The 56,008-nt window shown below is 64.1% G+C and carries 57 protein-coding genes (1 of these 57 cut by a window edge); 21 read left to right on the forward strand and 36 right to left on the reverse strand.

All coding sequences use genetic code 11. The annotated features are described in order from the left end of the window. The 4 genes from HY852_RS16820 to HY852_RS16835 form a co-directional block, all read right to left on the reverse strand. Window positions 1–1,379 (reverse strand): AMP-binding protein (locus HY852_RS16820; RefSeq protein ID WP_291605907.1); only part of this gene is annotated, 1,379 nt, incomplete at its 3' end. A gap of 41 nt (window positions 1,380–1,420) precedes the next feature. Beyond that, a complete protein-coding gene (locus HY852_RS16825; RefSeq protein WP_291605908.1) occupies window positions 1,421–2,227 on the reverse strand; it encodes an enoyl-CoA hydratase-related protein in 807 nt (268 codons plus the stop codon). A gap of 202 nt (window positions 2,228–2,429) precedes the next feature. Continuing rightward, window positions 2,430–3,188, reverse strand: coding sequence for an SDR family NAD(P)-dependent oxidoreductase (locus HY852_RS16830; protein WP_291605909.1), 759 nt, complete (start codon window positions 3,186–3,188; stop codon window positions 2,430–2,432). Between the two features lie 66 nt (window positions 3,189–3,254). Next, on the reverse strand, window positions 3,255–3,923 hold the full coding sequence (locus tag HY852_RS16835) for a TetR family transcriptional regulator (RefSeq protein WP_291605910.1): 669 nt from the start codon (window positions 3,921–3,923) through the stop codon (window positions 3,255–3,257). 141 nt (window positions 3,924–4,064) lie between these two features. Between HY852_RS16835 and HY852_RS16840 the strand changes: the two genes are divergently transcribed. The 5 genes from HY852_RS16840 (at window position 4,065) to HY852_RS16860 (ending at window position 11,214) form a co-directional block, all read left to right on the forward strand. Then, window positions 4,065–5,237 (forward strand): acetyl-CoA C-acetyltransferase, encoded by a 1,173-nt coding sequence (locus HY852_RS16840; protein WP_291605911.1) that lies wholly within the window; start codon window positions 4,065–4,067, stop codon window positions 5,235–5,237. Window positions 5,238–5,339: 102 nt separating this feature from the next. After that, window positions 5,340–6,884 (forward strand): acyl-CoA synthetase, encoded by a 1,545-nt coding sequence (locus HY852_RS16845; protein ID WP_291605912.1) that lies wholly within the window; start codon window positions 5,340–5,342, stop codon window positions 6,882–6,884. A gap of 134 nt (window positions 6,885–7,018) precedes the next feature. Further along, window positions 7,019–8,188 carry an alpha/beta hydrolase gene (locus tag HY852_RS16850; RefSeq protein WP_291605913.1) on the forward strand — a complete coding sequence of 390 codons (1,170 nt, stop codon included), beginning with the start codon at window positions 7,019–7,021 and terminating at the stop codon, window positions 8,186–8,188. Window positions 8,189–8,585: 397 nt separating this feature from the next. Then, window positions 8,586–9,557 carry an iron exporter MbfA gene (gene mbfA / locus HY852_RS16855; protein WP_291605914.1) on the forward strand — a complete coding sequence of 324 codons (972 nt, stop codon included), beginning with the start codon at window positions 8,586–8,588 and terminating at the stop codon, window positions 9,555–9,557. 184 nt (window positions 9,558–9,741) lie between these two features. After that, window positions 9,742–11,214 (forward strand): amidase, encoded by a 1,473-nt coding sequence (locus HY852_RS16860; RefSeq protein ID WP_291605915.1) that lies wholly within the window; start codon window positions 9,742–9,744, stop codon window positions 11,212–11,214. A gap of 144 nt (window positions 11,215–11,358) precedes the next feature. Here the strand turns inward: HY852_RS16860 and HY852_RS16865 are convergent, their stop codons facing one another. Beyond that, window positions 11,359–12,447: a Zn-dependent alcohol dehydrogenase gene (locus HY852_RS16865; RefSeq protein ID WP_291605916.1), complete on the reverse strand. Its 1,089-nt coding sequence runs from the start codon at window positions 12,445–12,447 to the stop codon at window positions 11,359–11,361. A gap of 88 nt (window positions 12,448–12,535) precedes the next feature. Continuing rightward, window positions 12,536–14,320 (reverse strand): acyl-CoA dehydrogenase family protein, encoded by a 1,785-nt coding sequence (locus HY852_RS16870; protein WP_291605917.1) that lies wholly within the window; start codon window positions 14,318–14,320, stop codon window positions 12,536–12,538. Window positions 14,321–14,454: 134 nt separating this feature from the next. On the opposite strand from HY852_RS16870, the gene HY852_RS16875 reads away from it, so the two are divergent. The 3 genes from HY852_RS16875 to HY852_RS16885 all read left to right on the forward strand — a co-directional run bounded on the left by HY852_RS16875 (window position 14,455) and on the right by HY852_RS16885 (window position 17,139). Continuing rightward, window positions 14,455–15,450, forward strand: a complete 996-nt coding sequence (locus HY852_RS16875; RefSeq protein WP_291605918.1) for a glutathione S-transferase family protein — start codon at window positions 14,455–14,457, stop codon at window positions 15,448–15,450. Window positions 15,451–15,480: 30 nt separating this feature from the next. Next, a complete protein-coding gene (locus tag HY852_RS16880; protein ID WP_291605919.1) occupies window positions 15,481–16,182 on the forward strand; it encodes an SDR family NAD(P)-dependent oxidoreductase in 702 nt (233 codons plus the stop codon). A 126-nt stretch (window positions 16,183–16,308) separates the two neighbouring features. Further along, a complete protein-coding gene (locus tag HY852_RS16885) occupies window positions 16,309–17,139 on the forward strand; it encodes an enoyl-CoA hydratase (protein ID WP_291605920.1) in 831 nt (276 codons plus the stop codon). Here HY852_RS16885 and HY852_RS16890 read toward each other — a convergent pair whose 3' ends face one another. After that, window positions 17,140–17,757 (reverse strand): GNAT family N-acetyltransferase, encoded by a 618-nt coding sequence (locus HY852_RS16890; protein ID WP_291605921.1) that lies wholly within the window; start codon window positions 17,755–17,757, stop codon window positions 17,140–17,142. It abuts the gene before it with no gap. A 62-nt stretch (window positions 17,758–17,819) separates the two neighbouring features. After that, window positions 17,820–18,023, reverse strand: a complete 204-nt coding sequence (locus HY852_RS16895; protein ID WP_291605922.1) for a DUF1127 domain-containing protein — start codon at window positions 18,021–18,023, stop codon at window positions 17,820–17,822. A 111-nt stretch (window positions 18,024–18,134) separates the two neighbouring features. Here HY852_RS16895 and HY852_RS16900 point away from each other — a divergent pair, with 111 nt between their 5' ends. Continuing rightward, entirely contained in the window at window positions 18,135–19,028 is an 894-nt protein-coding gene (locus tag HY852_RS16900; RefSeq protein WP_291605923.1) for a transcriptional regulator GcvA, read from the forward strand. Between the two features lie 46 nt (window positions 19,029–19,074). Here HY852_RS16900 and HY852_RS16905 read toward each other — a convergent pair whose 3' ends face one another. Genes HY852_RS16905 through HY852_RS16915 form a run of 3 tightly spaced genes read right to left on the reverse strand, consistent with a single transcriptional unit; the run spans window position 19,075 to window position 21,740 of the window. Continuing rightward, window positions 19,075–19,488 (reverse strand): Rieske (2Fe-2S) protein, encoded by a 414-nt coding sequence (locus HY852_RS16905; RefSeq protein ID WP_291605924.1) that lies wholly within the window; start codon window positions 19,486–19,488, stop codon window positions 19,075–19,077. A 60-nt stretch (window positions 19,489–19,548) separates the two neighbouring features. Further along, window positions 19,549–20,658, reverse strand: a complete 1,110-nt coding sequence (locus HY852_RS16910; protein WP_291605925.1) for an amidohydrolase family protein — start codon at window positions 20,656–20,658, stop codon at window positions 19,549–19,551. Then, window positions 20,655–21,740 carry an amidohydrolase family protein gene (locus HY852_RS16915; protein ID WP_291605926.1) on the reverse strand — a complete coding sequence of 362 codons (1,086 nt, stop codon included), beginning with the start codon at window positions 21,738–21,740 and terminating at the stop codon, window positions 20,655–20,657. Before HY852_RS16915 ends, HY852_RS16910 begins: the two co-directional genes overlap by 4 nt. 147 nt (window positions 21,741–21,887) lie before the next feature. On the opposite strand from HY852_RS16915, the gene HY852_RS16920 reads away from it, so the two are divergent. Next, window positions 21,888–22,370 (forward strand): CinA family protein, encoded by a 483-nt coding sequence (locus HY852_RS16920; protein WP_291605927.1) that lies wholly within the window; start codon window positions 21,888–21,890, stop codon window positions 22,368–22,370. A 624-nt stretch (window positions 22,371–22,994) separates the two neighbouring features. Then, window positions 22,995–23,240 carry a hypothetical protein gene (locus tag HY852_RS16925; protein ID WP_291605928.1) on the forward strand — a complete coding sequence of 82 codons (246 nt, stop codon included), beginning with the start codon at window positions 22,995–22,997 and terminating at the stop codon, window positions 23,238–23,240. 391 nt (window positions 23,241–23,631) lie between these two features. On the opposite strand, the gene HY852_RS16930 is transcribed toward HY852_RS16925, so the two are convergent. The 10 genes from HY852_RS16930 to HY852_RS16975 form a co-directional block, all read right to left on the reverse strand. Beyond that, window positions 23,632–24,972 (reverse strand): HlyD family type I secretion periplasmic adaptor subunit, encoded by a 1,341-nt coding sequence (locus HY852_RS16930; RefSeq protein WP_291605929.1) that lies wholly within the window; start codon window positions 24,970–24,972, stop codon window positions 23,632–23,634. Further along, the gene (locus HY852_RS16935; protein ID WP_291605930.1) at window positions 24,969–26,717 is read right to left on the reverse strand and encodes a type I secretion system permease/ATPase; all 1,749 of its coding nucleotides are present in this window, start codon (window positions 26,715–26,717) and stop codon (window positions 24,969–24,971) included. Before HY852_RS16935 ends, HY852_RS16930 begins: the two co-directional genes overlap by 4 nt. Before the next feature lie 250 nt (window positions 26,718–26,967). After that, window positions 26,968–27,237: a GlsB/YeaQ/YmgE family stress response membrane protein gene (locus tag HY852_RS16940; RefSeq protein ID WP_291605931.1), complete on the reverse strand. Its 270-nt coding sequence runs from the start codon at window positions 27,235–27,237 to the stop codon at window positions 26,968–26,970. Window positions 27,238–27,335: 98 nt separating this feature from the next. Then, window positions 27,336–28,313 carry an ABC transporter ATP-binding protein gene (locus HY852_RS16945; RefSeq protein ID WP_291605932.1) on the reverse strand — a complete coding sequence of 326 codons (978 nt, stop codon included), beginning with the start codon at window positions 28,311–28,313 and terminating at the stop codon, window positions 27,336–27,338. Beyond that, complete coding sequence (locus tag HY852_RS16950) at window positions 28,310–29,722, reverse strand: amidase (protein ID WP_291605933.1); 1,413 nt, start codon at window positions 29,720–29,722, stop codon at window positions 28,310–28,312. The genes HY852_RS16945 and HY852_RS16950 overlap by 4 nt, the downstream gene beginning before the upstream one ends. Then, on the reverse strand, window positions 29,719–29,916 hold the full coding sequence (locus HY852_RS16955) for a hypothetical protein (protein WP_291605934.1): 198 nt from the start codon (window positions 29,914–29,916) through the stop codon (window positions 29,719–29,721). Before HY852_RS16955 ends, HY852_RS16950 begins: the two co-directional genes overlap by 4 nt. Further along, entirely contained in the window at window positions 29,913–30,974 is a 1,062-nt protein-coding gene (locus HY852_RS16960; protein ID WP_291605935.1) for an ABC transporter ATP-binding protein, read from the reverse strand. The genes HY852_RS16955 and HY852_RS16960 overlap by 4 nt, the downstream gene beginning before the upstream one ends. A 4-nt stretch (window positions 30,975–30,978) precedes the next feature. Further along, window positions 30,979–31,881: an ABC transporter permease gene (locus HY852_RS16965; protein ID WP_291605936.1), complete on the reverse strand. Its 903-nt coding sequence runs from the start codon at window positions 31,879–31,881 to the stop codon at window positions 30,979–30,981. Window position 31,882: 1 nt separating this feature from the next. Further along, window positions 31,883–32,836: an ABC transporter permease gene (locus HY852_RS16970; RefSeq protein WP_291606034.1), complete on the reverse strand. Its 954-nt coding sequence runs from the start codon at window positions 32,834–32,836 to the stop codon at window positions 31,883–31,885. 199 nt (window positions 32,837–33,035) lie between these two features. Next, window positions 33,036–34,703, reverse strand: coding sequence for an ABC transporter substrate-binding protein (locus HY852_RS16975; protein ID WP_291605937.1), 1,668 nt, complete (start codon window positions 34,701–34,703; stop codon window positions 33,036–33,038). A gap of 203 nt (window positions 34,704–34,906) precedes the next feature. On the opposite strand from HY852_RS16975, the gene HY852_RS16980 reads away from it, so the two are divergent. After that, window positions 34,907–36,508, forward strand: coding sequence for an ABC transporter substrate-binding protein (locus tag HY852_RS16980; RefSeq protein ID WP_291605938.1), 1,602 nt, complete (start codon window positions 34,907–34,909; stop codon window positions 36,506–36,508). 505 nt (window positions 36,509–37,013) lie between these two features. Here HY852_RS16980 and HY852_RS16985 read toward each other — a convergent pair. The 3 genes from HY852_RS16985 to HY852_RS16995 are packed head-to-tail and all read right to left on the reverse strand — an operon-like array spanning window position 37,014 to window position 38,374. Continuing rightward, entirely contained in the window at window positions 37,014–37,619 is a 606-nt protein-coding gene (locus HY852_RS16985) for a TlpA disulfide reductase family protein (RefSeq protein WP_291605939.1), read from the reverse strand. Further along, on the reverse strand, window positions 37,609–38,160 hold the full coding sequence (locus tag HY852_RS16990; RefSeq protein WP_291605940.1) for a sigma-70 family RNA polymerase sigma factor: 552 nt from the start codon (window positions 38,158–38,160) through the stop codon (window positions 37,609–37,611). Before HY852_RS16990 ends, HY852_RS16985 begins: the two co-directional genes overlap by 11 nt. A gap of 10 nt (window positions 38,161–38,170) precedes the next feature. Next, entirely contained in the window at window positions 38,171–38,374 is a 204-nt protein-coding gene (locus HY852_RS16995) for a DUF2892 domain-containing protein (protein ID WP_291605941.1), read from the reverse strand. A 574-nt stretch (window positions 38,375–38,948) separates the two neighbouring features. Between HY852_RS16995 and HY852_RS17000 the strand changes: the two genes are divergently transcribed. Genes HY852_RS17000 through HY852_RS17015 form a run of 4 tightly spaced genes read left to right on the forward strand, consistent with a single transcriptional unit; the run spans window position 38,949 to window position 41,530 of the window. Continuing rightward, window positions 38,949–39,254, forward strand: a complete 306-nt coding sequence (locus HY852_RS17000; RefSeq protein ID WP_291605942.1) for a DUF2282 domain-containing protein — start codon at window positions 38,949–38,951, stop codon at window positions 39,252–39,254. Between the two features lie 44 nt (window positions 39,255–39,298). Then, a complete protein-coding gene (locus HY852_RS17005; protein ID WP_291605943.1) occupies window positions 39,299–40,222 on the forward strand; it encodes a DUF692 domain-containing protein in 924 nt (307 codons plus the stop codon). Then, a complete protein-coding gene (locus HY852_RS17010; protein ID WP_291605944.1) occupies window positions 40,209–40,994 on the forward strand; it encodes a DNA-binding domain-containing protein in 786 nt (261 codons plus the stop codon). The genes HY852_RS17005 and HY852_RS17010 overlap by 14 nt, the downstream gene beginning before the upstream one ends. Window positions 40,995–41,014: 20 nt before the next feature. Further along, window positions 41,015–41,530, forward strand: coding sequence for a DoxX family protein (locus tag HY852_RS17015; RefSeq protein ID WP_291606035.1), 516 nt, complete (start codon window positions 41,015–41,017; stop codon window positions 41,528–41,530). Between the two features lie 206 nt (window positions 41,531–41,736). On the opposite strand, the gene HY852_RS17020 is transcribed toward HY852_RS17015, so the two are convergent. The 5 genes from HY852_RS17020 to HY852_RS17040 all read right to left on the reverse strand — a co-directional run bounded on the left by HY852_RS17020 (window position 41,737) and on the right by HY852_RS17040 (window position 46,192). Further along, entirely contained in the window at window positions 41,737–41,943 is a 207-nt protein-coding gene (locus tag HY852_RS17020; RefSeq protein WP_291605945.1) for a hypothetical protein, read from the reverse strand. Between the two features lie 925 nt (window positions 41,944–42,868). After that, window positions 42,869–43,099: a nitrate/nitrite transporter NrtS gene (gene nrtS, locus HY852_RS17025; RefSeq protein WP_291605946.1), complete on the reverse strand. Its 231-nt coding sequence runs from the start codon at window positions 43,097–43,099 to the stop codon at window positions 42,869–42,871. Window positions 43,100–43,235: 136 nt separating this feature from the next. Beyond that, window positions 43,236–43,649, reverse strand: a complete 414-nt coding sequence (locus HY852_RS17030) for a response regulator (RefSeq protein WP_291605947.1) — start codon at window positions 43,647–43,649, stop codon at window positions 43,236–43,238. 670 nt (window positions 43,650–44,319) lie between these two features. Next, entirely contained in the window at window positions 44,320–45,516 is a 1,197-nt protein-coding gene (locus HY852_RS17035; RefSeq protein ID WP_291605948.1) for a hypothetical protein, read from the reverse strand. A gap of 46 nt (window positions 45,517–45,562) precedes the next feature. Further along, entirely contained in the window at window positions 45,563–46,192 is a 630-nt protein-coding gene (locus HY852_RS17040) for a CoA pyrophosphatase (protein WP_291605949.1), read from the reverse strand. Between the two features lie 59 nt (window positions 46,193–46,251). Here HY852_RS17040 and HY852_RS17045 point away from each other — a divergent pair, with 59 nt between their 5' ends. The 5 genes from HY852_RS17045 to HY852_RS17065 all read left to right on the forward strand — a co-directional run bounded on the left by HY852_RS17045 (window position 46,252) and on the right by HY852_RS17065 (window position 50,371). Then, complete coding sequence (locus HY852_RS17045) at window positions 46,252–46,686, forward strand: PaaI family thioesterase (RefSeq protein WP_291605950.1); 435 nt, start codon at window positions 46,252–46,254, stop codon at window positions 46,684–46,686. A gap of 146 nt (window positions 46,687–46,832) precedes the next feature. Next, a complete protein-coding gene (locus HY852_RS17050; protein WP_291605951.1) occupies window positions 46,833–47,843 on the forward strand; it encodes an aldo/keto reductase in 1,011 nt (336 codons plus the stop codon). Window positions 47,844–48,005: 162 nt separating this feature from the next. Continuing rightward, complete coding sequence (locus HY852_RS17055) at window positions 48,006–48,818, forward strand: CoA transferase subunit A (protein ID WP_291605952.1); 813 nt, start codon at window positions 48,006–48,008, stop codon at window positions 48,816–48,818. A gap of 6 nt (window positions 48,819–48,824) precedes the next feature. Further along, the gene (locus HY852_RS17060; RefSeq protein ID WP_291605953.1) at window positions 48,825–49,568 is read left to right on the forward strand and encodes a CoA-transferase; all 744 of its coding nucleotides are present in this window, start codon (window positions 48,825–48,827) and stop codon (window positions 49,566–49,568) included. Window positions 49,569–49,768: 200 nt separating this feature from the next. Then, complete coding sequence (locus tag HY852_RS17065; protein WP_291605954.1) at window positions 49,769–50,371, forward strand: hypothetical protein; 603 nt, start codon at window positions 49,769–49,771, stop codon at window positions 50,369–50,371. A 33-nt stretch (window positions 50,372–50,404) separates the two neighbouring features. Here the strand turns inward: HY852_RS17065 and HY852_RS17070 are convergent, their stop codons facing one another. The 7 genes from HY852_RS17070 to HY852_RS17100 form a co-directional block, all read right to left on the reverse strand. After that, window positions 50,405–52,093 (reverse strand): methyl-accepting chemotaxis protein, encoded by a 1,689-nt coding sequence (locus HY852_RS17070; RefSeq protein WP_291605955.1) that lies wholly within the window; start codon window positions 52,091–52,093, stop codon window positions 50,405–50,407. A gap of 327 nt (window positions 52,094–52,420) precedes the next feature. Further along, the gene (locus tag HY852_RS17075) at window positions 52,421–53,089 is read right to left on the reverse strand and encodes an NrsF family protein (RefSeq protein WP_291605956.1); all 669 of its coding nucleotides are present in this window, start codon (window positions 53,087–53,089) and stop codon (window positions 52,421–52,423) included. Beyond that, window positions 53,086–53,721, reverse strand: coding sequence for a sigma-70 family RNA polymerase sigma factor (locus tag HY852_RS17080; protein WP_291605957.1), 636 nt, complete (start codon window positions 53,719–53,721; stop codon window positions 53,086–53,088). The genes HY852_RS17075 and HY852_RS17080 overlap by 4 nt, the downstream gene beginning before the upstream one ends. Before the next feature lie 220 nt (window positions 53,722–53,941). After that, entirely contained in the window at window positions 53,942–54,682 is a 741-nt protein-coding gene (locus tag HY852_RS17085; RefSeq protein ID WP_291605958.1) for a hypothetical protein, read from the reverse strand. Between the two features lie 138 nt (window positions 54,683–54,820). Further along, window positions 54,821–55,030 (reverse strand): hypothetical protein, encoded by a 210-nt coding sequence (locus HY852_RS17090; RefSeq protein ID WP_291605959.1) that lies wholly within the window; start codon window positions 55,028–55,030, stop codon window positions 54,821–54,823. 34 nt (window positions 55,031–55,064) lie between these two features. Then, a complete protein-coding gene (locus HY852_RS17095) occupies window positions 55,065–55,790 on the reverse strand; it encodes a cytochrome c biogenesis CcdA family protein (RefSeq protein ID WP_291605960.1) in 726 nt (241 codons plus the stop codon). Between the two features lie 2 nt (window positions 55,791–55,792). Then, window positions 55,793–56,008 carry the 3' portion of a thioredoxin family protein gene (locus HY852_RS17100; RefSeq protein WP_291605961.1) on the reverse strand. It continues 162 nt past the right edge of the window, so 216 of the gene's 378 nt are visible here — the last part of the coding sequence; its start codon lies beyond the right edge, outside the window; it ends in the stop codon at window positions 55,793–55,795.

The raw sequence follows: 56,008 nt of genomic DNA on the forward strand, positions 1-56,008 counted from the left end.
AACACGCCGGCGTCGCCGATGCAGTAGAAACCTTCCTCGTCGAACGCAGCCTCGGTGAGATCGGGCCGGCCGAAATAGCCGGGCGTGACGTTGACGCCGCGCAGGCGCAGTTCGTATTTCGATCCGCACGGCACCATCTTCAGCTCGACACCGGGGAATGGCAGGCCGATCAGGCCGACGCGCTCGGTGTCCCAATAGGTGCCCGTCGAGGTCGGCGCGGTCTCGGTCGAGCCCCAGCCGGTGTAGAACACGATGCGCTGCCCGGTGGCGCGTACGGCCAGCGCCTGCATGCGCTCATAGAGATCGTCGGGCAGGCGCGCGCCGCCATAGGCCATCAGGCCGAGATTCTTGAAGAAGCTGCGGCACAGCGCATCGTCCTTCTCCATGGCCGCGGCGAGCGCCGCATAGCCGGCCGGCACGTTCGCGTAATAGGTCGGCGAAACCTCGCGCAGGTTGCGGATCGTCTCCTCGAACTGGCCCGGCATCGGCCGGCCGTCATCGATATAGAGCGTGCCGCCCTCGATCAGCACCGGATTGAACAGCGCGTTGCCGCCCATGGTGTGATTCCACGGCATCCAGTCGAGGTAGGTCGCAACCGGTCCGTTGGGATCGCGCGGCCGAACCTGCATCATCATCGCCGCGTTGGCGCACATCATGCGCTGAGTGTTGATGACGGCCTTGGGCATGCCGGTCGAGCCCGAGGTGAACAGCAGCTTGCCGACAGTGTCCGGCGTGATCCTGGCATTCGACGCCTCAACACTCGCCGTGACCGGCGTTGCCGCGAGTTCGGCAAAGCTGACACTCTTGATGCCGTCGCACGGGCGCGCGACGTGGATCACGGTGACGCCTTGAAGGTCGAGGGCCTTGAGCGCCTTCTCGAAGGTCGGCCCGTCCTGCACCATCACCACCGCCGGCCTGACCAGCTCGAACAGGTACTTCAGCTTGGCGTGGTCGTGACTCATCAAGGAATAGGCGGGGGATACCGGCGCGGCCGGCAGGCGCGCCTGCATCGCCGCCTGCGTCAACAGCGCGTGCTCGATCGAGTTGCCGGACAGGATCGTGACCGGACGTCCTTCGTCGAGGCCGAGATTGAGCAGCCCCTGCGTCAGCCCGTCCACGATGTGCTTGGCTTCGCCGTAGGACAGCAGTCGCCACTGCCGCTCGGGTCCGGTGCGCTGCGCCAGCCAGGTGCGCTCCGGCGCTTGTTTGGCCCATTTGGCGAGCGACGCCGGGATGTGCGTCTCGTAGGTTTGAAGCGGTATGCGCGACTTCAGGATGATCGTGCCATCCTCGCGCCGCTCGACCGCAATGTCGCGTTTCAACCAATCGATCTTCTTGAAAGCCGGCTTGGTGAGTACCGCCGCCGCACTGCCGTCCATTTTTGCGTCTCCCGGAATTTGTCCTTGGCGGATCTTTGTCGTTAGCGCCTGATATAGACAGGCTTTCGTTTCTCAAGAAAGGCCCTGATGCCTTCGTTGAAATCTTCCGACCGGCTGCACAGCACCTGGTTACGGTCCTCCATGGCGATGGCAGCTTCGAGCGAAGGCGCATCGACGCTCATGTTGAGACATTCCTTCGATAGCCTAAGGCCGATTGGTGACGCCGTCATCATCGCTTCGACATAAGGCTCGGCAGCAAGCTCGAGCTTGTCCTCGTCGACCACTTCCGAGACGAGGCCGACGGCAAGCGCGCGCTCGGCGCCGATGAAGCGGCCGGTCAGGATCAGTTCGGAGGCGACCGAAACGCCGACCAGACGGGGCAGGAAATAGCTGGTGCCGATATCGCAGCCGCCGAGGCCGAGCTTGATGAAAGCGCAATTCATTCGCGCCGATCTGGTGACAATCCGAATGTCGGAGGCCAGTGCCAGCGCAAAGCCGCCGCCGGCCGCCGCTCCCTGCACCAGGGCGATGACCGGCTGCGGGCAACGTCGCATCAGCATCACGATGTCGGCAATGCGGCGCTGCGAGTCCAAAGACTCTGTGACGCCGGGCGGCTCCTGCTGGCCGGCGCGGCGGGCCATCGCATGCTTGAGATCGAGGCCGGCGCAGAAATTCTTGCCGGCGCCTTTCAGCACGACGACGCGCGTGGTGCGGTTGCGTTGCAGGCCGTGGAAATAATCGTTAAGCGCATCGATCAGAGCTGGATCGAGCGCATTGAGATTCTCCGGACGATTGAGCGTCACCCGGTCAACGCCGTCGTCATGCTCGATCACGAGCGGTTGGGTCATGTTTCCTCCCTCCGGCATTCCGGAGCCGGTTATTGTGCCCTCTCCCCTTGTGGGAGAGGGCATGATCGCTGCGAGCCCAACATTCGGTTGGATGAGGGGTTGCCATCGGAGAGAACCCCTCATCCGGCGCGCTCAGGCGCGCAATGGCGCGCCCAAGCGCTCCACCTTCTCCCACAACGGGAGAAGGGAAGAAGAGCATGCGTTACCGCGGCGCCATGCGGATCGCGCCGTCGAGGCGGATGGTCTCGCCGTTGAGCATCGGGTTCTCGACGAGATGGACCGCGAGCGCGCCGTACTCGGAGGCATCACCGAGCCGCGCCGGATGCGGCACCTGGGCGCCCAGGCTCTTGCGGGCTTCCTCGGACAGACCCATCAGCAGCGGCGTGAAGAACAGGCCGGGCGCGATGGTGTTGACGCGGATCTTGTGCTGGGCGAGATCGCGCGCCGCCGGCAGGGTGAGGCCGACCACGCCGCCCTTCGAGGCCGAATAGGCGATCTGGCCGATCTGGCCTTCGAAAGCCGCGACGGAAGCGGTGTTGACGATGACGCCGCGCTCTTCGCCGATCGGCTCCGCGGTCACCAGGCGCTCGGCGAACAGCCGCAGGCAGTTGAAGGTGCCGATCAGGTTGACGTTGATGATGCGGGCGAACTTCGCCAGCGGATAGACGCCGTCCTTGCCGACGATGCGCTGCGAACCGCCGATGCCGGCGCAGTTCATCAGCACACGTGCAATGCCGTGGGCGGCTTCCGCCTTGGCGAGCGCCGCCTTGACCTGTTCCTCGTCGGTCACGTCGGCATGCAGGGCAACGCCCTTCACTTCGGCGGCGACCTTCTCGGCATTTTCCTTGCTCTGGTCGAGCACGCCGATCCTGGCGCCCTTGGCGGCCATGGCACGCGCGGTCGCGGCACCAAGGCCCGAACCACCGCCGGTGATGACAACAGCTACGTCTTTCAACTGCATCGCAAGAACCTTTCCTTACCTTCCTTGGCGTTTCTTCTCTGGACTTGAGAACTCAATGAGAGCGGATCATCCGGCGGCGGCTCCGTCACGTTCTGTCAGGATGCCGCCGCAGATCAGCGTTTCCATGTGCCGGACGTATTGCCTGCAGACTTCGTCGGTAACCGGGCCGACGCCGGTGGCGCGCGACATCGCATGCCTTCCGAAGAACAGGTGATCGCAGGCACCGATCAGGCTCGTATAGAACAGGACCGGATCGGTGTTGCGGAACTCGCCGGCCTCGACGCCCTCGGCCAGCAGGCGGCGATGGAAGTCGAGCAACGGCGCCACGAAGAACTTCGAAACCTCGTTGGCGGATTCGGCAGTCGACTCGTGCAGAAGGTAATGGATCAGCCGGTTCATGTAGGGGAACCGGTAATAGGCGCGAATGATGCCGCCGATATGAAGCTTCAGCTTCGCCGTCGGATTGATCGGCTGGGTCAGGAGATATTCGAGGTTGGTGACCTCGGTCGCGGCGTCGCGCGCGAGCAGCGCCAGCAACAGGCCGTCCTTGTTGCCGAAGTGATATTTCACCAGCGCGGCGTTGACGCCGGACTTCTGGGCGATGTCGCTCAGAGAGATCTCGATCGAGGAACGCTCGATCATCAACTCGCTGGCGGCGACCAGCAATTTCTCGGCAGTGGTGTTCTTGCCGTTGGCAACTCTGTTCGGTACGCCGGTATTCAACTGCGAGCCCATCCGCCTGTCGGAAGCGCTGCAGATAACCCGATGCAGCGCCTTACCACAAGAGTTAATTGATCGATTGACTAAATGTCCAGCCACCCCTTTAATCCGCGCCCATCATTGAGCGCCATCGAGAACAATCAGGGAGATACCGAAATGGCCGAGGCATATATCGTCGCTGCTGCCCGCACCGCCGGCGGACGCAAGGGAGGACGCCTCGCCGGCTGGCATCCGGCCGACCTCGCCGCCAAAGTGCTGGACGAACTGGTCGACCGCACCAAGATCGATCCCGCCCAGGTCGAGGACGTGATCATGGGCTGCGTGATGCAGGTCGGCGAACAGTCCGGCAACATCGCCCGCAACGCGGTGATGGCCTCCAAGCTGCCGGAGAGCGTGCCCGCCACCTCGGTCGACCGCCAGTGCGGCTCTTCGCAGCAGGCGCTGCATTTCGCCTCACAGGCCGTGATGTCCGGCGCCATGGACATCGTGATCGCCGCAGGCGTCGAGTCGATGACCCGGGTGCCGATGGGCCTGTCCTCGCAATTGCCGGCGAAGAACGGGTTCGGCACCTCCAAGAGCCCGAACCTCGAGAAGAAATATCCCAACATCGTGTTCAGCCAGTTCACCGGCGCGGAAATGATGGCCGAGAAGTACGGCCTCTCCAAAGAGGAACTCGACCAGTTTGCCTATCAGAGTCACCAGCTCGCCATCGCGGCGACGCAAGGAGGCCAATTCAAGCAGGAGATCGTGCCGGTCGAAATCAACCGCGCCGACGGCTCGAAGGATATCCACCACATCGACGAGGGCATTCGCTTCGACGTCAGCCTCGATGGCATCAGGGGCGTCAAGCTGATCGCCGAGAACGGCAAGCTGACCGCGGCAAGCTCCAGCCAGATCTGCGACGGCGCCTCGGGCGTCATGGTGGTCAACGAGCGCGGCCTCAAGGCGCTCGGCGTGAAGCCGCTCGCGCGGGTGCACCACATGACCATGATGGGCGGCGATCCCGTAATCATGCTGGATGCGCCTATCCATGCGACCAAGCGCGCGCTGGAAAAGGCCGGCATGAAGATCGACGACATCGACCTGTTCGAGGTCAACGAGGCGTTCGCCTCGGTGCCGACCGCGTGGCTGAAGACCACCGGCGCCGATCCGGCCCGCCTCAACGTCAATGGCGGCGCGATCGCGCTCGGCCATCCGCTCGGCGGCTCCGGCACCAAGCTGATGACGACGCTGATCCATGCGTTGAAGCAGCGCAACAAGCGTTACGGCCTGCAGACCATGTGCGAAGGCGGCGGCATGGCCAACGTGACGATCGTCGAGAGACTCTGAAACGCGCGAATAGCGAATGGCGAGCAGGGAGTGGTGATAGGGCGCGGCAATCCTCCCTAATTCGCCATCCCCTGCTCGCCATTCGCATGTTTAGGAGATGCCATGACCCACCCTTCCGTCCACGCCCGCACGCATCCCGACAAGATCGCCTATCAGATGGCCTCTACCGGCAAGGCCATCACCTACCGCGAGCTCGACGAACTCTCCAACCAGGGGGCGCACCTGTTTCGTTCGCTCGGTCTTAAGACCGGCGACCACATCGCCTTACTGATCGAGAACCGGCTCGCGTTCATGGAGATCTGCTGGGCGGCCCAGCGCAGCGGCCTCTATTACACTGCCATCAGCCGCTACCTGAAACAGGACGAGATCGACTACATCGTCAAGGATTGCGGCGCCAAGGTGGTGATCACCTCGCCGAAATGCGCCGAGCAGATCGAGGGGCTGATCAAGGGCGAGGCGGGCGAGCCGCTGTTCTACATACTCGACGAACCGCTGCCGGGTTTCCGCTCCTGGGACAAGGAAGCGAGTGCGCAGCCGACGACGCCGATTGCCGACGAAGTGGCCGGATACGACATGCTGTATTCGTCGGGCACGACCGGCCGGCCGAAGGGCATCAAGCGCGAGCACGAGCACAAGCCGATCGATGAGCCGAACCAGTTCCTGAAGATCCTCTGCGCCGACATGTGCGGCATGGGCGAGAACAGCATCTATCTGTCGCCGGCGCCGCTCTATCATGCCGCGCCGCTGCGCTTCAACATGATGGCGATCATCCTTGGCGGCACCTCCATCATCATGGAATCGTTCGACGCCGAGGATTTCTTGAAGCTGGTCGAGAAATACAAGGTGACCCAGTCGCAGCTGGTGCCGACCATGTTCGTGCGCATGCTGAAATTGCCGGAGGAGGTGCGCAAGCACTATGACGTCTCATCGCTCAAGGGCGCGATCCACGCCGCGGCGCCCTGTCCGGTCGATGTCAAGGCGAAGATGATCGAATGGTGGGGACCGATCCTGATCGAGTACTACGCCGGTTCGGAAGGCAATGGCGTCACCGTCTGCACTTCGCAGCAATGGCTCGAGCATCGCGGCAGCGTCGGCCGCGCGGTGGTCGGCAAGATCAAGATCCTGGACGAGAACGATCAGGAGCTGCCGGCGGGCGAGATCGGCACCGTCTATTTCGCCGATGCGCCGGTGTTCTCCTATCACAACGATCCCGAGAAGACGCAACGCGCCTACAACTCGAAAGGCTGGTCGACGCTCGGCGACGTCGGCTATCTCGATCACGACGGCTTTCTCTATCTCACCGACCGCAAGTCCTACATGATCATTTCCGGCGGGGTGAACATCTATCCGCAGGAGACCGAGGACGTGCTGATCACTCATCCCAGGGTGGCCGACGTCGCCGTCTTCGGCGTGCCCAACGCGGACATGGGCGAAGAGGTCAAGGCGGTGGTGCAGCCGCACGACATGAAAGAGGCCGGCAGTGAGCTCGAGGCCGAATTGATCGCCTTCTGCAAGGAACGCCTGTCGGCGATCAAATGCCCGCGCTCGATCGACTTCGCGGCCGAACTGCCGCGCACGCCCACCGGCAAGCTGGTCAAGCGCCATTTGCGCGACCGCTACTGGCCAAAGACGGCGGTGAAGATCTAGCGCACTCCCTCATCCTGGGGGTGCGCTCTTGCGCGCGTCTTGAAGGATGAGGTTATCTTGGCCTCATGGCAATGCGCAGCGTCGTCCGGAGGACGGCGCTTGCGCGCCTCCCATCATGAGGACGGAGTGCGCCCATGACCACTACGACTTATCTCCCCGATATCTCCCTGCCCGCCGGCATTCGCTCGCGTTACGTCGAGGACATCAACGGCCTCTTCATGCATGTGTTGGAAGCCGGCTTCGAGACGCGCGGCCGGCCGTGCCTGCTCCTGTTGCACGGTTTTCCGGAACTCGCCTTCAGCTGGCGCAAGGTGATGCCGGCGCTCGCGCAGGCGGGCTATCACGTGATCGCGCCGGATCAGCGCGGTTATGGCCGCACCACCGGCTGGAGTGCCGATTACGACGGCGATCTCGCACCGTTCCGCTTTCTCAATCTCGTGCGCGACGCGCTCGGCCTCGTCTCGGCGTTTGGCTATCGCGCGGTCGATGCCGTGATCGGGCACGATTTCGGCAGCCCGGTCGCGGCGTGGTGCGCTCTGGTGCGGCCCGACGTATTCCGATCGGTGGTGATGATGAGCGCGCCGTTCGGCGGGCCGCCGCCGCTGCCGTTCGACACCGCAGACAGTCCGAAGACGCCTCGCCCGGAAGATCCGGTGCACCGCGAACTCGCCGCGTTACCTCGGCCACGCAAGCACTATCAATGGTACTACTCGACGCGCGCGGCGAACGCGGACATGGTCGGCGCGCCGCAGGGCATCCACGGTTTCCTGCGCGCGTACTATCATCACAAGAGCGCGGACTGGAAGGAGAACAGGCCTTATCCGCTGCAATCGTGGTCAGCGGGCGAACTGGCCAAGCTGCCGACCTATTATGTGATGGACTTCGCCAGGACCATGCCGGACACGGTGGCGGAGGAAATGCCCTCGCCTGCCGAGGTCGCAGCGAACCGGTGGCTGCCCGAAAGCGAGCTTGCCTTCTACAGTACCGAATATGCGCGCACCGGATTCCAGGGCGGGCTGCAATGGTATCGCTGCGGCACCTCAGGCGCCTTCGACAGCGAGCTGCAGCTGTTTGCCGGTCGCACCATCGACATTCCATCCTGCTTCATCTCGGGCAGGCAGGACTGGGGCACGTATCAGCGTCCCGGCGTGTTCGAGACGATGCAGACGAGCGTCTGCACCAACATGCTGTCCTGTCACCTTGTCGAGGGTGCAGGACATTGGGTTCAGCAGGAACAGCCCGGCGAGGTCGGCCGCTTGCTGCTTGATTTTCTGCGACAGGCCCAAGGCGGCCGCAGCAAGTAGCCTCCTCGAATCGACATCGCCGGCAGCAGGGCCGAGCCCAACGGGAACCGACCCAATCGCCTAGTCGAGTTCGCTTTCATGGGGGCAAAGCAGCTCGATTGCCTTCCGAGGACACACTCGGCAGCAGACCTGCTCATGCGAGCCGTCCGCACGAAGGTTGTCGCTTCCCGCTTATCTCTGAATTTCGAGCCTGCACCGCCTCGGATGCAAGCCGACGCTCGTTAACCCGTATTTGACCCCATCAGCGCTTCCGCACGCAGCAGAGACTCGAACCTTGCCATGCGGTAGGTTCCGATTCACGATTCGGCCGTCGGCATGACCTTGCGGCCGTGAATTTGACCACATCCAATTCCGCCAATATCATTTAGAACAGTTCTAAATTTTCCCGGACGCCTCGATGAAGAACTTTTCCGAACTGACCGAGCGTGAAGTGCTCGCGGTGGCCATCGCTGCCGAGGAGCAGGACAGCCGCATCTACGCGACGTTCGCTGAGGATCTGAAAGAGCGTTATCCGGACTCGGCAAAACTGTTCGAGCAGATGGCCGAGGAGGAACGCGGTCATCGCCACATGCTGCTCAAGCTGTACGAAGAGCGCTTCGGACCGAACCTGCCGCCGATCCGACGCGAAGACGTCAAGGGCTTTCTGCGCCGGCGCCCAATCTGGCTCACCAAGAACCTGTCGCTCGACACCATCCGCAAGGAAGTCTCGACCATGGAGTTCGAGGCCGAGCGCTTTTACGTCAAGGCCGCCGAACAGACGCAGGACGTCGGTGTGCGCCGGCTGCTGGGCGATCTCGCCGAAGCGGAGAAGGGCCACGAGAAGAAGGCGGTCAAGTTGACCGGCGAGATTCTCAGTCCCGGCGTGCGGGAGGCTGAAGAACAGACGCGCCGCCGCATGTTCGTGCTGCAATATGTCCAGCCGGGCCTCGCCGGTCTGATGGACGGCTCGGTTTCGACCCTGGCGCCGTTGTTTGCCGCGGCTTTTGCCACCCACCAGAATTTCCAGACCTTCCTCGTCGGTCTTGCCGCCTCGATCGGCGCCGGCATCAGCATGGGCTTTGCCGAAGCACTGTCGGACGACGGCTCGCTCACCGGGCGCGGTTCGCCGTGGTTGCGCGGCCTGACCTGCGGACTGATGACGACGCTGGGCGGGCTCGGCCATACCGCGCCCTATCTCGTGCCGGACTCGTGGGCCAACGCGTTCTGGATCGCGACCGCGATCGCGTGCGTCGTCGTCTTTTTCGAGCTGTGGGCCATCGCCTACATCCGCGCGCGCTACATGGATACGCCGTTCCTGCAGGCGGTTTTCCAGATCGTGCTCGGCGGCGTCATCGTGCTCGGCGTCGGAATTCTGATCGGAGCGGCGTAGGCAGTTCAAGTTCCGGATGAGCCTGATCGGCACGGTGTGCGCAATCTGCCACACAGGATTGTTTTTCGCGGTCGCGTGATGCAGCGGATCACGGATAGTGTCTCCTGACGGCAATTGCGGTCAAACTCGGCTTGCGGCCATCGGTTAGACTGAGCATCATCCGCAGGGAGATCAGGAGGATGCCTTGGCCAAGTCGCAATGGAGTTTTGAGAGCGCGATCGAGCTGTCGGCCGCGCTTGCCGCAAAGAAGGTTTCGTCGGTAGAACTCACCCGGGACGCTATCGACCGCATCGAGCGATACGACGGCAAGATCAATGCCGTTTGCGTGCGCGATTTTGATCGCGCGCTTGCCGCGGCGCGCGACGCCGACGATGCGCGTTCGCGCGGCGAGCGCAAGCGGCTGCTGGGCCTGCCGCTGACGGTGAAGGAATCCTTCAACGTCGCGGGCCTGCCCACGACGTGGGGCTACGTGCCCCAAAGGAATTTCCGCCCAGCGGAGGACGCTCTTGCCGTCACGCGCGTGAAGGACGCCGGCGCTGTTGTTGTCGGCAAGACCAACGTGCCGGTCGGCCTTGCCGACTGGCAGAGCTACAACGACATCTACGGCACGACCAATAATCCTTATCACCTCGGCCGCACGCCGGGCGGCTCGTCCGGCGGCTCGGGGGCGGCGCTCGCCGCCGGCTACGGTCCGCTGTCGCTCGGATCCGACATCGGCGGCTCGCTGCGCGTGCCGGCCTTCCATTGCGGCGTCTACGCCCACAAGCCGACCTACGGCCTGTGCGCGCTGCGCGGCCACACGCCGCCGCCGCTTCCGTCCATTCCGATGGACCGCGACATGGCCGTGATCGGGCCGATGGCGCGATCGGCCGCCGATCTTTCGCTGTTGCTCGACGTCATCGCGGGTCCCGATCCGTTGGAAGCGGGCGTCGGCTACAGGCTCGTCTTGCCGGGAGCCCGCCATGAGTCATTGAAGGACTTCCGCATGCTGGTGGTCGACAGCCACCCACTGCTGCCGGCGAACGAGGAGATTCGCGGCGCGATCGAGAAACTCGCGAACCAGTTGACCAAAGCCGGCGCGAGAATCGCGCGCGAGAGCCCGCTGTTTCCCGACTTCACCGGATCCTCGCGGCTCTACATGCGCATGCTGATGGCGTTTCTCGGCGCGTTCTTCTTGCCGGAGGTCCATGCCGGCGTGCAGGCCGAAGCGGCGAAGCTTTCGCCCGAGGACAGGAGTCTTCGCGCCGAACGCCTGCGCGGCATGACGATGAGCCACCGTGCCTGGGTGTTCGATGAGGGTGCGCGCGCAGGCCTGCGCGCGCAATGGCGGGAACTGTTCAAGAGTTTCGATGCCGTGATCTGCCCGATCATGCCGACACCGGCCTACCCGCACGATCATTCGGAGCCGCAGGAGCAGCGCCGCATCAATATCGACGGCACGGATTATCCCTACACCGACCAGCTCGCCTGGCCCGGCATCGCAACCTTGCCCGGGCTGCCGGCCACGTCCATTCCGCTCGGGCTGTCGCGCGACGGCCTGCCCCTCGGCGTGCAGATCGTCGGCCCGTGGCTGGAGGATCGCACCCCGATAAAAGTGGCCGAACTGATCGAGCGCGAATTCGGCGGCTTCACGCCACCGCCGATGTTTGACGATTAGCTTCTCCCGCGTCATTGCGAGGAGCGAAGCGACGAAGCAATCCAGTGTGTTGCCGCATTCTGGATTGCTTCGCTTCGCTCGCAATGACGGTGCTTAACGTCAAGATCCTGCGTTCGGCACTGCGCCACCTCGGAACGACATCTACTAGCTATCGAACATGATGACGCTGCGCAGCGTCTTGCCGGCCTTCATGGCGGCGAAGCCTTCGTTGATCTCGGAGAGCTTGAGCTTTGCCGAGATCCAGTCTTCCAGGTGCAGCCTGCCGCGCAGGTAGAAATCGATCAGGCGCGGCATGTCGACGCGGAAATGGTTCGACCCCATCGACGATCCCTGGATCCTGCGTTCGCGCAGAAAGTCGAAGCCGTGCAGTTCGATCTTCTGTCCGTAGGGAATCATGCCGACGATGGTCGCGGTGCCGCCCGACGCGAGCATGCCGAAGGCCTGCTCCGCGGTCTCCTTGCGGCCGAGCACCTCGAAGGCATGATGCACGCCGCCGCCGGTCAACTCGCGCACCTGCTGCACCACGTCGCCGTTCCTGGGATCGACGATGTCGGTGGCGCCGAGCTTCGTCGCCAGCTGCAGCTTGGCCGGGTTGGTATCGATGGCGATGATGCGGCCGGCACCGGCGATCTGGGCGCCGTTGATCGCGGCCATGCCGACGCCGCCGCAGCCGATCACCGCGACCGTCTCGCCGGCCCGGACCTGGGCGGTGTTCACGACGGCACCGTAACCGGTGATGACGCCGCAGCCGATCAGCGCGGCGAGATCGAGCGGCATATCCTTGCGAATCTTCACGATGGCGTTCTCGTGCACCAGCATCTGCTCGGCGAACGACGACAGATTAAGGAACTGGTGCAGCTTCTCCGGCCGCGACCATTGCAGGCGGTTGGACACCCCGGGCAGCATCTTCACCGTGGTGTCGGTGCACAGCACGGTGCGTCCGGTGGTACAATTCTCGCACGTGCCGCAGAAAACGGACAGGCACGTCACGACGTGGTCACCCGGCTTCACATAGGTGACGTCCGAGCCGACCTGCTCGACCACGCCGGCTGATTCATGGCCGAGCACCGCCGGCAGCGGATGCGGATAGAGCCCTTCCATGAAATGCAGGTCGGAATGGCAGAGGCCGGCCACTGCCGTGCGGATCAACACTTCGCGCGGGCCGGGTTTCGGCAGGCTGACGTCCTCGATCACCAGCGGCTTGTTCACTTCATACAGGACGGCGGCCTTCATCAGCGTTTCCTCGTGTTGTCTTGTCATTGCAGCGCGATCTTCACCTCTCCCATGGGAAAGGTGGAATGCGCTCGCGGCAGCAGAGAGGCTACGCTGCCGAAACCAGTTCGCCAACCTCGGCCATGCCGACGGCCCGCTCGCCGAGCAAGTGACTTGCGATCGCCTGTTGCGCAGCATTTTCCGCGACCCGGAACGGATCGCTCGGCAGCACCCGGTGATCGATCACCAGGCGCGACAGCAGCAGCCTGCGGGCATCGTCGCGCGCGTCGTGAATGCGTCCCGCCTCCCACGCCAGCATCACGGCGCTTGCGAGATGGTAAAGCAGGCTGGTGGCGCGTCGCGCCTCGGACTCGTTGTCGGCGCGGCTGGCGACCTCGCGCGCGAAGCCGATGGCGCGGTCGGTCAGCCCGCGCAGGCGGTCGCGCCAAGCCTGCGGGACGTTCGCGCTGTCGTCAAGCCGGGCGTGCAGGTCGGCGGCGAGCGCCGATTCCGCGCCATGGCGCCCGACCGCGCGCTTGAGCGCATCGAGCGCGACGATGTTGCCGGTGCCTTCCCAGATCGAGCCCAGATGCGCATCGCGCAACAGGCGTGCGGTGGCGAAGTCCTCGACATAACCGATGCCGCCGCGCATCTCCAGCGCATCGCCGCAGACCTTGCGCGCATCGCGCGTCGCGCGGAATTTCAGGGTCGGAGTCAGGATGCGGAGCAGCGCCGCGGCATTCTGGCTGCCGGCCTCGGCACGATCGAGCGCATCGGCCGTGATGAAGCTCATCGAGAGCGCCTGCTCGGTCGGCAGCATGATCTTCATCAGTTGCCGTTGCCCGAGCGGCAGGTCGATGATGCGGCTGCCGAACACGATGCGGTTCTTCGCCACGGTCATGGCATCGTGCCAGGCGCGGCGCATCAGGGCGGTGGATTTGACGCCGTTGGACAGGCGCGAGGAATTGACCATTTCCGCCATCTGTACGAAGCCGCGGTCGAGCCGGCCGACCGCATAGGCGATCGCGCCTTCCAGCTTGATCTCGCCCGACGCCATCGAGCGGGTGCCGAGCTTGTCCTTCAATCGCACGATCCGATAATGGTTCTGCGTGCCGTCATCGAGCCAGCGCGGCATCAGGAACAGGCCGACGCCGCGCGTGCCGGGGCCGGCGCCTTCCGGCCGCGCCAGGAGCATCACGATCTCGGCATCGGCGTTCGAGCAGAACCATTTTTCGCCGTAGAGACGCCAGTGCTCGCCTTCGGGCACCGCGACCGTGGTCAGCGTACCGACGTCGGAGCCGCCTTCCTTCTCCGTCATGAACTGACCGCCCTGGGTCAGCTTGCTCATGTCGGTCTGCGTCAATCCATCGAGATACTTTGCCTTCAGCGCCTCGCTGCCGAAATTCGCGAGCAATTTCGCGCAGCCGTCGGTGACGTTGATCGGGCATCCCATCCCGAATTCGGTCTGGTTGAACAGGAAGGTGAAGGCGTGCTTGGCCACAACGGGATATTTGTTCGGCCAGCCCATAATGCCCTTGCGGATCGACAGCGCGTGAATGCCGAATTCGCCGAACGCGGCCCGTTCGAGTTCGATATACGCGGGATGATATTCGACCCACTGCATGTCGCGGCCGAAACGGTCGCGCTGGTGGAGCACCGGCACGTGGCGATCGGCGAGACGGGCGCATTCGTCGAGATACCCGCCGGCGAGTTCGCCGAGCCGATCGAGATGCGGCTCGATATGGCGGAACAGCGCCTCCGGCAAATGGACGCGCAACAGATCGGCGAGTGACGGGTCGGCGCGGTAGAAATTCATGCCTGTCGTGTCGGGCGCGAGCAGTCCCGGCCGTGTGGCCTGCGCGGTGGCGTCATTCGGTCGCTTGAACTGGTGCATGCTGGTTCTTTGTTTCCGTCCCGCGGATTATTTCCCGCAGCGGCTTTATCGCTTGCCGCATTCAATGATGTGGATCATGCTCGAAATGCGGCGGCGAATAAAGCCACCAGGCAATGCACCGGGAGAAGAGCCCCATGGCGGAGCGCTATCGCATCTTCGGCGCCGAGATGTCGCCCTACTCGGTCAAAGTCCGCTCCTATTTCCGCTACAAAGCTCTTCCGCATCAATGGATCCTGAGGAACAGCGCCAGCCAGGCGGACTACGAGAAATACGCCAAGCTGCCGATCATTCCGCTGGTGGTGACGCCCGAAGGTAGTGGCATTCAGGATTCGACTCCGATCATCGACCATTTCGAAAAGCTCTACCCGGAGCCCTCGGTCCATCCCGGCGGTCCGCTCGGCTTCATCTCGGCCTTGATCGAGGAGTTCGGCGACGAGTGGGGGAACAAATGGATGTTTCATTACCGCTGGGCGCGCGAGGTCGACCAGAAGAGCTCGGCCGGACGCATCGCGCGGATGCGCGCGCCGACAGCCGGCGAGGCGCAGCACGACAAGCTTGCAGAGCAGATCCGCACCCGGATGGTGGACCGGATCTGGTTCGTCGGCTCCAACGTCGTAACCACACCGCAGATCGAGACCGGCTTTGTCGAGATGCTCGAACTCCTCGAGAGACATCTGGAAGCCCGCCCGTATCTTTTCGGCGCCCGTCCGGCCTACGGCGATTTCGGCCTGTGGGGCCAGTTCTATGAGCTGTGGACCGATCCGACCGCCGGCGCGCTGATCGAAGGCAATGCGCCACACGTGCTCGACTGGGTGCACCGCATGCTGTGGCCGCGCGCGGAAGGCGATTTCGAGACGTGGGACCGGCTGGCGCCGACCTTGATGCCGATCCTCAGCGAACAGATCGGCGAGCGCTTCATGCCCTGGACGCTGGCCAACGAAGAGGCGCTGGCCGACGGCCAGGAAGAATTCAGCGTGATCCTCGACGGCAAGATCTGGACCCAGAAGCCGCAGAAGTATCACGCGCGTTCGCTCGCCATGCTGCGCGCGAAATATGCCGCCGTTGCCGACAAGGCGGCGCTCGATCCGATCCTGCACGCCACGGGTTGCCTCGATGGCCTGGGTACCTAGATTCGCAGCTCACGCTCAGTGAGGACCCTTATGGAACGTCCGAAGTACAACATCGCACTGATCGTCGGCGCCGGCGAAGGATTGAGCGCCTCGCTGGCGCGATTGTTTGCGCGCCAGGGCCTTCGCGTCGCGCTCGCTGCGCGCAGGATCGAAAAGCTCGGCGCGTTGTGCAGTGAAACCGGCGCGCGGGCTTTTGCCTGCAATGCCACGCAAGCGGAGGAGGTCGAGCGCCTGTTCGGCCTCGTCGAGCGCGAGATCGGCACACCCGATCTGGTCGTCTATAATGCCAGCGGGCGGACGCGCGGGGCGTTCGTCGACCTGATCCCGGCGGAAGTTGAGCAATCGATCGCGGTCAGCGCCTTCGGCGGCTTCCTGGTGGCGCAACAGGCGGCACGGCGAATGCTGCCGAACAAGCACGGCGCGATCCTGTTCACCGGCGCTTCCGCCAGCGTCAAAGGCTATGCGCAATCGGCGCCGTTCGCGATGGGCAAGTTCGCGCTGCGTGGCCTCGCCCAGAGCATGGCGCGCGAGTTGTCCCCGCAAGGCATCCATATCGCGCATTTCGTGATCGACGGGGGCATCCGCAGCGCGGCGCGCACCGAGGCGCTGGACCGGCCGGATTCGATGCTCGATCCCGATGCCATTGCGGAAAGCTATTGGAGCGTGCTGCAGCAGCCGCGCAGCGCCTGGACCTGGGAAATGGAATTGCGGCCCTGGGTGGAGAAGTTTTGAGCGCATGACGGCATTAGTACCGTCGTCTTTGCGAGGAGCGAAGCGACCGAAGCAATCCAGACTGTGTCCGCAGGACAGTTCTGGATTGCTTCGCTTCGCTCGCAAGGACGAGGTTGGGGGACATCAATGGGCACCGAAACCATCATCGACACCGGCACGGACGAACTGCTGTGTGCCATCCGCGACGGCGTCGCGGTCATCACGTTGAACCGCCCGGAAGCGCGCAACGCGCTTTCCGACAATCTGACGCCGGCCTTGCGCAACATGATCAGGACCTGCGGCGAGGATCCGAACGTCGGCGCGCTGCTGATAACCGGCGCCGGCGAGGCCTTCTGCGCCGGCGGGAATGTGAAGGGCATGGGCGCGCATCGCGACAAGAGGAAGCTCGAAATGTCCTTTGAGGACAAGGTCGCCGACCTGCAGGAACGGCAGCGGCTCCTCACCGGCGCGCTGGCGTCGGTGCGCAAGCCGACCATTGCGGCGCTGCCCGGTCCGGCGGTAGGTGCCGGGCTTGCGATCGCCATGGCCTGCGATATCCGCATCGCGGCCCAATCGGCCTTCGTCTCCACCGGCTACTTGCGCGTCGGCCTGAGCGGCGATTACGGCATCGCCTGGCTGCTGACGCGGCTGGTCGGCACGGCGCGGGCGCGCGAACTGATGTTCACCGGCGACAAGGTCGAGGCGGCAAGGTGTGAAGCCATCGGCCTTGTCAACCGCGTCGTCCCGGACGAGACGCTGCAGGCGGAAGCCTTTGCCCTAGCGAAATCCTTTGCCGAAGGACCCCGGCTTGCCTTGCGCTACATGAAGGACAATCTCGACGAGGCCCTGCTGTTCGACTTCGCGACCGCCCGCGACCACGAAGCCGAACGCCTGACCCGGCTGACAACCACGGCGGACCACCGCGAGGCGGTGCAGGCCTTCATCGAAAAGCGCAAGCCGGTTTTCAAGGGAAACTGATCAACTCACCGCTCCACTCAACGCCCGCGCCTCGGCGGCAAGACGCCAGCTCGCGCAGGGAATTTCGCTGGGCTGGAAATCGATTTGTTTTTCGAATCTCACCAGCTTCCAGTCATCGGGATGCCCGGTGAATGAAAAGCCGCGGCCGCGCGCCAGAGACATCATCGCCTCGTTCGAGCGCAGCGTGTCGCCGAACATGCGCTCCGCGCCGAGCGCGGCGGCCCGGCATTCCAGGTTCTTCAGCAGCGCCGCGCCGATGCCGTGTCCCTGCCAGCGGTCGTCGATCGAAAGGCCGAATTCGAAATTCGACGTGTCGGCGTGAAAGGCGTAGCGGGCCTCGCCGACCACCGTCTCGAAACCTTCGATCATCATGCTCGCGACCACGGTGAAGCGCCCGTTGTCGCCGACACGCACGAATTGATCGAGCAGGGACGGCGGCAATTCGCCGATCGCGCCGAAAAAGCGGTTGTAGCGCGAGAGGGCCGAGAGCGACCGGAAGTAATGCTGCAGCTCCTCGGCATCGTCAGGCCCGACGAGGCGAACCGTCACGACCTCACCGTCGCGCGTATGCAGCGTATCGGAATGCTGCTCCGGCTGATCCACCCACAGGCGCCCCATGACACGCTCCCTTTGAGGAAAAGACCGGCGCCCCATTGGCGGCGCCGGCACCTGGCCGCCGTTCAGGCCCGCCAGAAGGGTTTTTCGGTTTCAAAGGCGACATCGCTCCGGCTGACGCCGATGTCCTGGAGATCGCGGTCAGTCCATTGGGCAAGCTCACGCCGGGTCCGGTAACGCTCGCGCCACAGATGAATCGTTTCGGCGAGCTGGGAGAGCAGGCCTGGCGCATGATGATTTGTCATCGTTTGGTGGGCAAGGATGGACATTTTCCACTCCTGTATCTAACCTTCAGCGGTAATATCTGTCCGTTATTCGGCTTCCACAAACGACAATTTGTACCGTTTCGGATGAAATAAATTCATGAGATGGAACCGGCCATGAGCGCCAGGCTGCCTTCCTTGAACGGACTACGGGCTTTCGAGGCCGCAGCCCGGCATTTGAGCTTCACCCAGGCCGCGGCCGAGCTGAACGTCACCCAGACCGCGATCAGCCATCAGATCCGCCGGCTCGAGGAAGAACTGGGGCTGCGCCTGTTCGTGCGGCAGAACCGCTCGCTGTCGCTGACGGCCGAAGCGCGCGAGTATCTTCCCGGGGTTCGCGCCGCCTTCAACGACCTCAAGCTTGCGACCGACCGGTTGCTTCGCCGCGACGACGGTCACGTGCTGACCGTCTCGACCCTCGCTTCGCTGGCCGCCAAGTGGCTGCTGCCGCGCCTTGCCGATTTCCAGGAGTCCCACCCCGGCATCGACGTCCGCATTGCCACTTCGACCAGCCTGGTCGATTTCGAGCGCGACAAGGTCGATGCCGCGATCCGCTACGGCCGCGGCCAGTGGCCGGGCGTTCGCGCCGACTGGCTGATGGCGGATGAACTGTTTCCGGTCTGCAGCCCGGCGCTGCTGACCGGCGACAAGCCGCTGCGCTCTCCGGAAGACCTCAAGGATCACGTGCTGCTTCATGCCATCAACGGCGACGACTGGCGGCTGTGGCTCACGGCCGCCGGCCTGCCGACCGACATCTCCAAGCAGCCGGGCGTCACCTTCGATCTGATGTTCATGACTGTGCAGGCGGCGATCGACGGTCTCGGCATCGCCATGGGCCGCACCACCTACGTTCAGGACGACATCACCAAGGGCAGGCTGGTGGTCCCGTTCAGGATCGCGCTGCCGGCGAATGCCGGTTTCTATCTGGTCACGCCGCAGGCGCGCGCCGACGCGCCAAAGCTCGCCGCATTCCGGCAGTGGCTGACCGCCTCGGCGCAGAACAAGGCGTGAAACCGCTGCGGGAGGACGATGAAAGCGCGCGCCGGTCACGGCACGATCAGAGATCGACCACCACATAGTCGCTCTCGACCCGGACCGCGACGATCTCCGCCACATAGGGCCCCTTCACCACATTCGCGCCCGGCTCGACGTGAGCCGGATAGGCCTTGGCGCGGAAGCGGCGGGGATCGCAGTAGGATTGCCCGGTGCGCACGTCGAACTCCCAGCCGTGCCACGGACACCGGATGATCTCGCCCAGCCGGGTGTATTCGATCTCGCCGGGATTTTTGGATTGCGCGAGGCCGATCAGCGGACCTTCGCACAGCGCGGCGCCCTGGTGCGGGCAACGATTGAGAAGCCCGAAAAACTCGCCATTGATGTTGAACACCGCGATCGGCCGGCCGTCGATTTCGAGGAATTTGCGCGTGCCTGGGGGCAGTTCATCCACCGGCGCGATGACGTGACGGGCCATACTTATCTTTTTCGCATAATTTGTTCGAGAAACCGGTAGCCGCTCTTTCGGATCATGCGATCAATTGATCCGGTACAGCTTGCGCGCATTGCCGAGATAGAACGCCTCGCGATTGGCCTCGGAAACACCGGGCGGCAACACCCGCGACGGCTCGTCGAAATCCCAATGCGGATAATCGGTCGCGAACAGCAGCCTGTCCCAGCCGATCCACTTGATCACATCGAACAGATGATCGCGGTGCTCCGGATCCTCCATCGGCTGCGTCGTCCACCAGACATGCTCGCGAATATAGTCCGACGGCGGTCGCCGCACGTGCGGCACCTCGCTGCGCAGCCGTCGCCATACCTTGTCCAGGCGCCAGCACAGCGACGGCGCCCAGCCGAACCCGGCCTCGATCATCACCATGTTCAGCCTGGGGAAGCGCTCGAACGCGCCTTCCAGCACGATGCTCGCCAGCGCCGACTGCTGGCACTGCGAATGGCCGACCATCTCCTCGATGTAGTAGCTGGGCCAGCCCGACGGCGTGATCGGATTGCCGCCGAAGCCGAAGGCATGAATGCCGACCGGAAGCCCGGCCTCTTCCGCCGCCTGGTAGATCGGCCAGTAGCGACGCTTGCCGAGCGGCTCCACGTTGCGGCTGAGCAGCAGCACCTGCACGAAATTCCTGTCTCCCGCGCGCTCGCGGATTTCAGCCGCCGCGCTCACCGCGTCCTCGTTGCCGACGACGATCGACGCCTTGAGGCGATGGTCCTTGCTCGTCCACTTCTCGATCTGCCAGTCGTTGATCGCCGAGCACAGCGCCGCGCTCAGCTCGGGATTGCGGATGCCCTGCCCGCTTGCGAGCGGGTTGAGGATGCCGAGCGTCACGTTGTTGGGATCGAGGTGCTGCTTCTGCATGAACGGCAGCGAGGAACCCTGCGGGCCGCCTTCCGGCGGCCAGGCGTCGCGGCGCGAAGCATTGGGCTGGGCCTTGGGATAGGGCGGGCCGTCCATCATGCCCTGATAGGCATGCACGCCGTAGGTTTCGAGATGCTCCTGCCAGCGTTTGGCGAGGTAGGGGTAGAGCTCGGTCCTGGTGGCGCGGGTCGGATGAATGTCACAGTCGGCGATCGCGGTCTTGATCGAGACGGGGGAAGCAGGCTCGGGTCGGTCGCGGTACTGGATATTCATGGCCTTGCCTCCTTTGGCGACGGCTCATTCAGGCGCGAGTAAGTCGCGAGCGGATTGTCGATCATGATCTTGCGCACGAGATCGGCGGAAAGTCCTGGCGGCAGTGCGTCGTCGCCGTCGAATTGCCAGTGCGGATAGTCAGTAGAGAATAGGAGCAATTCGTCGGACTGCATATGATCAAACAGGCGATTTAATGTCGTTCCGTCCGGCGGCGCATCGATCGGTTGCAGTGAGAAGCGGATGTTGCTGCGCACAATCTCGAGCGGCGGCCGATCCACCCATGGCGTCTCCATGCGGACGCCGCGCCAGAACTTGTGCAGCCGCCAGAGATAGGGCGGCAGCCAGGTGAACCCGGACTCCAGCATCACCATCTTCAGCCGGGGATAGCGGGCGAACACGCCCTCGACGATCAGGCTGGTGAGCTGGGTCTGGAACGCCTGCGCCTGCGCGACATAGTCCTCGATGTGATAGGAACCCCAGCCCACCGAAGTCGGCGGGTTGTGATAGTTCGCGCCGGCATGGATGCCGACCGGAAGGCCATGCCGTTCGGCCGCCTCATAGATCGGCCACAGGCTGCGCTTTCCGAGCGGCACGTCGCCCATCACCAGCATCAGCACCTGGACGAAGCGAGGGTCGCTCGCGCAGCGCTCGATTTCCGCGACCGATTTCGCAACGCTCTGCACGGGGATCACGATCGAGCCGCGCAGCCGCGGCTCCTCGTCCAGCCACTCCCTCGCCAGCCAGTCGTTCAGCGCGCGGCAGAACGCGTCGGCCATGTCTTCGGAAAACACCATCTGCACGCCATAGAGCGGATTGCAGATCGCGTGGCTGACCTTGAAAGGATCGAGCACATGGCGGCGCATGTCATGCAGGCTCGATCCCGGCTTGCCCGTGTCGGGACGCCAATCCGGCCGCGCCGAGATCGGCGAGTTGGCCGGATAGGATTGCGAGACGAGATCGGTCATGCCGCGCGTCGTCACCTGGTCGCGCCAGTAGTCGTTCAGATAGGGCAGCAGGCTGGTGAGATGCGGCACCGCCGGGTGCACGTCGCAATCCACGCCGCCGGCGATGAGTTGTGCCATCACGTTTCCTCTTCGGCCGGCTTTTCAGTCAGTTTGGCCGCGCAGCCTTGTTGCGCTATTCAAGCAGGCCTCCGCCGCCGCCGCAACACGGCAGGGCGCGTGATCATGTGCTAGTGAAGACTGACGGATTTTTCAGGGAGGCCGGGGATGAAAGAACTTGTCATCATTGCGGAACAGATCGCCGCGACACTGGTTGAGCGCAAACAGACCGTCGCGGTCGCGGAATCCTCGACCGGCGGGCTGATTTCGGCTGCGCTGCTCGCCGTGCCCGGCGCATCCGCCTACTTCCTCGGCTCCGCGGTGGTCTATACCCGCGATGCGCGGCGTATCCTCATGGACATTCCCGATGATGCGATGCGGGGCATCCGCTCGGCATCGGAGCCTTACGCCAAGCTGCTCTCCGAACAGATCCGACGCCGCTTTGGTGCCGACTGGGGCGTTTCGGAAACCGGTGCCGCGGGACCTGCCGGCAACCGTTATGGCGATGCCGCCGGCCACAGCTGCATGGCGGTCGCGGGCGCGGAGACGAAGGTCACGACGCTGGAGACCGGCCTCAGCGACCGCCGCGCCAACATGCACGCCTTCGCCGCGACGGCGATGAATTTGCTGCTGAAGGAGTTGGGGCGGTGAGTCTCCCGCCGCCATTGGGGAGTTAGTGGTGAGCGCTTCGCCACCCCAATGATGGTCATCACCTAGCTTGACGACCCAGTGAATGGCGTTCTCATGCATCCACATCGTCATCGCGAGGAGCGTCAGCGACGAAACAATCCAGAATGTTTCTGCGGAGATATTCTGGATTGCTTCGCTTCGCTCGCAATGACGAATCAAAACGGCCTCACCGATTCAACTTTCAAAGAAGCAGACACGACATCGCATTCTCGCGGCATGTTCTGCCCGAGTTTTGCTTCGTTCCTCACCCTCTTATCTGGCAGTCTTATCTGGAAGAGGGCGCAGGGAAGACCGGGTGCCCGCTGCACCCGCGGTCTCGTGTGCAAGTAGCGCAAGAAAGCCGCACACGAGCATACAGGTACAGCGACGACACCCGGCCTTCCCTGCGCAGTGGGTTGACGGCTTATGGCGCGCTCTCCCCGGAGACGAATTCGTCTTGCCTCCGTCGCTTCGCGAATTGACGGCACATCCAAGCCCGGTTGGGTCGATGCACCTCCGCAAAGCTTGACACCAGCAACGGGTGCCGAGACCACACGGTTTTGCCGTAAGCGGAATTCGTTCTTCGCCACAGGGTCCGATGATTTCGTGCACGAGTTCATCGAATTTGTTGACGAAGCGAACTTGCAGCGCCGTTCGTCTTTGCGCGCCGCGAACCACTCACGGAAACCGCCCTGTGGTTTGCACCTCGCGCCGGCGCTGCCGCGTCCACCGCATCCCACCGCGCAGTTCGTGACGACTCGCGATCCGCCCCTCGTGTCGGGTGCGATGCCCGGCAACATACGCCGTTTTCTGTTTCGGGAAAAGCGAAATATTTTTGATGCGGAGTCTTGACAGGATTTGCGGTGGTTTGCCCGTCGGGCAGACCGGTTTCCCACATAACCCGTCATTCCGGGTCGCGCGAAGCGCGAGCCCGGAATCCATCGGGCCGCGCAACGAGCCGCCGAATGGATTCCGGGCCTGCGTGCTCCGCACGCATCCCGGAATGACGGCTCTGTGGCGCGAGAGACCGTAGGGCGGATTAGCCGAAGGCGTAATCCGCCTCCTTGTTCGACGCTGAGCGGCGGATTACGCCGCGCTGATCCGCCCTACGATACTACGATACTGAATCCATATCGTCTTTGCGAGCGAAGCGAAGCAATCCAGAATGTTCCCGCGGAGACACTCTCGATTGCTTCGTCGCCTTGCTCCTAGGAATGAAAGTCCAGCGGAAGGGCGCTACGTCTCACCGCTCCCGGAACGCGCGCATGAGCTGGTCGCTGAGCGGCTTCATCAGGTAGGAGAACATGGTCCGGTCGCCGGTCTGGACGAAGGCTTCGACCGGCATGCCGGGGATCAGCTTGACATCGCCGAGGCGCCTGACCTCCTCCGCCGGCATCGAGACGCGGATGGTGTAGTAGCTCTGACCGGTGCGCTGGTCCGTGGTGACATCGGGCGAGACGCGGGTGACGACGCCGCTCAGCTCGGGGGTGGTGTGCTGGTTGAAGGCGGACAGGCGCAGCAGCGTCTTCTGGCCGACCTGCAGCTTGTCGATGTCTGCCGGATTGACCTTGGCCTCGACCTGGAGGTCGTCGGCCTGCGGCACGATCAACATGAGTGCGTCGCCGGCGGTGACGACGCCGCCGACGGTGTGGACCGTCGACTGCAGCACCATGCCGTCCTGCGGGGCGCGGATGTCGACCCGGCGGAGCTGGTCCTCGGCGGTGACCTTGCGCTCGATCAGCTCGCCGATCCTGTCGTTGGTCTCGCGCAGGTCCTTGGAGACCTCGCTCACCATGTCCCTGTCGATCTGGATGATCTGCAGCTCGATCTCGGTGATCTTGCCCTTGGCCTGGGCGCGCGAGGCGATGTATTGCGCCCGCTCGCCGGTAAGCCGCGCGGCGTCGCGCTCGAGCGTCGTCAGGCGCGAAATCTGCACCAGGTGCTTCTCGTAGAGCTCGCGCACGCCGTCGAGCTCCTTCTGCACCAGCACAATCTCCCGGTCCTTGGCTGTCTCCTGGGCGGCGAGGCCGGCGATCTCGTTGTTCAGCTGGGTGACGCGCTCGCGCAGCTGCGCCTTCTGCCCGGCCCGGCCGGTGACGCGGACCTCGAACAGTTTGCTTTCGCTCGCCATCAGCGACTTCACCTCGGGATCGCCCGCGCGCTCGAGCAGCTGCGCCGGGAATTCGAGTGCGTCGAGGCCGCGCTGCTCGGCCTGCAGACGCGCGGCGCGAGCGAGCGCGGCGTCGAGGTTCTTGGTGACAATGGCAAGGTTGGCCCTGGTGATCGTGTCGTCGAGGCGCACCAGGATGTCGCCCGTCTTGACCACATCGCCGTCGCGGGCGCGCAGTTCGCCGACCACGCCGCCGGTCGGATGCTGGACCTTCTTCACGTTGGATTCGACGACGATCTGGCCCGGCGCGATCAGCGCGCCCGAGATCGCGACCGTCGAGGCCCACCCGCCGAGCCCGCCCGCAAGGACGATCATGACCGCAAGGCCCAGGATCAGGTGCAGCCGGATCGACTCCCGCACGCCCTTGGCGGCTTCCTCGGCTTTAGCGGCCGTGGTCTTCGGAAGCGCCTTCATGGTTTGGCCGCTCCTGAATCGGAGACGATCTTGATCGGCGAAGGCGCCGCCACGCGCGGCTGCAGCACCTGGGCCAGCACCTGCTCCTTCGGCCCGAACGCCTGCATGCGGCCGTCGCGCAGCACGAGGATCTGGTCGACCGCCTCGATGCCGATCGGCCGGTGCGCGACCACGATCACGATCGCACCACGCTCGCGCGCCGCGCGCACCGCGCGCGTCAGCGCCTCGTCGCCCTCCGTGTCGAGATTGGAGTTCGGCTCGTCGAGCACGATCAGGAACGGATTGCCATAAAGCGCGCGCGCCAGCGCCACCCGCTGAGCCTGTCCGGCGGAGAGCGAGGTGCCCTGCTCGCCGACCTGGGTGTTGTAGCCGTCGCGCATCTTGATGATCATCTCGTGCACGCCGGCCTCCTTGGCGGCCGCGATGATCTGTTCCGAGCTCGCCTCGGGATCGAAGCGGCAGATGTTCTGCGCGATGGTTCCGGCGAATAATTCGACGTCCTGCGGCAGATAGCCGATGTGGCGGCCGAGCACGTCCGACGACCACTGGTCGAGCGCCGCGCCGTCGAGCCGCACCTTGCCGCGCACCGGCTGCCAGACCCCGACCAGCGCCCGGATCAGCGATGACTTGCCCGAGCCGCTCGGGCCGATGACCCCAAGCCCGTTGCCGGCGTTGAGCACGAAGTTCGCGTCCTGCACGATGACTTTCTGGTCGCCCGGCGCGACGATGCTGACGCCCTCGACCGACAGCCGGTTCGACGGAGGCTGCAGCAGGGTCGGCGCCTCGTGCGGCGGCAACTGTTCGAGCAGAATGTTGAGCCGGTGCCAGCTCTGGCGGGCGGCGACGAAGGCCTTCCAGTGCGCGATCGCAAGATCGACCGGCGCGAGCGCCCGGGCGCTCAGGATAGAGCCAGCGATGATGATGCCGGCGGTCGCCTCCTGGTGAATGACGAGATAGGCCCCGACCGCGAGCACGGCCGATTGCAGCATCATGCGCAGGACCTTGGCGACGGCACCCAGCCCGCCGGTGACGTCGCTGGCGCGCTGATTGCCCTCAAGGTACTTCTCGTTGACTTCGCCCCACCGCCGCGACATGCGGCCGGACATTCCCATCGCCACCAGCACTTCGGCGTTGCGACGGCTCGCCGCGGCGAGATCGTTGCGTCGCGCGGCAAGCCCAATCGCTTCGCGCGCCGGCTGCCGCGCCATGAATTCGGTGATCAGCGTCAGGCCGACCAGGATGATCGCGCCGATCAGCGCGGTGACGCCGATCAGGACGTGAAACGCAAAGCAGATGGCGAGATAGAGCGGCAGCCACGGCAGGTCGAAGAACGCACCCGGGCCCATGCTGCCGAGGAAGGAACGCACGTTGTCGAGGTCGCGCAGCGGCTGCAGGCCCTCGTTGCGGTTACCGATCATCAGCGGCAGGCGGATGACGCTGTCGAACACCCGATTGTTGAGGGTTTCGTCGAGCGCGGTTCCGACCCGGCCCAGGATGCGGCCGCGGATCGTGTCGAGCACACCCTGGGCGATGTACAGGCCGCACGCCAGAATGATCAGGCCGACCAGCGTCGGCACGCTGCGGCTGGGAAGCACCCGGTCGTAGATCTCGAGCATGAAGATCGACCCGGTCAGATAGAGCAGGTTGATCATGCAGCTCATCACGCCGACGCCGATGAACGCGCTGCGGCAGGCGCGCAGCGCGTCGCCGAGTTCGGAACGCCGGACGCCGGGAACGGCTGCCATCAGTCCTGATCTCTTCGGGTGTGGGGTCGTCGGACCCCTGATTCACAAAGCAAATTGGAAGTGCACGCAGCGCCTATTAATACCGGTTTTTGCCGGCAGCGTCCAATGGTGTGGCGTTAACCGTAAAGCTGGGCCGAAGGGGCGTGCGCAGGAAAGGGCGCCTTGCCGCCAAGGCTTCCCTTTCACCTCTCTCCGTACGCGGCGAATAGACCGTGCGAGCAGTCTGGCTTCGCGGCTGCCAATGTCGCCGCTACAGCCGGCCGCCGGTGCGGACCAGGCGCACCACCACAAGCAGGATGACGGCGCCGATGGCGGAATAGATGATCTCCGAGACGAGACCGGTACCGAGACGAATGCCGAGCCGCGGGAACAGGAAGCTCGCGATCAGCGCACCGAGGATGCCGATCACGATATCGCCGACGATGCCGAAGCCGGTCCCGTGCACGATCTTGCCCGCCAGCCAGCCGGCCACCAGACCGACGAACAGGATGACCAGAATGCCTTCGTTGGAAATGTACATATGCGATCCCCCTCGATTGTCCGCATCGGCCGCCGCCGGAACCTAGCGGCAATCGCCGGACAAGACGATCGAATTTTCCGGATTTTCAACCGGTCAGGTCAGGTCGTTGACAGGGCCGGCTCTGCCAGTACGCAGCGCGCGGTGCGGCCGGGCGAAATCGCCACGTTGGGCGGCAATTGTTCGTGGCAGCGCGGCTGCGCGAAGGCGCAGCGCGGCGCGAAGGAGCAGCTGTGCGGCACCTTGTCGAGCGAGGGCGGCGTCCCGGGTATCGTCTCCAGCCGCTGGCCGCGGCTTGTGCCATGGACCGTGGAAGCGAGCAGCCCCCTGGCATAGGGGTGAGCCGGCGAGCGCACGATGTCGCGCAGCGTGCCCTGCTCGACGATCTGGCCCGCATACATCACCGCGACCCGGTCGCAGATCTCGATCGCGACGCCGATGTCGTGGGTGACGAAGATGACCGACATGCCGAACTCGCGCTGCAGCTCCCGAAGCAGTAGCAGGATCTGGATCTGGACGGTGGCATCGAGCGCCGTGGTCGGCTCGTCCGCGAGCAGGATTTTCGGCCGGCAGGCGAGCGCCAGCGCGATCATGGCACGCTGGCGCATGCCGCCGGACATTTCATGCGGGTAGGAATCGAGCCGGCGCCTGGCGGAGGGAATGCGCACCACCTCCAGCATCTGGAGCGCGCGGGCCCTTGCTTCCGCGTGGCTCCTGCCTTCGTGACGCACCACGGTCTCGGCGATCTGCCGGCCGATGGTGTAGACGGGATCGAGCGCCAGCGCCGGCTCCTGGAAGATCATCGAGACCGTCTGGCCTCGGAACGCGCTCAGTTCCTCCTCCCCCAGCGCCAGCACTTCGCGCCCGAGCACCTTGACGCTGCCCGAGATCTGCGTCCGCTTCTTCGGCAACAGCCGCATCAAGGCGCGCAGCGTGACGCTCTTGCCCGAGCCGGACTCGCCGAGAAGGCCGAGCACCTCGCCATCGCCGAGCGACAGACTGAGATCGTTCACGGCATGGACCGTGCGCTCGCCGGTGAAGCGAATGTTGAGGCCGTTGATCTCGACGAGCCGGGTCATGGCAGCTTCGGCACTTTCGTGTGGAAGTCGGTGGCGCGCTGGAACGCGGCCCCGATGGTGAGCAGCGTCGCTTCGTCGAAGGAGCGGCCGATGAGCTGCATGCCGACGGGAAGACCGCTCCTGGTGAAGCCGCTCGGTACGACCAGCGACGGCAGGCCGAGATAGTTGATCGGCCGGGTGAACAGCGTGACGCGCTGGATCATCGCCGCCGCGTCCGGGCCGGCGCCGACGTCGCTGTCTTCGATGGTGGGAGCCGGCACCGGAGACGCCGGCGCCAGAACGGCATCGACGGCGAAGGTGGCGGCCATCTGCGCGGCGAGCGCGGAAGCGCGCCAGCGCATGGCTTCCAGATAGGTGACGGCGGGAATGGCGAGGCCGTATTGCAGGCGCATCAACACCTGCGGGCTGTAATCCTGCGGCCGCTCGATCATCCAGCGCTTGTGGAACGCCGCCGATTCCGCCGCGAGCACGATCATGCTCGCAGCCGACATTTGCCGCTGGTCGGGCAGCTCGACCTTGACGATGTCGGCCCCCTCCCGCTTCAGCACGGCAATGGTCTCGTCGAGCACGCGGGCGACCTCGCTATCGAGATCGTCGACATAGAAGGCGGTCGGCACGCCGATCTTCAGGCCCTTGAGCGAACTCCTGGTCGCGGCGACATAGTCCTGGACGGGCGCGGTGCTCGCGGTGGGATCCTCCGGATCAGGTCCGGCGATGAGGGCGAGCAACAGCGCGCAGTCCTCCGCGGTGCGCGCCAGCGGCCCCACGGTGTCGAGCGACTGCGACAGCGGCATGGCGCCGGCGCGGCTGACGCGGCCATAGGTCGTCTTCAAGCCGGTGACGCCGCAGAAATGCGCGGGCAGACGGATCGAACCGCCGGTGTCGGAGCCGAGCGCGCCGAAGGTCAGCCGCGCCGCCACCGCCGCGCCCGAGCCGGACGACGAGCCGCCGGTGATGTGCGCGGGCGCGAAAGGATTATGCACCGCGCCGTAATGGCTGTTGTGGCCGGTCGCGCCGTAGGCGAATTCCGCCATTTGCAGCGAGCCGAGGCGGATGGAGCCTGCATCCTTCAGGCGCTGCAAGGCAGTCGACGTAGTGGCGGCCACGAAGTCGCGGCGGATCAGCGAGCCGCACGTCACGACCTTGCCGGCGTCGTAATACATGTCCTTGTGCGCGAGCGGCACGCCGTGCAGCGGCCCGCGCAACTCGCCACCGGCCAGCGCCGCGTCGGCCTCATGGGCGGCCTTCAGCGCCGCTTCCGCCTCGATCGCCATGAAGGCGTTCAGGCGCGGGTGCCATTCCGCAATGCGGTGCAGGCAGGCGCGGGTCGCCTCGTGCGAGGACAGTTGCTTCATCGCGATCGCACGCGCGACCTCGACGAGGCTCATCAGGGCCGGATCGAGGCTCATTTCGACACCTTCGTCATCTGCGCGAGCACATACATCGCCGGCTCGAGGTCGAACGGCAGGCTGCCGGCGATCGGCGCGAAGGCGTCGAACGCGGGGCAGATCGAATTCGCAACGCGCGTTGCGGCCTCGTCGTCGACGGGCAGATCGGCGACGCGAGCCATCATCCTGATTTCTTTTGCGGTCGGTTTGGTCATGATGCTTCCTTTGCCGGCGCGCGGCTATGGCCGGATCCCGGAATGGCCATATAGCACGCCGCCTGATGACCCATTGTATCGAGCGGGAATAGCGGTGGTGTCGCATTCGCGCAGAGCGGCTCCGCAAACGGACAACGGGTATGAAAGCGGCAGCCGGGCGGCGGATCGATCGGATTTGGCGGATCGCCCGAGATCGGCGGAGTTTCGGTGCGCCGGTCCGGATCGGACGACGGCATCGCCGCGAGCAGCGCCTTGGTATAGGGATGGGCGGGCGCGTCCCACACCTGATCCACCGGGCCGAGTTCGACCACCTCGCCGAGGTACATCACCAGCACGCGGTCGGAGATGTAGCGGACCACGTTGAGATCGTGGCTGATGAAAAGATAGGTCAGGCCGAATTCGCGCTTGAGATCCACCAGCAGGTTGAGCACCTGGGCCTCGACCGATTTGTCGAGCGCGGAGACCGCCTCGTCGAGGATCACGAGCCGCGGCGACAGCGCCAGCGCGCGCGCGATGTTGACGCGCTGGCGCTGGCCGCCCGAGATCTCGTGCGGATAGCGGTTGGCAAAGGTTTCCGGCCGCAAGCCGACCTTGCCGAGCAGTTCGCGCGCCAGCGTCCGCGCCGCGCCATCGGCCATGCCGTGGACCTTGGGGCCGAAGGCGATCGAATCCTCGATCGTCAGGCGCGGATTGAGCGAGGCGTAGCTGTCCTGGAACACCATCTGCATGCCGCGCCGCAGTTCGCGCAAGGACAGCGCCTGGCCGACCTGCATGCCGTCATAAATGATCTCGCCGGTATCGCGCGTCATCAGATGCATCAAGAGCCGGGCGGTGGTCGACTTGCCGCAGCCGGACTCGCCGACGATGCCGACCGTCTCGCCCTTCATGACCGAGAAGGAGACGTTGTCGACCGCGCGCACGGTCTTGCGCGCGCCGAACAGGTCGCCGCGCACCGGGAAGTGCTTGGTCAGGCCCTCGACCTGGAGCAGCGGCTGCGCCGCGCCGCCGCGGTCCTCGACCGGCTCGAGCATCTCGATGGTGGGAGGCGTCTCACTCATTGCGCTAGTTCCGGATGTCCATGGCGCTGCGCATGCCATCGCTGAGCAGGTTAAAGCAGATCGAGACCATAAAGATCATCGCGCCCGGCAGGGCCGCGACCCACGGATTGACATAGATCGCGGTGCGCAGCGTGTTCAGCATCAGGCCCCATTCGGGCTCCGGCGGCTTTGTCCCCAAACCGAGGAAGGAGAGGCCGGCAGCGAGAATCATCGACACCGAGACCAGGCTGGTGGCGTAGACGAAGATCGGACCGAGCACGTTGCCGAGCATGTGCACGCGCATGATGGTGAAGGGTCCGGCGCCGGAAGCGCGCGCCGCCTCGACGAAGTCCATGTGGCGCACGCCGGTGGTGACGCTTTCGGCGACGCGGCTGATCTGCGGCACGAACACGATGGTCAGCGCGACGATGGAGTTGGTGATGCCGGCGCCCAGCGCGCCTGATATCGCGATCGCCAGCAGCACGGAGGGAAAGGCGTAGAACACGTCGACCGTGCGCATGATCGCGGTGTTGACCCTGCCGCCGACGTAGCCGGCGACGAGGCCGAGCGAGGTGCCGACGCAGAACGCCAAGATCACCGGCAGGATGCCGATGACGAGCGACAGCCGGCCGCCATAGACGAGGCGCGCCAGCATGTCGCGGCCAAGCTCGTCGGTGCCGAGCGGATAGCCGGGCGTGCCGATATGACGGAGCCTGCGGATCATCGAGCCCTGATAGGGATCGGCCAGCCCCAGCCACGGCGCGATCAGCGCGGAGATGAAGATGATGAGCAGCACGACGGCGCAGACCACGCTGACCTTGTCGCGCAGAATGCGCCGGCCGACCGTCGCCCAGTAGCCGCGCGCCTTGGTGGCGGGCGCCGCCTGGAGCGCCGTGTCCGACATGGCGGGAATCGGGAGCTCGCTCACGTCAGCCCCGCTTGATGCGCGGGTCGATCGCGGCCTGCGCGATATCGACCAGAAGATTGAGGAAGACGAAGAACAGCGCCAGCACCAGGATCGTGCCCTGCAGCAGCGGCAGGTCGCGCTGGAAGATCGCCGAGTTGAGCAGGAAGCCGGAGCCCGGCCACGAGAACACGGTCTCGATCAGGATCGAGCCGCCGAGCATGTAGCCGAGCTGCAACCCCATCACCGCAAGCGCGGTAGGCGCGGCGTTCTTGACGACGTGGCGGAACACCCCTCGTTCGCGCAGGCCCTTGGCGCGCAGCGCCTCGACGAAATCCTGGCTCAGAATGTCGCCGGTCAGCGCGCGCACGGTGCGGGTGACGATCCCCATCGGGATCACCGAAGTGGTGATGGCGGGCAGGACGAGGTAGCGCAAATGCTCCCAATCCCATCCCCAAGCCCCGGAACCGCCGGGGCCGGCACCGACCGCCGGCAGCCAGTTGAGCTCGACGGAAAAGATGATGACCAGCAGCATGCCGAGCCAGTAATGCGGCACCGAGACCCCGGCGATTGCAAAGGAGGTCGCGACCTTGTCGACCCAGCTTTCGCGGAAGTAGCCGGCGATCAGGCCGAACAACAGGCCGAGGGTGAAGCCGATCATCGCCGCGGCAACGGCGAGCGTCACCGTGTTGCCGACCGCGCGCATCACTTCTGACAGCACGGGCCGGCCGGTCGCAATCGAATTGCCGAGATCGCCATGGATCGCCCGCCACAGCCACAGGCCGAACTGCACCGGCAACGGCCGGTCGAAGCCGTAGGCTGCGCGCAACTGTGCCGCGAGCTCCTCCGAGGCGTCCGCCGGCAGCACCGCTACAAGCGGATCGCCGGGCGTGATGTGCACGAGCAGGAAGCACACCAGCGCCACGCTGGCCACGATCGGGATCACATAAACGATGCGTCGGGCGATATAGGCGAGCACCAGGGATACCTTGATCTTCCTTCTCCCCTTGTGGGAGAAGGTGGCGCGCATGAAATGCGCGCCGGATGAGGGGTTGTGTCGGCGGATACAGGTCTTCTGATGAGAGACGTTCGTCCGCGGAAACAGACCCCTCACCCGGCTTCGCGTTCCGCGAAGCCACCCTCTCCCACAAGGGGAGAGGGCAACGACTATGCCCGTCTTACTGCGCCATCGAGACCGGCGAGAAGTCGACGAACCAGCTCTTCGGCTGCACGAAGCCCTTGACCTTCGGGCTCATGGCGCGCGGCGCGACATCGTGCGCGACATAGAGGAACGCCGCGTCGTCGACCGAGGCCGCATGCAGTTCGGCGAGCGCTGCATCGCGCGCGACCGGATCGAAGGTCTGCCGCGCCTTGGTGACCAGCTCGTCGAACTTGGGATTGTGGATGTAACCCCAGTTGTTCGAGACCGGCGGAGCCATCGACGACTGCTGGAAGCGCACCAGTGCGAAGAACGGGTCCATCGCCGCATAGGTGACGTTGATGGCATTGGCGCCGTTCGCGGTCGGATCCTTGGCGCCACGACGCCAGTTGGTGAACAGCGTATTCCATTCGATGACGTCAAGCTTCACATCGAAGTAGCACTCGCCCAATGCCTGCTGCAGATACTCGTTCATCGGCAGCGGCAGCATCTGGCCCGAGCCCGATGCCGAGGTCTGGATCTTCACCGTCAGCTTCTTGTTCGGACCGAAGCCGGCCTCCTGCATCAGCTTCTGCGCCGCGGTCTTATCGAACTTGATCTGGAACGTCGGGTTGCCGCGCCAGGGATGGCCGGGCTCGAAGGTACCGGTCGCCGACACCATCAGGCCGGCGAGCAGGCCCTCCTTGAGGCCTTCGCGATCGATGCAGAGATTGGCGGCCTTGCGGACGCGGATGTCGTTCCAGGGCGAGCCTTCGACACGGGAGAACTGCCACGGCCAGACATGCGGGGATTCGTTGGCCTTGAGCTGGAAGCCGCGCTGCTTGATTTCCTTGATCGCATCCGGTGCCGGCGCTTCGACCCAGTCGACCTGACCGGAGAGTAGCGCCGCGGTGCGGGCATTGGCCTCCGGCATCGGCAGCAGCACCATCCTGTCGGTCTTGGGCACGCGCGCCTTGTCCCAATAGTTCGCGTTCTTGACGAGTTCGAGCCGCTCGCGCGGTGTGAATTTCGCCATCTTCCACGGGCCGGTACCCGAGGCATCCTTGGCAAACGCCGCCCAGGCCGCCTGCGACTTCGCCTTGGCATCGGCGCCTTCGGCGCTGTCGAAGAACTTCTGCCACTTGGCCGGGCTCGCCATGAAGAGGTTGGTGAGGTTGATCGGCAGGAAGCTGTCCGGCTCCTTGGTGGAGAGCTCCACCGTCATGTCGTCGATCTTGCGCGCGGAGGCCAGCGTCGGCATGCGCGAGGCGGTCACGCCGACCTGGCTGGCGTCGAATTGCGGCGCATCCTGCTTCAGGACCTTTTCGACGTTCCAGACCACCGCGTCCGCGTTGAAAGGCGAGCCATCATGGAAGGTGACGCCGGGGCGCAGCTTAAACACCCATTTCTTCTTGTCGGTGTCATCCACCTTCCATTCGGTGGCAAGGCCCGGAATGACGACGCTCGCCTTGTCCGCCGAGGACAAGTCCCACATCGTCAGCCCGTCGTACATGGTGAGGCCGGTGAAGCGATTGCCCTCGAAGCCTTGATCGGGCTGGCCGAGGGTGCGCGGAATATCGGCAGCCGTCATCCCGATGCGCAGCACCGTTTCCGCGCCGGCACTACGCGGCAGCCCGGCTGCTGCAGCCAGCACCAGCGCAGCAGTCGCCAGAACCGCATGATTTCTTCGCCATCTCTCAACACGCATTGCCTCAGTCCTCTGCTTGACGGATTAATTTGTATACAAACGTTGCAAACCCCGTGCCAAAGCCGCCCCCCGGCACGGTCCGAATTCCGGGACTTCCGCTTGTTTCACAACTGATTGTGCAGGCGCGCCCTCCCTATTTCCACTGCCCAATGTGGCATCAAGCTTGCTTGCTAAGCTGCAAATGACAATTAGGAGCTTACTTCATGCGCATTCGAATTTCGATGGCTAACGCGATCCTCGCGCTCGCCTTGTCAGTGATTTCTCCGCTATCCGCACGCGCCGAACAGGTCGTACGCTACGGAATATCGATGGCGGACATACCGCTGACGACAGGCCAGCCCGATCGCGGCGCCGGCGCCTATCAATTCACAGGTTACACCATCTACGACCCGCTCGTTGCCTGGGAAATGGACGTCGCCGAGCGGCCCGGAAAGCTGGTGCCGGGGCTGGCGACCGAATGGAAGGTCGACGACAACGACAAGACCAAGTGGCGCTTCACCCTGCGCAAGGGCGTCAAATTCCATGACGGCAGCGACTTCAATGCCGACGCGGTAATCTGGAATCTGGACAAAGTGCTCAATGACAAGGCACCACAGTTCGACAAGCGGCAGAGCGCACAGGTCAAGACCCGGCTGCCTTCGGTCGCGAGCTACGCCAAGATCGACGACTACAAGGTGGAGATCAAGACCAAGACGATCGACTCCTTCTTTCCCTACCAGATGCTCTGGTTCCTGGTTTCGAGCCCGGCGCAATACGAGAAGCTGGGCAAGGATTGGGACAAGTTCGCCACCCAGCCCTCGGGCACCGGCCCGTTCAAACTGATGAAACTCGTGCCGCGCGAGCTCGCCGAGCTCTCCAGGAACCCGGACTACTGGAACAAGAAGCGCATCCCGAAGGCCGACAAGATGATCCTGGTGCCGATGCCGGAGGCGCTGACGCGCACCAACGCGCTGCTCGCCGGCCAGGTCGACCTGATCGAAACGCCGGCGCCCGATGCGGTGCCGCAGCTGAAAGGCGCCGGCATGAAGATCGTCGACAACATCACCCCGCACGTCTGGAATTATCACTTAAGCGTGCTGCCCGGCTCGCCCTGGACCGATATCCGCCTGCGCAAGGCGCTCAATCTTGCCATCGACCGCGAGGCGGTGGTGGGGTTGATGAACGGTCTGGCCAAGCCCGCCAAGGGCCAGGTCGACCCGTCGAGCCCGTGGTTCGGCAAGCCGACCTTCGACCTCAAATACGATCCCTCCGCCGCCAGGAAACTGGTCGAGGAAGCCGGCTACTCCAGGAACAAGCCGCTGAAGGCCACGTTCATCATCGCGCAGGGCGGCACTGGACAGATGCTGTCGCTGCCGATGAATGAGTTCGTTCAGCAGAGCTTCAAGGAGATCGGCATCGATATCGACTTCAAGGTGGTCGAGCTCGAGACCCTGTACACGCATTGGCGCAAGGGTGCCGCCGACGAGATGAACGCCGGCATCACCTCCAACAACATCGCCTATGTGACCTCGGACCCGCTCTACGCCATCGTGCGCTTCTTCCATTCGGGACAGATCGCGCCGGTCGGCGTCAACTGGGGCGGCTACAAGAACCCCAAGGTCGATGCGCTGATCGACGAGGCCAAGCAGACCTTCGATCCGGCCAAGCAGGATGAACTACTGGCGCAGGCCCATGCGCAGGTCGTCGATGACGCGGTACTGGTCTGGGTGGTGCACGACACCAACCCGCACGCGCTATCGCCGAAAATCAAGCAGTTCGTGCAGGCGCAGCACTGGTTCCAGGACCTGACCACGATCGGGCAGTAGGTCGGCGTCGGAAGCACGGGCGCAAAGGGACGAGGTCGATCGGGTCAGTTGCCGCTGGCTGTGTTGACACCTCGTCCCGCCTGTTGAGAGGGGCCAGATCGCCCCGGGGCGATCCGGCGTTCATTTCTCGGGACGCGACAATCGATACGAAACGGCGCCATAGGTACTTACGACATAGGGCACGAAGTAGGTCAAAACGATCTTTGTCCGGCTGAGGGATATGGTCGCGTCACCCTGATTATAAGATTGAGGACGGTGTCAACCATGAGCGCAACGCAGGTGGGCCGAAAAGGTATCCCGTCAGAAAGCGAATACTGAACGGCTAGTCTCAGGCGCAACATGACGCTCTCGTTGAAACGGTTATTCTAGTAGGCATCGAACAAAGAGGGAAGCTGGCGACTCCATCTCGTGATCAAGCATCTCGACAACCGTCCGCAACGCCGGCCGGCACACAACGAACCGTCTCGCTGGCCCCCTCGACGAATCGATTTCGTCGCGCGGCCCTTCATCCGGCGGCGAAGAAGTTGAGGAAGGTGCGTCCCTGGTCGGACAACCAGTCCACCTCACCGGTAATATATCCAGCGAGCCGCCCCCGCCGATCGATGATGTAGGAAATCGGCATTCCCCAAAGCACGAAGGGCGTGGGCGCCTCGCTTTCGGCCCGCCTGGCGATGCGTCCGAGCGGATCAAGAAACGGTCGAAGCCGGGTCACATTGAGCTGCTTCAGGAACGAGGCAACCACCGGATGCCCGGCCTGGTCGATCGAGACGGCCACGATCTCCAGCTCTGTTTCACCAGCCCTTCGCTGCAGCCCATCCAGCAGCGGCAATTCGCGGCGGCAGGGCGGGCACCAGGTCGCCCAGAAGTTCACCAAGATCGCCTTCCCGCGCAACGAATTCAACGCAACAAGCTTGCCATCAATACGCTCCAGGACCAGGGTCGGGACCTCGTTCAAAGGCCGGAGTTCGACGAATTGCGAGCGTGCTGTTCGAAGCGGCGGCGGTCCGCTGTCCGTCGTGTTTGCCTGCGCTCGCGCTACGGCGGATAGAACTGATCCACCCACGCCCGCCAGGAACGCCCGGCGCGATCGCGACAAACCTTCAGCGTCCATGGGCGGCGGACCCGTCGCCTTCCGGCCCGATCAGATATTCACGAACCAGAAGCCGCGCCCGGTGCAAGCGGGCCTTTGCTGTCGCGACAGTCAAGCCGAGGCGCTCGCATATTTCCGCGATGGTCAACTCCTCGAAGTCGCGCAGCAGGATCATTTCGAGATAGTGAGGTGGCAACGACTCGAGAGCGGAGGCGAGTTCCACCCGCAGCTCGTCGCTCGACCGCTGCGCGAGATCCGCCGCAACCCGATCATCATCGAGCGCCTCCTGCCCGAACATCCTGCGGGAGAGCCGCGCGCATTCCCGGCGCACGATGGTAAAGAGCCATCCCGCAAAAGACGCGGCGCTCTCAAGCGAGCGGACGTGCCGCGTCACGATCAGCAGCGCCTCCTGCACCGCATCATCGATTTCACTCATCACACAGTGGCGCATGGCGTAGCGGCGCGCATCAGATTGACACTCGGCCAACAATTGGTCGAGTGCCGCCGGGTCACCGCCCTGTGCGCGGACGATCAGATGATGCCGATTCACCGCTATCGCCATGCCGAGCGCCTTAGCCTTCAAGCTTCCGGCCGACCATGGCGCAGGCGGGGCAGAAGCCGAACAGGCCCGACAACGCCGCCATGGCACCCATGAGACCCACGGCCCAGCCGGTCATCGTTGGACCGAAGTAGGCCAGGGACGCCCCAATGAGACCGACGCCCATGACCACCCTGACTGCGCGCTCCCAACCGGGAACATTCTTGACGTAGAACATCTTCATCCTCCTTTTCGGACCGAGGAGAGCTTCCTCACCCCGCAAGAGGCTGAAAATGCCGAAAAGGATTCGCGTGCCCGAAACAATTTCTTACCGCCTCGTAGGACGAGGCGACGATCAACCATCCGCCTTGTGGCCATGATGATTTGACCTGCAGGTTGAACGCTTGACGTCGCGACACGACGGTCCTGATCCCAGCCGTCAACGCAGGGAGAACCGTCTCGCTTGGCCTTGATGACGACATGCACGACCATCCGAGGCTAGTTCGCCCGTTTCCCGCAAAAGGTTACCGGCTGCTGAAGATAATCGAGCCGAGCGGGCATTCGGTGATGATTTCTCCGCTGGCTCGATCCGATGTGCGGATCGCGTGCGCTCGCACCCCGCCTCAGTGGGGACCGAGATAGCCAACCACGAACATCACGATATACGTCGTCCAAGCGACAATGCATTCGCGCAAGAAATGGGTCTCACGGACTCGTGACAAGCCCGGAGGGTAACTGCGGCTGACCTCGGAACGAATCAATCGATGCACCTTCGCCGAGCCTGGCGAAGCACTCTCGAGAGGAAAAGATCAATGTCTGCGAAGAATGTTGTGAGTTCGCTCATCCTCGCCGGTGCCGTTACCACCGCGCTTGCGACCATTGCCGCCGCCGGCCCGCTGACGAAAGCCGAGGGGGAAGCCGCCATGGCTGCCCAAAAGGAGAAGTGTTACGGCGTCGCCCTGAAGGGTCAGAACGATTGCGCCGCGGGCCCCGGCACGACCTGCCAAGGCACCTCGACCGTCGACTTCCAGGGCAACGCGTGGAAGTTCGTTCAGGGCGGGACCTGCGCCAGCATTAAGCTGCCGAACGGCAAGCATGGTTCTCTGAAGCCGATCTGACGCGGCAAGAACGCACGATTATCGCAGGAAGGCGGAGAAACAACATGAGCGAAGCGCTGAGCCCAAATGCGTCTGTGGCAACGCCTCTTCGCCTTCCGGCGTTTCCGATCGGCGGCCGCGCAGGAACGAGCTTCAAGCATGAGCACCTCCGCGCGATTCTTGCCGAAGGTGGACAGCGAGGCTTCTTTGAAGTCCATGCCGAGAATTACATGGGGGCTGGAGGACCGCCGCATCGAGCTCTGGAAGCCGTGCGTCGCGATTATCCGGTGTCACTGCACGGAGTATGCATGTCGATCGGTGGTCGACAACCGCTCGATCAAGCGCACTTGGCACGCTTCCGCAATCTGGTCCACCGCTATGAGCCGGCTCTGGTTTCCGAGCACCTGGCCTGGTCGACGCACGAGACCACCTATTTCAACGATCTCCTGCCCTTGCCATATACCGAGGCGACCCTTGGCCGGGTATGCGATCACATCGACGAGGTTCAGGAAGCGATCCACTGCCCCCTCCTTCTGGAAAACCCGTCGACCTATGTCCTGTTTCGCGAATCGACGATGAGCGAGACGGAGTTCATCCGGCGTGTCGCACAGCGCACAGGTTGCCGCTTGCTGCTCGACATCAACAACGTTTTCGTGTCGGCAACCAATCACGGCTTCTCCGCGCTGGACTATCTTTCCGACTTCCCGCTCTCGAGCATTGGCGAAATCCACCTCGCGGGTCATGCCGAACAGGCGGACGACGAGGGAGATCCCCTTCTGATCGACAGTCACGATTGTCCGGTCGCGGACGCCGTGTGGCGGCTGTTCGAGAACGTCATCGGACGGGCCGGCCCCATCCCGACGCTCATCGAGTGGGACAGCAAGATTCCAGAATGGCCGATTCTGAGGGCCGAGGCGGCCGCAGCGCAGGAGATCCTTGACCGTTATCGGACCGCCACTTTGCCGGGAGACTGCGATGCCGCTGCTTGAGGTCGCCTCACACTCCTATGCGCCGGCGTTTGCGGCAGCGCTGCTCCGCCCGGACCGGGAGCCGCCGTCCATCGTCATGGGCCCCCGCGGAAAGGCTGCGGCCAAGCGCTACAACGTCTACCGCAACAACGTCATGGTCAGCCTGATCGACGCCCTTGCCGCGATTTACCCCGGCGTGCAGCGCGTCACCGGCGTCGACTTCTTCCGCGCCATGGCGCGCTTCCATATCCGCGCCACTCCACCCACCTCGCCGCTGCTGTTCGACTATGGCCGCGATCTTCCCGCCTTTATCGAGCGATATGAGTATGCCCGGTCGATGCCGTGGCTTGCCGACACGGCGCGAATGGAGAGGGCATGGCTCGATGCTTATCATGCCGCTGATGCCGAGCCGCTGTCGGCAGCATCCTTGGCCGCGGTCCCGTCATGCCAACTCGCCGAGCTCGTTTTCACGGCACATCCGGCCACAAGAATTGTCCGGTCGCGGTTCTCCGCCCTGACGATCTTCGTAGCCAATCGCAGCAATGACCCGGTGGGCTCGATCAACGCAGCTTCACCGGAGGACGCCCTCATTACGCGGCCGGACTATGATGTCGTTGTCCGGCATCTTCCGCCGGGAGGAGCCGTATTCCTTACGCATTTGATCTCGGGGCGACCGCTCGGCGAGGCCGCCGCATCGACGCTGGAGATTTCGCCTGCCTTTGATGTTGCAGCGGGCATCGCCGGCCTGATCCAGGCGGGCGCATTCACCGCGGTCACATTCGGAGAACCCTGATGAGAGCCGATCGATGGGGCATGGCCGGTCAGGGCCTTCAGCAGATCGGTATCCTGACCGACAAGGCGAACCGCCTGGTGCAGGCGGTGGCGGTGCCCTCCGTGGTTCAGCTTGTGTTACGAGTGGCGCTGGCGGTGCCGTTCTGGCGCTCCGGCATCCTCAAATGGGATGGCTTTTTGAAGCTGAGTGATATTGCCGTCACTCTGTTCACTGACGAGTTCATGCTGCACCTGCCGGGCGGCCCCTACCCATTTCCGGCGCCGGCCGTGATGGCGTTCCTCTCCGGATCGGCCGAGATCATTTTCCCGGTTCTGCTCGTCCTCGGACTTGCCACCCGCTTTGCGGCGCTCGGTTTGCTGTTCATGACCGCCATCGTCGAACTCACCGTACCCGACGGCTGGCCCGTCCATATCACCTGGGCGGCAATGGCTCTGAGCATCATGGCTTTTGGACCCGGGCGAATATCGATCGACCACTTGATGTCTCGGCTTCAGCGCGCGCCGGAGAATGGCCGACATTCCCATAATGCAGGGTGAATTGACGAGCTCGCCAGCCCTCAAAGACTTCTCCAGAGCTGACGCGGCGCAACCCATGCTCGGTCGCTAATCTCCACTGCGTCTCTGAGGGTTTGTCAGTCATCCCGAGCACTACGGTGTTCGCCATTGTCGCAGCAACCACGGGGCATTGCATTTGTAAGGCTTGGTTGCATTAAATGGGGTCCTGCCCTGGTGGCAGGCGCTTTTCATTCCGAGACTGTTTGCAGCGCCATTGCCCCTCGACAATGAGGTCCATCCTTGTGATGAATCGTATCACCGCCGCCTTCTTGCTTGTCACTTCGCTCTTCATGAGCGCTGAGGGCAAAGCTACAACAGGCAGCGCGTAGGACACGTTGCAACGCAGTGAAACCAATCATCTGGAAAGGATGATTTACAGACAGCGTGTCGCTCACGCTCAACCAATCCTTATAGCCGAGTTCACCCGGCGAGACCGTCAAGCGAGCCTGATTCGGCGCCAGCCGGTCGCGTTGTCCTTGCTGCAGTCGAATATCACCCAAAGCCCATCAAGCGACGGCGGAACGGGAATACTCCGCCAACCGCAAATGAAGTCAGGATCATTTGCGTCCAAGGGCACTTGAATGTCGCGCGTGTACACGCGTTCGATGACAATTGCGCCGTCCATGGAAAAGTCTCGCCTCTTTCCGGGGAAACGATGTGTTCGCCCTGTCGCTGCAGGACAGCGCGCAGTTACACCGGAGCATTGAAACGGCAGGGCTTCCGCCGCCGCGGAAGGGATGCCTTGGTCGCGAACCTCTTCTTTGGGCGGAGGTCTCTTGTTCGACACCAGCCTCCTGCCCGTTCACACGCCGTAGAAAATCTTGATTTCCCACAGCAAGACGACGATAGCCAATAACAGCGTGGCTGCCGCCAATACACTCTCCAGGGAAGCAACTCTCATCGTACTCTCCGCTTCCCAGCCCCGTTTACGGGTCTAGTTGATTCGTTGATTCTCGTTCAATTGCGCGGTCATTCTGCTGGAAAACTGAGTGGCAGCTTGTGGTTTGCGGGCCACACCATTTCCGTAATATCCCGGATCAGGCGCGGGGTTTGCCGACCTCTCGTCTGCTGCTGCGGGAGATGGAAAGGAACAAACGCGCAAGTGCCGGCGGCGAAAGACTCGTCCTGCCGCCGCTACACGCAACTGCGCGGCACGGTTCCCAAAATGGAACCCCGGCGCACCGCCCACGCTGACAGAAGCTGGCGGAGCGCCCGAGGATGGAAACGAGCCACAAGCCGTCTCTCTCCAAGGCTGTCCGCCGCGGCCTGCCTCAGCAACAGCAGTTGCCCGACCGTCGCGGCGCTTGCGGCTGCTCGCGCTCATTCCTGCGGACGCGCCAATCGATAGGAAACGGCGCCGTAGGTGCTTACGGCATAGGGCACGAAGTAGGTCAAAACGATCTTCGTCCAGTTGATCGACATGGCGCCGAAAAGGGCATCGCCCTGATTGATGAGATTAAGGATAGTGCCGACGACGAGCGCCACGTAGGTGGACCGAACGGGTATCCCGTCGGAAAGCGAATACTGAATGGCGAGTTTCAGGCGTGACATGACGTCCTCGTTAAAACGGACGTTCTAGTACGCCTTCAACCAAGACGGAAGTTGGAGCCTTCTCTCGCGGTCAAGCATGTCCAAGGCCGGCACGAAGCGGCACGGCCGCATCTGGCGAGCAGGAGGCGAAAAAGGGTCAATCCCTGAAGCCGCGCCCGCTTTGTCTCCGCCACAGCTGGCCGACGCTATTTATCACTTCAGCGAGTTCCCAGGGCTTCTCCCATCGCATGATATTCCAGAATCGCCGGGGGATCGCCTCCACGCCATAACCGGTGGCGAGTGCAAACGGGATCTGTCGACGCATCAATTCGTCCGCAACCGGCCACGCGAACTCGTTGCGAAGGTTGACGTCGAGTATCGCCACGTCGAATTCGCCGACAGCAATCTGGTCCTGCGCCTCGCGAACATCACCCACCGGGCCAACGATCTTCGCGCCGTGGGACTTCAACTCCTTGTCCAGCTCGTCAGCCAGAAAGTATTCGTCCTCGATGATGAGAACGCGACATCCATACACGTTAACCAACGAATCGCTTCTGTTTCCCACGACCATTGCCCTCTCGGGCGCATGTCACGCCCTTGATTTGTAGCTTGGAAATCTCAGCAATCGCGTCGTTGCGATCGTTGCGGCCAAGCGTTTGCAACGCTTGCTCATCATCCGCCGCGGCATCCACTGCGGGAGTCGGGGTAACCAATCGACGATGACTCTCGCCACCCCAGCTACAACCAGTGATACTAGTATGCTTACGTTACAGCCATTTGGCCAGAGGTTCCAAGAAATAAATTGGCACTGAGCCAAGATATTTGCCGAGAGTTCCCTGGCCTCACGACCGTGCCGGCAGGGGCATTCCAGCTAATGCAACCGCTCGACCGGGATCAAGGTCTGGCGAAAACAGTAGACCCGCACGGCTCATCCTCCCAGATGAGTTCTCCGCAGTGACACTCGTAAACGCGGACCGTTTTGCCGCTCCGGGGATCAGCGGCTTTGAGGACCAAAGGGGCCCGACCGCCGCAGCGCTTGCATTCAGGGCCGCTCGCGGCGTCCGCGCGGGTTAAGCTAACGGTCATGCAGTGGGGTCTCGGGCGTGTCGGCCGATCCTACGGCGCGAACGCGGGTGCGAATTGATCTGGAACAAGAGAGCTCAACGCCGCGGCACTTGTCGCTCACTTAGGCGCCCGGTAAGCGCGGCAGGCGCGGGCGCAGGTCCGTCCAAATCTGCGCGCTAGAACGCCAACGCCAGTTCCTTCGCGCCGGGCTGGTTGCTGTTGGAGTCCATCCTGGCGTCGGTGACCGCGAGCAGCTTCGCCACCGTGTTGTGGCGGATGGCGACCGGGTTGCGCTCATAACCGCCGCGCTGGAAGAAGTTCGAGGTCGGCACCTGCTCGCGCAGCGCCTGTGGCATCGTCACCATGTCCAGACCAGTGCCGTCGCCGGTGAGATTCATCATCTCGAGCTCGGCCGCGCTGAGCGGGCGGGTGTAGCCCTTGGCCCGCGCGAAGATCACCGACGTCAACAGCTTGTGGGTTTGCAGCATCGGGCCGACGTCGACGTCGAGCACCATCGCGTGCATGGCCCAGCCCTGCGCCGTGTCGCCGATCTTCTCGTGCTGCGACCACTCGTCCGGCACCGAACGCGCATGGGCGACCATGCGCCTGACCACCGCGATCTTGTGGTCCATCGCCTTGCGCGCGGCACCGGTCATATGCGCGGCCTTGTCGTTCAGCGCGCGAAGGAGTTCGTGGCCCTGCTCGGCGAGCAGCTCGACGCTGTTGGTGGTCAGGAGTTGGTTGTAGCCGACCGCGGTCGACGCCGGGCGCGAGCCGTTGCGCACGCCAGACTGCATGTCGTGATTGCCGTTGCCGCCGGTTTCGAAGGAATAGACCCGCACCAGCTGCTCGCGCGTCAGGCCGGCGTGCATGGCATAACGCGCATAGGCGCGCTTGAACTCGACCTCGGCCGCCGGCCGCTGGGGGACGAACTGGTACTGCTCGATCGCGGCTTTCAGGAAATCCGCGATTACGGGAATGTATTTGCGCGGCCGGCGCGGCTCCTCCGGCTCTTCGGAGGGATCCGGGTTTATCGGCCGCTTCGGCCCGGTATAGACCGGCGGGTGGGTCAGAACGTAGTCATCCAGCGTGATCGGCTGACGCTCGCGCCGCTTGGCGTTGCGGCCGCGCCGCCTCTCGGAAATCAGGCTCCAATAGGCGCCCGCTTCCTGCTCGAAGGCTTCCCGAGCCGCCAGATATTCCTTCAGCTTGCGGCGATACTCCGCGATCGCCTGTGGCGAAGCCGCCTGCGCCAGCGCGTCGGCGGTGGAGGGCGGCAACGCGCCGGCGTCCTGCGCCAACGCCTGCTGCGCGATCAGGGCAAGCCCCAGCACGAGGACATTGAGGGAAGCGCGAATCGGTAGGTCGAGCATGACGCCGTTGTAGCAAGCATCGCGCGCAAGTCAGCTTAAAAGCCGCTCACTTCCACGCGAAAACCGGCTGCTCCAGCTCGACGACGCGGGTGTCTCGCCCGGCCAGCACCTCGCGAAACTGGTAAATCAACGCCGCGGTCGGCGCGTGGATCATTTCGTCCGGACCATGAAAGCGGATCACGCGCCGCGTGCTCTCGGGGATGGTGTCGAAGTCGAAAGCGTGTTCGCGTTCGATGGTTTGAAGCGCGATGCGGTGAACGGAGGCGACCTCATGCGGGTTGGGAGTGATCGTGGTCTCGCTGGGGGTCCAGACCACGACCGGCGTGATCAGGTAGCCGGAGCGCGTCGGATAATCGTCGAGCAGGCCGAGCACGGCATCGGGCTCGAGTCGGACGCCGAGCTCCTCGTCGAGTTCGCGCAGCGCCGCATCGACGACCGTCTCGCCGTCATCGCAGCGTCCGCCGGGCAGCGCCCACTGGCCACCATGGGAGCGCAGATGAGACGCGCGCCTGGTCAAAAGCAGCGCGGTCTCGCTCTGCCCTGCTCCGGCGGACGTCAGCGCAATTGCCACCGCCGCGCGTTTGAGCGGCAGTGCCGGACCATCCTCCGACAGGCGCGTGAAGGCCGCGCACAGTGAGGCGATATTCCGCCTGGTGGCATCGCTGAAAGGTCTCATGGCGCTTGACTACACCACGACCGCGCCCGATGAAATGACGCTGATACGCCTTCCCTTCAATGGACGCGGAAATGCCGACCAAGACCACCGCAAAGCTCAAATCCGAGGGTTGGAGGATCGTCGAAACCACGGGCTTCCTGAGCCTGATCGGTCCGCTGTGGGAGCGCGAGGTCGACGGCCGCTACGAGTTCGCGCTGCCTACCGAGGACAAGCACCACAACCGGCGCGGCCGGGTCCAGGGCGGCGTGCTGATGACCTTCGCCGACCGTACCTGCGGCATGACGGCGCGCCACGTCTCGGGCCGGCAGTTCATGGCGACCGTGCAGCTGGACACGCATTTCCTCGAAGCCGGCAATATCGGCGAGATCCTGATCTCGCGGCCACGGGTGGTGCGTGCAACGCGCAGTCTCATCTTCATGAGCACCGAAGTCTTTGTCGCCGACCGCTGCATCGCGATGGCCAACGGCGTGTTCAAGTTCTTGAAGGGCGAGTGACTTTGCAGTCCTTTGTCATTGCGAGGAGCGATAACGACGAAGCAATCTAGACTATCTCCGCGGAGACATTCCTGGATTGCTTCGCTTCGCTCGCAATGACGGAGCATAGTGGATAAGCTCGCCCTCAGACCGCTCGTGAGGAACCCATGCAGTATCGCCAGCTCGGCCGCAGCGGCCTCAAGGTCTCGCCGATCTGCCTCGGCACCATGATGTTCGGCGGACCGACCGACGAGGCAACATCGGTGCGCATCATCGCCAGGGCACGCGAGGCCGGCGTCAACTTCATCGACACCGCGGATGCCTACGCCAAGGGCGCATCGGAAGAGGTCATCGGCCACGCCATCGCCAACCACCGCGATGCGTGGGTACTTGCCACGAAGCTCGCCAATCCCATGGGCGATGATCCCAACCGCAGCGGTCTGTCGCGGCGCTGGGTGCTGCAAGCCGCCGAAGAAAGCCTGAGGCGCCTCGGCACCGACTTCATCGACATCTATTATCTGCACAAGGAAGATCATGCGACGCCGATGGAGGAAACGGTGCGCGCGATCGGCGATCTGATCCGACAGGGCAAGGTGCGCTATTTCGGCCTGTCGAACTACCGCGCCTGGCGCGTGGCGGAGATCTGCAACATCTGCGACCGGCTCGGCATCGACCGTCCCGTGGTGAGCCAGCCCTATTACAACGCTATGAACCGGATGCCGGAGGTCGAGCACTTTCCGGCCTGCGCCTATTACGGCCTGGGCATCGTGCCCTACAGCCCGCTGGCGCGCGGCGTCTTGACCGGCAAGTACCAAGCCGACGCGCCGCCGGACAAGGACACGCGCGCGGGGCGCAACGATACCCGCATGATGCAGACCGAGTGGCGCCCGGAGTCACTGAAGCTCGCGCAGGAGATCAAGCAGCATGCCGAGAAGAAGGGTATCACCGCCGGCCAGTTCGCGGTGGCGTGGGTCCTGAACTCATCCTTCGTCAGCGCCGTCATCGCGGGCCCCCGCACCGAAGAACAGTGGGACGATTACATCCGCGCGCTCGATTATCGCTTCACCGCCGAGGACGAGGCGCTGATCGACCGCCTCGTTGCGCCGGGGCATCCTTCCACGCCGGGCTACAACGATCCGGCCTATCCGATCGAAGGCCGGCGGCCGCGGACGGGCTGATCGAACCATCCTTGTCGACTTGCGTCGAAGCGACGCGCCGGCACGTCGGCGAGCGGTATCGAATGGCCGCAGAACCGTCGTTTCTCGATCTATGAGGCGCGCGGCCGTTGTCGCCTTTGTGAAAATCGCGCTACAAGCAGACAAAGGCTGGGGGGAAATTCCATGACCGACATCGTTTCGCTGGACGCGCTGGTTGCGCGCATCCAGCCGGGCCAATCGCTTGCCATTCCCGTCGAGGGCGTGGCGATGGCAGCCACCGCCGCCCTGCTCGAAGCCGGTATCCGCGACCTAAAGGTCGTGTGCGTGCCGATCAGCGGCATGCAGGCGGACCTTCTCATCGGCGCCGGCGCGGTGTCGGCACTCGAGACCAGCGCCGTTTCTCTTGGTGAGGCCGGTGGCGCTCCGCGCTTCACCGCAGGCGTGCGCAGCGGCGCGTTCGCTTTGCACGATTCCACCTGCCCCGCGATCCTCGCCGGCCTGCTCGCCGGACAGAAGGGCGTGCCCTTCATGCCGATCGCCGGCATCATCGGCAGCGATCTCCTGCGGGTGCGGCCCGACTGGAAGGTGATCGACAGTCCGGTCGGGGAGCTGCGCAAGGTGGTGGTCGTGCCGGCGATCACGCCGGACGTGACACTGTTTCACGCCCCCGAAGCCGACCGCGCCGGCAACATCCGCATCGGCCGCCGACGCGAACTCGCCGAGATGGCCTATGCCGCCAAACGCGCGCTGGTCACCGTCGAGCGCATCGTCGATCGCAACCTGCTCGAGACCGAGGATGCGGCAGCGGCCGTGTTGCCCTCGCTCTATGTCGACGCGGTCGCCGTCGCCCCGCGCGGCGCCTGGCCGATGTCATTGTGGGACGAATATCCCGGCGATGATGCGGAAGTCGCGCGCTATGCCGCGATGGCACGCACCGAGGAAGGTTTCCGCGCCTATCTGTCCGGCTTTCTCACCCGGCGCAAGCAGGTGGCGTAAACGCAGATGGCAAGCGAGCTCGAGAGAAAAGAGATCCTCATCACCGCCATCGCCGACCTGCTCGACGGCATCCGCCATGTCGCGGTCGGCGCCTCTTCGCCGATTCCGGCGGCCGGCGCCATGCTGCTGCGCGCGCGCAACGAGGCGGCGGGCAAGCCGCCGGTCCGCATCTCGGTGCTGGGATCGCAGAAGCACAACTTCTTCACCAATGGCGCGGTCGAGATCTTCGACTGCGCCGCGCAGGGCCGCATCGACGCCTTCTTTCTCGGCGGCGGTCAGATCGACGGCGCGGGCAACATCAACCTGGTCGGCATCGGCGAATATCCGAGGACGGACGTGCGTTGGCCGGGCTCGTTCGGCTCGGCCTATCTCTATCACCTCGTTCCGCGCGTCATCCTGTTCCGCGAGGAGCACTCCTCGCGCGTGTTCGTTCCCAAGGTCGATTTCGTCAGCGCCAAGGCGACGACGCCGGAAGTCGCCCGCCGCGGCGGGCCGCATGCGCTCTTGACCAACATGGCGCTTTTCGATTTCGACCGCGAAGCTGGCTGCTTCCGCTTGCGCTCGGTGCACCCCGGCTTCAGCTCCGCCGACATCAGGGCCAATACCGGCTTCGACTATGAACAGCCCGCGACGGTGCCGACCACGCCTGGCCCGGACGCCGCGACGCAGTCCCTGATCCGCGGGCGAATCCTGGACGAGCTCGCCGAGTCGTACCCGGCCTTTGCCCGGACGATGAAGCAGGCCGCCTGATCAACAGCGCAGCCCGCCCTCTGCCACGAAAAAAACATCGCGATCCGGCTACTGGGGAACCTATAAAGGCGCTGCGGGTTTCCCGCTGGGGCAGGCCGGGCGAATCCGGAAGGGCGGGCTATGTGCTTCGCACAAACAGCGGATCCCAGCCAGTTCATGATGCGAAACGCCGGCCCGTGCCCGGTGGCCCGAGCCCAATGATGCGCATCTATTGGCAAGTCCTGCCCCTTGCCTTCATTGCCCTGGCAGTGCCGGCGCTGGCCGGGCCATCCTCCCCGGCACCGGCCGGACTCGACCCGGCCCTGCCCGTCGCCGCGCAGGCCGAGCGGCAGGAGCTCTATATCGACCTCCTCGCGCTGATGTCGGGCAAGTGCCCGACGCTGAAGGTCGCGGGGCGCGAGTTCGGCTGCAAGGCGGTGGCCTATGCCCATAGCGGGAAAGGCCGGGTCAATTTCGCCGTCGCGATCGACGACCCCGGCGACGACAGCCACGTCGTCTCCTTCTCGGGGGAGAACGGCAAGCGGTCGGACGACAATTCCTACGAGCTGCCGATCGACCGGATGCTGCCGTACTCCAAGCACCGTCCCAGGGTGGACGGCCTGCCGGTGCCTTCCGAGGAAACGTCGACCGGCGTGTGCCGGCAGTTCGGGAATTTCGCCGCCCGGCAGGTCTCGAGCATCACCTGCTCGGCAACCGACAGCAACGGCCACAAGTACGAGCTCCTGTTCGAGTCCGACGGCTCGCCGGTCAGCGTCCGACGCGTGCGGCAATCGGCGCCGACGATTTCGGATCCGTTCAAGTGAGGCGCAGCCGCCTTCAGGCAAGCGCCTTTTCGATCACGCAGCTCTTACCGAGGTCAGGAATTTGTCGACCTCGATCTTGAGACGGTTGCTGTCCGCCGCGAGCGACTTCGCCGAAGCAAGCACTCGCGCCGAGGCAGAGCCCGTCTCCGTCGCGCCACGCTGAACGTCAACGATGTTCGAGGATACCTCCTGCGTGCCGACCGCCGCATGCTGCACGTTGCGGGCGATCTCCTGGGTGGCCGCGCCCTGTTCTTCGACGGCTGCCGCAATGGTCGACGAAATCTCGGACAGTTTCTCGATGACGTCGCTGATTTCCTTGATGGCGCCGACGGACTCCTTGGTGGCGGCCTGAATGCCGGTAATCTGCTGTCCGATCTCGGTCGTCGCCTTGCCGGTCTGCTCGGCCAACGCCTTGACTTCGGAAGCAACCACCGCGAATCCGCGCCCGGCCTCTCCGGCGCGGGCCGCCTCGATCGTCGCATTGAGGGCCAGCAAATTGGTCTCTTCGGCAATGTTGTCGATCAGCTCAATGACGTCACCTATGCGGGCGGCCGACCTGGAGAGCTCTGCGACCTTATCGTTGGTCTTGCGGGCCTGCCCGACCGCATCTGCCGCAATGCGCGCGGATTCCTGCACCTGGCGGCTGATCTCGCCGACGGACGACGAAAGCTCCTCCGTGGCGCCGGCCACGGACTGAACGTTGGTGGTTGCCTCTTCCGAGGCCTCCGCCACAGCCGTAGAGCGCTTCTGCGCCTGTTCGGCGGTCGTCGCGAGCGTGCTCGCGGCGGTTTCCAGCTCGGTCGATGCAGAAGAGACCGTTTTGACGATTTCCCCGATCATCGTCTCGAAACTGCGCGTGATCGCATCGACACGACGGCCGCGCTCGATCTTCGCTTCGGCGTCGCGGGTAGCCGCCTCATTGGCCTCCTTCTTCGCGATGAGCTCCTCCTTGAAGATCTGCAGCGCGTCGGCCATCGTCCCGATCTCGGTCTTGTCTCCCCGGTGCGGAACTTCAACGTCAAGATCGCCCCTGCCAAGCGCCTGCATCGGCATCACGATCGAGCTGATTCCGCGCGAGACATCCCTGACGATGAAGAGACCGGCAATGAATCCGCAAACCAGCGCCAGGAGCACAACGCCGGCCATGAGCGCGATCCCAAGCGTAAATCCGTTCGCCGCCTTCTTCGTCTCGGTATCGGATCCGGCGTTGCTGAGGTCGATACCCTTCTGGAGGACCTCGTCCAGCGCGCTCGCCGCCGGACCGGCTGCGACCAGATAGTCCCTGGCTTCAGTGGCCGCCCCGCCGGCAGCCTTGCGCGACAGGTCGAGGGCGTCCGTCGCAACGCGGACGTAGTCGCCCCACTGATCCGACCACTCTTTGTAGATATCTTTCTCTTCCGGCGAGGATAACAGGGCCTCGTAGACCTTGCGACGGCCGTCGATCTTCTCGATCGCCGCCTTCACCGCCTCGTCGGCGGCCGCCTTGTCCTCCGCGCTCTCAGCCAGCAAGTGATCGCGCAACGCTACACGGTAAGTTGCCATCTCGGCTCTAATTTCGCCGAGAACACGCACGCGCGGCAGCCACTCCTGGGCTATCTCCACCGTATGCGCATTGGTTATCTGGATGCCCCTGATCGCAAGCCCGCCCATGCCGGCCACGACAAACAGCAGCAACGCGATGGCGCTCGTGATTTTCGCGCGGATCGACCATTTGGACAGCATCGAAGCCTCTCGTTCCTCGGCGGGCAACAGCGGATCTCTGGTCCGGATCAATCAGCTAAATCAGAAACGCATTTCCACGCCACGCAGCACGTCGACCGAGCCGTCGGCGGGCAAGGCCCGACCACGCTGAAATCATCCCTAACGAGACAGGCTCAATTTCACGGATTTGGCTTAACAAGACCTTTCGCCGCCGAATGCCGCTGCAGACAAATCGATTTAAACGGGCAGCATTTGCAAATCAGTATCAACGCGCGAGTCGGATCCGGTCTCGGCAGGCACCGGAAAGACCCGTCCCGGGAGGCGGAGACCGCTGCCATCAGGGGGGCGTCAATTCCGCCGGCAGGATCGCAAGGCAACCCATTCGAACATTCGGCGGCCGAAGGTGCCTGCGAGGCCAACGAACATGGCTGCCGTCCCGACATTCCACATCAGGATCATCAGCGAGGCATCGATGGTGTGAAACAGCGACAGCGCCGTCGCGGTGATCGCGGCAATAGCGAGGCTGCCCATCAAGGCAACGGCGGTCGGACGGAGGGAAGCGGAGTAGCGCAGCATCACCAGCATCGTGAGCGACAATGGCAGGCTGGTCAGCACCAGCGTCGCAAAGCAACGCGCCGCCTCCCCCGGGCTCATTCCCTCGGGGCCGATGGCGATCCAGTCGGTGAGGCACTGGTAACCGATGTTCAAGAGCCAGATGGCAAGTGCCGGCGCCGGCAGAAGCAGCCACAACCGCGACCGGTCGGGGAGGCTGACCATGAAGGCGGCGATGGCTGCCAGGATGGCGGTAAGGACCGCGCCCAGCATGCGCAGGGCAAACGCCGGCTCGCGCAACCGCTCGACAAGGTCCGGGCGAATCCCCTGATTGACGGCCAGCAGCGCCAGAATGATGGCTGCAAGCAGCAGCCAGCCTGCGGCCCGAAACGCCGGAGGCCGCAGCCGCCGCACCGGCGTCATGCGCGTGGCCAGCGATGCAATGAGGTCGGGTGTCGTGATCATGGCTCGCTCCGGTCGAGCAGCATCTTGCGAAGGCTCTTCATGGCTCGGTGAACGTTGACCTTGAGAGATGCGATCGAAACCCCGCTCACGGCCGCGGCCTCCTTCAATGACATCTCCTTGATCTTGAGCAGGCGCAGCGCCTGCTGCTGCATCGGAGGAAGATCGTTGATCGCTTTCGCCAATTCGTGGCGGTCCGGACTGTGGTCGAGGTGTGCTTCCGGCGCGGAAACGGCCTCATGATCTAGCGTCAGGGTGATCTCGCGGTTTTTCCTGCGGCCCTGGCGACGCAATCGGTCGATGAGGCGGCGATTGGCGATCGTTGCCAGCCACGGGCCGAAGGGGCGGGCCGGATCGTAGGTCTGCCGGATGGAATGGATGGTCAGCAATATGTCCTGCACGGCGTCTTCGATGTCATGCGGATCGCGGTGTCGACGCGCCGCGAGCGAACGCAGATAGGGTGTGACCTCCTGCAACACCCGGAGGTAGGCGGCACGGTCACCATCCTGAGCGCGGGCCATGAGAATGGTCCAGTCGAGGTCGCGCGCTGAAGGCGCCACCTCGTGCGCCCCTGGCCTCTCGTCGCTATCCACGAGTCTCAAGGGCGTCGCGCGGCGATTACGATCGCGGATCATCGACCACAGCCTCCGCCCCCGGCTCGCGCCCGAGCAGCCATGCCCGTGCCGGGCCATTTCACCATCTCGCCACCCTCAAATACCGTTATGCGCCCGGTTCGCCTGTGCTTCATCAGGGACGCCCTCGCGTCTCACGCGGCCGGCCTCTGACAGTTAATTCGTCGGAGGGGGCACGAAAGTTACGCCTAAGCTGCAAAATTCGACGGCATCGGCACTCCGCTCACGAACAGGCCTCGAGCCGGCTGTCGAGCCAGGCGACGTGCTGGTGAAGTGAAATATCGAGCGAGGACGTGATGTCCAGGCGCCGGTCCTCGAACACGTCTACCCCCGGATGCAATCTCCGCCAGCGCTCGACGGCGGCATCGCGCTCGATGAGCAGGTGTTCGATGTGCGGCCTGAACAGCACGAGCATGGCGGTGAGCCAGCGGTTCAGGAGGGGGGATGGCTCGTCGAGTTCAAGGACAAAGCCATCGAGCATGGCGATGACGTCCGGCGCCCGGTACCAGGTTTCCGCGGTCACCCAGCGGTTGGTCGTGAACAGCCGCTCCGGCATGCCCGACGGCGTCATTGAAATCGCAACGAGATGCGACATCGGCTCGCCGCCGGCTTCGCCTGTTTGCGCGCCGACATCGACGGGCCGAATTCCCGGCGGCATGCCCTTCACCCGCATGAAAGTGTGAAAATGAGCGTAGTCCGGCCGATCACGACCTTCCGGCGAATGCGCGTGAAGGAAGTAGTGCGCATGGGACAGCGGATCCCGCGCGTCATTTGCCGGATAATGATCCCACTCGGTGAAACTATCGCTGCCGCGCAAGGCTTCCATGACGAGATTGCTCTTCTGCTCGTGAAGCGCGTGGATGCAATCGACCGCAATGACCGCGGCATCCGCCATGCGCGCAAGCACTTCGCGCGAGAGCCGCGCGCTTCCCGGGAGTGTCTCCCCAGCGGTTGTTTTTGTCATGGCGCCTCCGTCGAATGAGCTCACTCTTCAAAACGATCAGCATTTGTCGGCGCGAAGCGACGAAGCAATCCAGCATCTCTACGCGAGAAACAGTCTGGATTGCTTCGCTTCGCTCGCAATGACGAAATCGGCCGCGTGCTATTTCTTCGGCGCGCAGGGATTGCCGGCCTTGGGCGCGCAGGGATTGGACGCCTTCGTGGTCTTCGGCGCGCACGGGTTGGCGGCACCGGCCTTGGGCGCACAGGGATTCGTTTTCTGCGCTGCCGCCGGAAGCGGAGCCGCGGCGATCATGCCGCCGATCGCGGCAATCGAGCCGAGCGTCTTGAGTGATTGCTTGAGCGTAGCCATCCAGGTCTCCTTTGGTTTGGAAAAATCGACGAGGTCACAACCGCGTCGTCACGGTCGCCAGCCAGTCCGGCATGGCGCGTGTCAGGGAAGCCTCGACGATCTTGTCGATGCCGGTGAGCACAATGGCTCCGATGAAGATGAAGGCCGCGCCGACCAGCGGCTTGCCGATCTGTGAAAGACGAGCCATGCCGTCGCGCCGCGCCAAAATGGCATGTCTCGAGCCGTAGGCCAGCGCGAGCATCGGCGTTGCGGCGCCAAGGCCAAAGCTGACCATGGTCGTAGTCGCACTCGCGATGTTGCTGCCCTGCGCGGCGAGCCCAACCGCGGCTCCCAGCGTCGGACCCGAGCACGGCGACCAGATCACTCCGAGCAGCGCGCCGGTGACGAACTGGCCGGCCAGTCCCGACGGCTGCAAGCGGTCGAGCAGAAGCTGCCCCCTCGTTGCAACCGGCGCCGCGAGCGTTGCCAGGCCGCCCTGATAGGCCGGCACCAGCAGGACGATCCCCATCGCCACCATCAGAGCCGCGATTGCGAGGCGCAGCACCGAAGCATCGATGCCGATGTTGAAGCCGACCGTCGCGAGCACGATTCCGACGACTGCGAAGGAACTCGACAATCCCGCGGCCAGCGCCAAGGGTCCCCACCGATGGCGCTCGATCGCGCCAAACAGCACGATGGGCAGGATCGGCAGCACGCAAGGCGACAGCGTCGACAATGCGCCCGCGGCGTAGCCGAGGCCCAGGCTGGGAAGACCGGCCATGCTCAGAACGCCCTGGCGATCAAGGCGCGAATGGCTGAAGGATCGGTGTCGCCCGTGGAGCGCGCGACTTCCTTGGCACCACGGAAGACGATCAAAGTGCTCTGGTACTGGACACGGAAGCGCTTCAACACGTCCTTCGCCGTGTCGAAGTCGACTTCGTAGACGACGAGACTCGGCTTCTCCTGGCCGATCTGCTCAATGACGGGCCGCTGCTGCCT

The organism is Bradyrhizobium sp., assembly GCF_016213215.1.
Classification (GTDB): domain Bacteria; phylum Pseudomonadota; class Alphaproteobacteria; order Rhizobiales; family Xanthobacteraceae; genus Bradyrhizobium.

Coding starts and splice junctions, on each gene's coding strand:
- HY852_RS16905 (WP_291605924.1), bottom strand. CDS start 19,488: ATGGCCCGTCACGTCATCGCGCCGGTGGATGAACTGCCCCCAGGCACG.
- HY852_RS16980 (WP_291605938.1), top strand. CDS start 34,907: ATGCGCATTCGAATTTCGATGGCTAACGCGATCCTCGCGCTCGCCTTG.
- HY852_RS17060 (WP_291605953.1), top strand. CDS start 48,825: ATGGCAAGCGAGCTCGAGAGAAAAGAGATCCTCATCACCGCCATCGCC.
- HY852_RS16845 (WP_291605912.1), top strand. CDS start 5,340: ATGACCCACCCTTCCGTCCACGCCCGCACGCATCCCGACAAGATCGCC.
- HY852_RS17010 (WP_291605944.1), top strand. CDS start 40,209: ATGCCGCTGCTTGAGGTCGCCTCACACTCCTATGCGCCGGCGTTTGCG.
- HY852_RS16865 (WP_291605916.1), bottom strand. CDS start 12,447: ATGAAGGCCGCCGTCCTGTATGAAGTGAACAAGCCGCTGGTGATCGAG.
- HY852_RS16880 (WP_291605919.1), top strand. CDS start 15,481: ATGGAACGTCCGAAGTACAACATCGCACTGATCGTCGGCGCCGGCGAA.
- nrtS (WP_291605946.1), bottom strand. CDS start 43,099: ATGTCACGCCTGAAACTCGCCATTCAGTATTCGCTTTCCGACGGGATA.
- HY852_RS16995 (WP_291605941.1), bottom strand. CDS start 38,374: ATGTTCTACGTCAAGAATGTTCCCGGTTGGGAGCGCGCAGTCAGGGTG.
- HY852_RS16915 (WP_291605926.1), bottom strand. CDS start 21,740: ATGGCACAACTCATCGCCGGCGGCGTGGATTGCGACGTGCACCCGGCG.
- HY852_RS17095 (WP_291605960.1), bottom strand. CDS start 55,790: ATGGCCGGTCTTCCCAGCCTGGGCCTCGGCTACGCCGCGGGCGCATTG.
- HY852_RS16985 (WP_291605939.1), bottom strand. CDS start 37,619: ATGGACGCTGAAGGTTTGTCGCGATCGCGCCGGGCGTTCCTGGCGGGC.
- HY852_RS17040 (WP_291605949.1), bottom strand. CDS start 46,192: ATGAGACCTTTCAGCGATGCCACCAGGCGGAATATCGCCTCACTGTGC.
- HY852_RS16890 (WP_291605921.1), bottom strand. CDS start 17,757: ATGGGGCGCCTGTGGGTGGATCAGCCGGAGCAGCATTCCGATACGCTG.
- HY852_RS16825 (WP_291605908.1), bottom strand. CDS start 2,227: ATGACCCAACCGCTCGTGATCGAGCATGACGACGGCGTTGACCGGGTG.
- HY852_RS16930 (WP_291605929.1), bottom strand. CDS start 24,972: ATGAAGGCGCTTCCGAAGACCACGGCCGCTAAAGCCGAGGAAGCCGCC.
- HY852_RS17015 (WP_291606035.1), top strand. CDS start 41,015: ATGGCCGGTCAGGGCCTTCAGCAGATCGGTATCCTGACCGACAAGGCG.
- HY852_RS16920 (WP_291605927.1), top strand. CDS start 21,888: ATGAAAGAACTTGTCATCATTGCGGAACAGATCGCCGCGACACTGGTT.
- HY852_RS16850 (WP_291605913.1), top strand. CDS start 7,019: ATGACCACTACGACTTATCTCCCCGATATCTCCCTGCCCGCCGGCATT.
- HY852_RS17005 (WP_291605943.1), top strand. CDS start 39,299: ATGAGCGAAGCGCTGAGCCCAAATGCGTCTGTGGCAACGCCTCTTCGC.
- HY852_RS16835 (WP_291605910.1), bottom strand. CDS start 3,923: ATGGGCTCGCAGTTGAATACCGGCGTACCGAACAGAGTTGCCAACGGC.
- HY852_RS16960 (WP_291605935.1), bottom strand. CDS start 30,974: ATGAGTGAGACGCCTCCCACCATCGAGATGCTCGAGCCGGTCGAGGAC.
- HY852_RS16975 (WP_291605937.1), bottom strand. CDS start 34,703: ATGCGTGTTGAGAGATGGCGAAGAAATCATGCGGTTCTGGCGACTGCT.
- HY852_RS16840 (WP_291605911.1), top strand. CDS start 4,065: ATGGCCGAGGCATATATCGTCGCTGCTGCCCGCACCGCCGGCGGACGC.
- HY852_RS17050 (WP_291605951.1), top strand. CDS start 46,833: ATGCAGTATCGCCAGCTCGGCCGCAGCGGCCTCAAGGTCTCGCCGATC.
- HY852_RS17055 (WP_291605952.1), top strand. CDS start 48,006: ATGACCGACATCGTTTCGCTGGACGCGCTGGTTGCGCGCATCCAGCCG.
- HY852_RS16950 (WP_291605933.1), bottom strand. CDS start 29,722: ATGAGCCTCGATCCGGCCCTGATGAGCCTCGTCGAGGTCGCGCGTGCG.
- HY852_RS16830 (WP_291605909.1), bottom strand. CDS start 3,188: ATGCAGTTGAAAGACGTAGCTGTTGTCATCACCGGCGGTGGTTCGGGC.
- HY852_RS17030 (WP_291605947.1), bottom strand. CDS start 43,649: ATGGTCGTGGGAAACAGAAGCGATTCGTTGGTTAACGTGTATGGATGT.
- HY852_RS17065 (WP_291605954.1), top strand. CDS start 49,769: ATGCGCATCTATTGGCAAGTCCTGCCCCTTGCCTTCATTGCCCTGGCA.
- HY852_RS17080 (WP_291605957.1), bottom strand. CDS start 53,721: ATGATCCGCGATCGTAATCGCCGCGCGACGCCCTTGAGACTCGTGGAT.
- HY852_RS17000 (WP_291605942.1), top strand. CDS start 38,949: ATGTCTGCGAAGAATGTTGTGAGTTCGCTCATCCTCGCCGGTGCCGTT.
- HY852_RS17075 (WP_291605956.1), bottom strand. CDS start 53,089: ATGATCACGACACCCGACCTCATTGCATCGCTGGCCACGCGCATGACG.
- HY852_RS17070 (WP_291605955.1), bottom strand. CDS start 52,093: ATGCTGTCCAAATGGTCGATCCGCGCGAAAATCACGAGCGCCATCGCG.
- HY852_RS16935 (WP_291605930.1), bottom strand. CDS start 26,717: ATGGCAGCCGTTCCCGGCGTCCGGCGTTCCGAACTCGGCGACGCGCTG.
- HY852_RS16870 (WP_291605917.1), bottom strand. CDS start 14,320: ATGCACCAGTTCAAGCGACCGAATGACGCCACCGCGCAGGCCACACGG.
- HY852_RS16900 (WP_291605923.1), top strand. CDS start 18,135: ATGAGCGCCAGGCTGCCTTCCTTGAACGGACTACGGGCTTTCGAGGCC.
- HY852_RS16940 (WP_291605931.1), bottom strand. CDS start 27,237: ATGTACATTTCCAACGAAGGCATTCTGGTCATCCTGTTCGTCGGTCTG.
- HY852_RS17035 (WP_291605948.1), bottom strand. CDS start 45,516: ATGCTCGACCTACCGATTCGCGCTTCCCTCAATGTCCTCGTGCTGGGG.
- HY852_RS16875 (WP_291605918.1), top strand. CDS start 14,455: ATGGCGGAGCGCTATCGCATCTTCGGCGCCGAGATGTCGCCCTACTCG.
- HY852_RS17090 (WP_291605959.1), bottom strand. CDS start 55,030: ATGGCTACGCTCAAGCAATCACTCAAGACGCTCGGCTCGATTGCCGCG.
- HY852_RS16885 (WP_291605920.1), top strand. CDS start 16,309: ATGGGCACCGAAACCATCATCGACACCGGCACGGACGAACTGCTGTGT.
- HY852_RS16990 (WP_291605940.1), bottom strand. CDS start 38,160: ATGGCGATAGCGGTGAATCGGCATCATCTGATCGTCCGCGCACAGGGC.
- HY852_RS17085 (WP_291605958.1), bottom strand. CDS start 54,682: ATGACAAAAACAACCGCTGGGGAGACACTCCCGGGAAGCGCGCGGCTC.
- HY852_RS16945 (WP_291605932.1), bottom strand. CDS start 28,313: ATGACCCGGCTCGTCGAGATCAACGGCCTCAACATTCGCTTCACCGGC.
- HY852_RS16895 (WP_291605922.1), bottom strand. CDS start 18,023: ATGTCCATCCTTGCCCACCAAACGATGACAAATCATCATGCGCCAGGC.
- HY852_RS16910 (WP_291605925.1), bottom strand. CDS start 20,658: ATGAATATCCAGTACCGCGACCGACCCGAGCCTGCTTCCCCCGTCTCG.
- HY852_RS16955 (WP_291605934.1), bottom strand. CDS start 29,916: ATGACCAAACCGACCGCAAAAGAAATCAGGATGATGGCTCGCGTCGCC.
- mbfA (WP_291605914.1), top strand. CDS start 8,586: ATGAAGAACTTTTCCGAACTGACCGAGCGTGAAGTGCTCGCGGTGGCC.
- HY852_RS17045 (WP_291605950.1), top strand. CDS start 46,252: ATGGACGCGGAAATGCCGACCAAGACCACCGCAAAGCTCAAATCCGAG.